The following is a 55,361-nucleotide window of genomic DNA, read 5'->3' on the forward strand; positions in this document are numbered from 1 at the left end:
GGCGGAACGCCGCCCCGCCGCCCGGCGTTGAGGAGGAGGCTGGCTCCAGCTCCGCCCTGAGATGCCGATGTACCGGTGTCGGGAGCTGCGCGAGCGAGGAGGACTGATGGTGGAGTACCTGCGCCGGCTGCAGATGGAGCGGCCCGTGCTGTTCTGGGTCGTGGTGCTGGCCGGCTTCTACGTCGCCTTCCAGCTCCTGCTCTTCGTCGCCGCGGTCGTGCTCGGCCCGTTCTCGCTGCCGCCCTGGGCGCCGCTGGTCGCCGTCGTCGCCGTGCTGGTGATCATCGCCCGCCGGCAGCAGCGCTAGCGGTACCGGCCGCGCATGGACGGGGGACGTCGGGAGCAGGTGGCAGGTCCGGAGCGGGACTGGTCGCCGGGGCGGCTGCTCGCGGCCCGGGTGCTCGCGGGGGTGCTCGCGCTGGCCGTGGTCGTGCTGACCGTGGTCCTCGCGGTGGTGCTCGCCTTCCTCGAGTTCTGGCTGGCACCCGTCGCGGTGGTGGCCGTGCTGATCGCCGCCGCCGTCGTGCTCTGGTACGCCGGGCGCGCCTAACCGGCCTGACCGGCCTGACCGGCCAGGCGGAGCAGCGCGGAGCGGATCTGGGCCGCATCCATCGGATCGGTGGACAGCGCGCTGTGCAGCACCAGCCCCTCGACCAGCGCGTCGACCTCCCGCGCGGTGACCGGGTCGAGGTGCCGCTCGAGGCTGCGCCGGCTGCGCTGCATCCACCCCTGGGTCACGGTCCGCAGCGCGGGCTCGCGGGCCGCGGCGGCGTACAGCTCGACGGCGAGGAGGAGGTCGCGCGGGGAGTCGAGCAGGTCGCCGGTGAGGTGCTCGACCAGGGCCTCCAGCGCCGCCGCCCGGTCGGGCGCCGCGCGCATGCGCTCGTCGAACCGCGCCGCGACGACGTCGACGTGCCGGGTGAAGGCCTCCGCCTGCAGCTCGGTCAGCGACGAGAAGTGGTAGGTCAGCGACCCGAGCGGGACGTCGGCGGCGCGGGCGATCGCCCGGTGGGTCGCCGCGGGCACCCCGTGCGCGGCGATGACCTCGAGCGCGGTGTCGACCAGGCGGTCGCGCCGGCCGGGGTCGTACCGGCGCGCCCGGCGGACCGGGGCGTCGGTCATGCGTCCAGGTGCTTGACCACGCGGGCGGGGTTGCCGACGGCGACCACGTCGGCCGGGAGGTCCCTGGTGACGACGGCGCCCGCGCCGACGACGGTGTTCTCGCCGATGGTGACGCCGGGCAGCACGATCGCCCCGCCGCCGAGCCAGACGTTGTCGCCGATGGTGATCGGCTGCGCCGCCTCCCACTTGTCCCGCCGCGGACCGGGCTCGACCGGGTGGGTGGGGGTCAGCAGCTGGACGTTCGGCCCGATCTGGACGTCGTCGCCGATGGTGATGGCCGCGACGTCGAGGGCGACCAGGCCGAAGTTGGCGAAGCAGCGCGCACCGATGCGGATGTTGCTGCCGTAGTCGACGTAGAACGGCGGTCGCAGCTCGGTGCCCTCACCGATCTCGCCGAGCAGCTCCTCGAGCAGCTGCCGGCGCAGCGGGCCCTGGCGGACCGACGTCGCGTTGTAGGCGGCCATCAGGTCGAGCGACCGGGCCGAGGCCTCGGCGATCTCCGGGTCGTCGGCGATGTACAGGTCGCCGGCGAGCATCCGCTCGCGCATGGCCCGGGTGTCCTGCGCCTCGGTCGTCATAGGAACGACTGTACGCATCGGCGGACGGTGGGCCGTGCGGGTCGGGCCGGGCCGCCGGACGTCCAGCCGCGCCACGGCGCGGCCAGACGTCGGGCCACGCGGCTCGACGCCCGACGGATTTCGACCCCGAGTCGCGGACCGCCCGGACACCCGCCACCATCTGCCCATGACCTCCGTCCAGAGGCATGACGCAGCGCGATCCTCCCGGCCCGTCGACCGGGTCCGCGAGGAGCTGCGCCGCGTGGTGCTGCTGCTCGAGACCGCCGACGCCCTGGACCTGCGCGCCCGCCGCAGCACCGATCCGGTGCAGGCCGCGCAGCTGCACCAGCACGCGGAGGAACGCCGCCAGGAGGCCGCCCGCCTCCGCAGCCGGCTGGGCGCCCTGCGCCGGCAGTCGCCGGCGCGCCGACCCGCCTTCGGCTAGGGCCGGCAGGGGTTCCGGACGGGCGCGACACGCAATCGCGAGCGCCGTCGCGCCAACGGCCCGCAACGGTGGCAGAGTGACGCGAGTGAAGACGTGGCTCGACAGCTGGCCGGTGTACCGCCAGCTCACCGGCTCGGACCCGATGGGTCGCGGCAAGGCCGCCCGCAGCAAGGCGACCGAGGCGACGGTGTCGCGCACCGCCACCGCCGACCGCGTCGCGAAGAGCGTCTGCCCCTACTGCGCCGTCGGCTGCGCGCAGAACGTGTACGTGAAGGACGAGAAGATCGTCCAGATCGAGGGCGACCCGAACTCGCCGATCAACCGCGGCCGGCTCTGCCCCAAGGGCAGCGCGAGCAAGCAGCTGGTCACCAGCCCGACCCGCGTCACCACGGTCAAGTACCGCCGTCCGTTCGGGACGGAGTGGGAGGACCTGGACCTCGACACGGCGATGGAGATGATCGCCGACCGCGTCCTGGAGGCCCGCGAGAAGGGCTGGCAGGAGGAGGACGGCGGCAAGCGCGTCAACCGCACCATGGGGATAGCGAGCCTCGGAGGGGCGACCCTCGACAACGAGGAGAACTACCTCATGAAGAAGCTCTACAGCGCCATGGGCGCGATCCAGATCGAGAACCAGGCCCGCATATAGCACTCCGCGACGGTGCCCGGTCTGGGTGCCTCGTTCGGTCGTGGCGGCGCCACGAACTTCCTGGAAGACCTCGCGAACTCCGACTGCATCGTCATCGAGGGTTCGAACATGGCCGAGTGCCACCCGGTGGGCTTCCAGTGGGTCGGTGAGGCCAAGGCGCGCGGCGCCAAGATCATCCACATCGACCCGCGGTTCACGCGGACCAGCGCGATCGCCGACCTGCACGTGCCGCTGCGCATCGGCACCGACATCGCGTTCCTCGGCGGGCTGATCAACTACGTCCTCGAGAACGAGCTGTACTTCGAGGAGTACGTCCGCGCGTACACGAACGCCGCGGCGATCGTGAGCGAGGAGTTCGTCGACGCCGAGGACCTCGACGGCCTGTTCTCCGGCTTCGACCCCGAGACGCAGACCTACGACGAGACCAGCTGGCAGTACGAGCCCGGCAGCCAGGACGCGAGCACCGACCACCCGGCCGAGGCCGCGGAGCAGGAGCGCGAGGAGCAGCACCCCGACGTCAAGCACTCCGACCGCGCCCAGGCGGCCGGCAGCGGCGGGCCGCCGATCCCGAGCAAGCCGCACCGCGACGAGACGCTGCAGCACCCGCGCAGCGTGTTCCAGATCCTCAAGCGGCACTACGCCCGCTACACCCCGGAGATGGTGTCGCAGGTGTGCGGCATCGAGCCGGCGGTGTTCGAGCAGGTCGCGAAGTGGGTCACCGAGAACAGCAACCGCGACCGGACGACGGCGTGGGTCTACTCGGTCGGCTGGACGCAGCACAGCGTGGGCGCGCAGTACATCCGCACCTGCTCGATCCTGCAGACCCTGCTGGGCAACATCGGCCGTCCCGGCGGCGGGATCATGGCGCTGCGCGGGCACGCCAGCATCCAGGGCTCCACCGACGTCCCGACGCTGTTCAACCTGCTGCCCGGCTACCTGCCGATGCCGCACGCGATGCAGCACGACTCGCTCGAGGAGTACGTCGCCGACGCCGCCGGCAAGGCCGGCTTCTGGGGCAACAAGCGGGCCTACATGGTCAGCCTGCTCAAGGCCTGGTGGGGTGATGCGGCGACGGCGGAGAACGACTTCGCCTTCGACTACCTGCCCAAGATCAACGGCGACCACAGCAGCTACCGGACGATCGCCGACATGATCGAGGGGAAGGTGCACGGCTACTTCCTCGTCGGCGAGAACCCCGGCGTGGGGCACCCGAACAGCCGGATGAACCGGTTCGGGTTGGCCAACCTCGACTGGCTGGTCGTCCGCGACCTGCAGATGATCGAGTCGGCGACCTTCTGGAAGGAAGGCCCCGAGCACGAGACCGGCGAGCTGGCGCCCGAGACGATCGGCACCGAGGTCTTCTTCATGCCGGCGGCCACGCACGTGGAGAAGGAAGGCACCTTCACCCAGACGCAGCGGGTGCTGCAGTGGCGGCACAAGGCCGTCGAGCCGCCGGGCGACTCCCGCAGCGACCTGTGGTTCTACTTCCACCTGGGTCGGATCCTGCGCGAGCGGCTCAAGGACTCCACCGACCCGCGGGACCGCCCGCTGCTCGACCTCACCTGGGACTACCCGACCCACGGGCCGGAGGTGGAGCCCAGCGCCGAGGCGGTGCTGCAGGAGATCAACGGCTTCGGTCCGGACGGCACGCTGCTGAACTCCTACATGGAGATGAAGGACGACGGCTCGACGACGGGCGGCTGCTGGATCTACTGCGGCGTCTACGCCGACGGCGTCAACCAGGCCGCGCGGCGCAAGCCGGCCAAGGAGCAGGGCGTCGTCGCCACCGAGTGGGGCTGGGCCTGGCCGCTCAACCGCCGGATGCTCTACAACCGTGCCTCGGCCGACCCCGACGGCAAGCCGTGGAGCGAGCGCAAGAAGTACGTGTGGTGGGACGAGGACGCCGGTGAGTGGACCGGTCTCGACGTCCCCGACTTCGAGAAGAAGAAGCGCCCGGACTACGTGCCGCCGGAGGGTGCCAAGGCGCAGGACGCTCTGGCCGGCACCGACCCGTTCGTCATGCAGGGCGACGGCAAGGCGTGGCTGTACGCACCGGCCGGCCTGGTCGACGGGCCGCTGCCGACGCACTACGAGCCGGCCGAGTCGGTGGTCGAGAACGGGTTGTACAAGCAGCAGGCGAACCCGACCCTCGAGATGATCGAGGGGCCGTGGAACCGGGCCAACCCCGCGCGCAGCGAGGTCTACCCGTTCCAGGTGACCACCTACCGGCTCACCGAGCACCACACCGCCGGTGGCATGAGCCGCACGCTGCCCTACCTCGCCGAGCTCCAGCCGGAGTTCTTCGTGGAGGTCAGCCCGGAGCTGGCCCGGCTGCGCGGGCTGGAGAACAACCAGTTCGCGACGCTGATCAGCGCCCGGACGGCGATCGAGGCGAAGGTGCTGGTGACCGAGCGGGTGCGGCCGATCAAGCTGGCCGACGGCACGGTCGTGCACCAGATCGGCATGCCCTACCACTGGTCCTACGCAGGCATCTCCACCGGTGACGCCGCGAACGACCTGCTCGGGATCGTCATGGACCCGAACACCCACATCCAGGAGTCCAAGGTCAGCAGCTGCGACATCGTGCCCGGACGGCGGCCCCGCGGGCCGGAGATGCTCGAGCTCGTCGAGTCCTACCGCAGGCGGGCCGGCGTCCCGTCGGGGAAGGTCGGCGTGAACGGCCGCGACCCGGTCGAGGCGGAGGCCGGGGAAGGGGCGACGGCATGACGATCAGCTCGGCGAGCCCGGCCTTCACCGGCCGGGACCCGGAGAACCGGCTGTTCGGGCCGCTGCCGGACGTCACGCAGGAGGCCGGCTACGAGCCGGAGCACCCCAAGCGGGTCGGCTTCTTCACCGACACCTCGGTGTGCATCGGCTGCAAGGCCTGCGAGGTGGCGTGCAAGGAGTGGAACACGCTCCCGATGGACGACTCGCACGGCAACCGCGACGCGCTCGGGCTGTCGGGGATGTCGTTCGACAACACCGGCCAGCTGGGCGCGAACTCGTGGCGGCACGTGGCGTTCATTGAGCAGAGCCGCACCGTCGACCTGCCGATGCCGACCTTCGGCCGGCCCGGCGACGACCGGCACGACCACGGACCGTCGCCCGCGGCTGCCGGGGACGACGTCAGCCTGGCCAACGCGCAGCAGAGCGTGCTGAACGCCGAGGCGCTCAGCGAGTTCGATCCGCAGACCGGGCAGAGCGGCGGCGACAAGCAGATCCGCTGGCTGATGAGTTCCGACGTGTGCAAGCACTGCACGCACGCCGGCTGCCTGGACGTCTGCCCGACCGGGGCGCTGTTCCGCACCGAGTTCGGCACCGTCGTCGTCCAGGGCGACATCTGCAACGGCTGCGGCTACTGCGTGGCGGCCTGCCCCTACGGCGTCATCGACCAGCGCAAGGACGACGGCCGGGTCTTCAAGTGCACGATGTGCTACGACCGGCTGACCGACGGGCTCCAGCCCGCGTGCGCCAGCGCCTGCCCCACGCAGTCGATCCAGTTCGGCGACCTCGACGAGCTGCAGGAGCGCGCCGACGCCCGGCTGGCGACGCTCAAGGCGCAGGGCGTGGAGACCGCCCGCCTGTACGGCCGGGACGAGGACGACGGCGTCGGGGGAGACGGGGCGTTCTTCCTGCTGCTCGACGAGCCGGAGGTCTACGGGCTGCCGCCGGACCCGGTGGTGACCACCCGCGACCTGCCGGCGATGTGGCGGGCGGCCGGCAAGGCCGCGGCGATGATGGTCGGGGTCGCCGTGACGGCGATCCTCGGCTCGAGGAGGAGCCGGTGACCGGCGGCATCACCAGCCCCGACGCGGGCTGGCGGCAGGCCGACCGCGGCCCGGCGACGCAGCGGACCGGCAAGAAGCGCCGGCGCGGTGGCGGTCGCGGCCGCGCCGAGATGCCGATGGTCGACGACGTCGAGTTCACGTCGTACTACGGCCGGCAGATCGTGAAGACGCCGGTCTGGAAGAGCCCCGACGTGCCGCTGTACCTGTTCCTGGGCGGCGCCGCGGGCTCCTCGGCGATCCTCGGGGCGCTGGCCGACGTGACCGACCGGCCGAAGCTGACCCGCGTGGCGCGGTACACCGCGGGCGGCGGCTCGATCCTGTCGGTGGTCTTCCTGATCCACGACCTGGGACGGCCGGAGCGGTTCCTGCACATGCTGCGGGTGCTGAAGCCGACCTCGCCGCTGTCGGTGGGCACCTACATCCTGGCGCCGTTCAGCGCGGCGGCCGGGGCGACGGCGGCGGTCGAGGCGCTGGGCTGGTTCCCGAAGCTCAAGCGGTTCGGGGGAGCGGTGGCGGCGCTGTTCGGTGGGCCGCTGGCGACCTACACCGGCGTGCTGCTGGCCAACACCGCAGTGCCGTCGTGGCACGAGTTCCACACCAAGCTGCCGTTCGTGTTCGGCGGCTCGGCGATGGCGGCCGGCGGCGGGATCTGCATGGCGCTGGCGCCGCTGGACGAATCCGAGCCCGCCCGCAAGATGGCGATCATCGGGGCGGGCATCGAGCTGGCCGCGATCCGCGGGGTGGAGCACAGCGAGAGCATCGTGTCGGAGCCGTTCCACGAGGGCCGGCCCGGGAAGCTCATGCGGGCGGCGAAGGCGTGCACCTCGGCGGGGCTCGGGCTGGCCGTGCTGGGTGGGCGCAAGCGGTGGGGCGCGGTTGCGTCAGGAACGCTGCTGGCGGCCGGCTCGCTGCTGACCCGGTTCGGTGTCTTCGAAGGGGGCATCGCTAGCACGAAGGACCCGAAGTACGTGGTGATCCCCCAGCGCGAGCGGCTGGCCAAGGGCGAGCACGACCACGCGTCGACCATCACCCGCTGAGGCTTCGTCACCGTTCGACAGCGGCCGTCACATCCGTGTGCGAGAAGTCGTCGCCCCTGAACAGCAGCGGCTCGCCGGTTTCTCTGGCGAGTGCGTAGGCGAAGCAGTCGCCGAAGTTCAAGCCGGCTGGGTGGCCGCTGCCCTTGCCGAAGTCGCGGTACGCCTGACGGGCGATCTCCGCCTGCCGCCTCGTGACCGGTTCGACGGTGATCGGCACCGCGGCCACCAGATCGTCGAATCGGCCGCTGAGCACGGGGTCACGGTTGGCATCGACGACGATGGCGGCCTCCAGATAGGTCGCGGCCGACGCGCGGGCGCTCCGTGCCGTTGCCAGCGCGCGGATGTAGCGATCGGCGTCCGGTTCGCCGCGCAGTATCGCGACGATCGCGGAGGTATCGACGATCACCGGGGCAGGCCCGCACCGTCGTAGAGGAGATCGCCGTGGTCGGTGCTGCCGTACGGCTGGACCCACCGGCCGGCTGCGTCCTGGCCGATCTCGCGCAGTCGAGCAGCCAGCTCGTCCGCCGGGACCGCATCCTGGCTGCGCAGTCGCTCGAGACGTTCCCGAACCGCGACGGCTACCGCCCGGGTGACGCTCTCACCGGTCGCAGCAGCGAGCTGGCGCGCCAACTCTTCGGCTTCCGGGTTCTTGATGTTGAGCGCCATGGTGGAAACGGTACCGCTGAAGTACACCATTCCACCGATACCGGATATCGGCACTCGCGCGCCGACGAGGGGCGCGGGCGCCGTAACGGACCGAGTTGGGGCACCGTCGTCGTGCAGGGTGAGATCTACACCGGTTGCGGCCACTGCGTGGCGGCCTGCGCGTAGGGCGTCATCGACCGGCGCTGCCACTTCGGCAACGGGCGCGCCGTGGCCCGTTCGAAGGGGTCACGGCGATCTACTCCTACGCCCCTTCGGGCGGGACGCTGAACGAGGGCGGCGTCAACCGTTGATGTCGTGGTGCTGAGGCAGCTCCTGGGCGACGTTGCCCTTCACAACCCACTCGCGGGCTGCGTCACCGTGGTGCGCCACGACCATGCGGGCACCGCAGTGGCCGCACGCCTCGGTGAGCCGGACGCGGGGATCCCAGGACCGGTTGAACCGGTGCCTGAACGCCCGCGGACGCCTGCCACCACGGGACCGGTGGAACGCCCCTCGCTCGTCGTGGTCTACGGCGACGTCAACTCCACCATCGCCGCCGCGCTGGTGGCCGCAAGCTGCTCATCCCGCTGGCACACGTGGAGGCTGGCCTGCGGAGCTTCGACCGGGCGACGCCCGAGGAGGTCAAACGGGTCGTCACTGACCGGCTGTCTGATCGCCTGGTCACCAGTGCCGACGCGATCGACCCGTACGTGTCGATTTGGAATGCGGCTGAGCACGGTGATCCGGAGCGGCTGATCAAGGGCGAGAGCGGCCTACGTCAGGCGATGGAGGAAGCCGACCTCGTCGTGCTGCTGCAGGCGCACGACGACTACCTCGGCGGTGCGCTCGACGGTGCGCGGGTGTTCGATACCCGCGGCGTGCTGACCGGTGAGGGCGTCGACCGACTCTGACGAGGGCCTGGCCGGACCCGCGGCGCAATGTCGCGGTCTCGGCGCCCGATGGCCCCAGGTGTCGGCGCCGCCGGGCCGTCGGAGCTCGAGCCGCGCCGCCGACCGAGGCGCAGGTGAGGCCTGGGACTTCTGGGACGGAAGCCGCGGTGCTGCAGGCAGGGTGCCGCAGCTGCTCCCGGGGGGCGTCTAACGTCGCGGGCTCGGACGTACGAAGAAGCGGGGACCCGGTGGGCAGGCACGGAACTGAGGCGTTGACCGACGCTTCGCAGGAGACCGATTCGTACTGGGACGCGGATGAGCCGTCGTCAGACAGTCGCAGACCCCGGTGGCGGCGAGCCCTGGTCGTCCTGGGCGCCGGCGTCCTCGTCCTCGTGCTTCTCGTAGCCGGGGGCGCGTGGTACCTGACGAACCGCTATGCGGGGAATCTCGAGCGGGTCGATGCTTTCGCCGGCCTGGACGAGTCGCAGCGGCCGGCCCAGGCCACCGCGGGTCCGGCAGGGCAGGCGCCGCTCACCTTCCTCGTCGTCGGCTCCGATACCCGTGCCGATGTGCCCGAGGGTGAGACGCCGGACGGTCGGTCCGACGTGATGATGCTGGTGCGCTTCACGGGTGACCGGCAGAACGCCCAGGTCATCTCACTGCCACGTGACTCGTGGGTGCCCGTCCCGGGAGCCGGCATGGCCAAGTTGAATGCCGCCTATGCCTGGGGTGGGCCCAGCCTGCTCATCCAGTCGGTCGAGAGCCTCACCGGCGTGCGCATCGACCACTACGCCGCCATCGATTTCCAGGGCTTCGTCGAGATGACCGACGCGCTCGGCGGCGTCGACGTCCAGGTGGCCGAGACCACGAGCAACGGCCCCTACACGTACACGGCAGGGCTCAACCACCTCGACGGCGAGGAAGCGCTCTACTACGTCCGCCAGCGGTACGGCCTCGAGGGCGGCGACTTCGACCGGGTGAAGCGCCAGCAGCAGTACCTGCGTTCGATCTTCACGAAGCTCTCCGAGCAGAACGTGCTCAGCGACATGGGCGCGCTGGACGGCTTCCTGGTCGCCCTCACCGACGCGATGTCGGTCGACGAGACGCTGGGCAACACGGCGCTGCTCGACATGGCCTACGACCTGCGGTCGCTGCGGCCGGGCGCGGTCACGTTCCTCACCGCCCCCGTGGCAGGAACCGGGCGGGAGGGCGCCCAGAGCGTCGTCTACCTCGACGCGGCCCGGTCCGAGCAGATGTGGGAGTACCTGCGCACCGATTCGCTGACCGAGCACGTGGCCGAGTTCGGCGAGGACACGTTGCCCGCGGTGCCGAACTAGCCGGGGACGGGCACCGGCGGCAGCCGGTCGATGCGGACGGTCTCGTGGGCTTCCGGGCGGACCTGCCGGGCGATGCCCACGAGCAGGGTGCGCAGCGCGGCGGCGACGTCGTCCACCACGCGTTGATGCACCTGCGCCGGCCCGTCGATGGGATCGTCGATGTCCTGGTCCGGTACGCGGTGCGCGCCCCGGGCGGCCGCGAGCCGACCGGCCAGCGCGCTGCCGCGCTCGCTGGGCGGAACGGCCGCCAGCCGGTGCGGCGGCAGCCCGCGGCACAGCTCCGCGGCCTCGCGCAGCGTGAACGTCTTGCGGAGTGCCCGCGGGTCCAGCGTCAGGACCGCCTCCCGGTGCTGAGCGGTCATCGTGAGGACGACGTCCGCCCAATCGACGTCCGCCGGCGACAAGCGCCGAGCGACGTGGCTGCCGGCATCGAGCCCGCGCAGCTCCAGGGCTGCGGCCGTGAAGGGGTGCGCCGGACGTCCCGTAGGAGCGTGCGTTCCGGCGGAGCGTGCCTCGATCTCCACGCCCAGGTGCCCGGTCGGCCACGCCTCCGTGAACACGTGAGCGGCTGCCGACCGGCAGATGTTGCCGGTGCACACGAACAGCAGCCTCATGGTGTCCTGTTCGGCATCGGCCGGGCGCAGCTTGAGCCGGTGGACCCGGGCGTCCGGCGATCTTGATGCGGGCTGCGGCGGGTGCAGGGAGACTGGAGCCGTGCATGCTCCCCTGGCCGCCGGCTCCACGTTCCGCGTGCTGCTGGTGTGCACGGGCAACATCTGCCGGTCCGCCATGGCCGAACGGTTGGGGCGCGCCTACCTGGAGGAGCGGCTCGGTGGGGGCGCCGGCCAGCTCCGGTTGGAGAGCGCCGGCACGCGTGCGGTCGTCGGGTCGGCCATGCATGCCGACAGCGCGCTCGTCCTGCAGGGTTACGGCGCCCGGTCCGGGGACTTCCGCGCGCGTCAGCTGGACAGTGCGCTCGCCGGGGGAGCCGACCTCGTCCTCACCATGACCCGGGCTCACCGCAACGACGTCATCGGGTACGCCCCACGCGCTCTGCAGCGCACGTTCACCCTGCGGGAGGCAGCCGCGCTGCTGCGGTCGATCCCCGACGACGAGGTGGCAGGGGATGACCTCCCCACCAGGGCTCGCGCCCTGGTGGCCCGGATGGCTGCCGCGCGCGGACGCCGCCCCGGTGGGGAGAGCGACGACGTGCGCGATCCCATCGGCCGACCGTTGGAGGTCCACGAGGAGGTCGGCGAGCTGGTCGCCGCCACGTTGATCCCTGTTCTCGACCGGTTGATCGGCGGCGGGAGCCGGGGACGGGCCGGCGGCCCCAGTCCGGCTCGCTCTCACCAGGCGAGCGGCTCCGCCGCGTGATCCACTTCGGGGACGAAGTGTTCTAAGAGGCCGACCGGAGGGTCCGGGCTCTGTGCGACGGCCGACCCCCTTCTACGAGCCCGACTTCCAGGAGCTGCTCGCGCAGAGCCTGAGTTCGGGCCGGCGACCTTCAGCACCGATGTGGCCGACGCTGTAGGTGGTCGAACTCGCCCGCGAGGTGCTGGACGCCCGCTGCTCGGCAAGCGGATCGCGGTGCTCGGCGCGGCCTTCAAGCCGGACAGCGACGATATCCGGGACTCCCCGGCGCTCAACGTCGCAGCCCAGCTGCAGCTGCAGGGCGCCGTCGTCCGCGTCACCGACCCGGCCGCGATCGAGAACAGCCGCCGCGAGTGGCCGCACTTCGACTACGCCGACACCGCGGGTGCTCGACGGGCGCAACGCCCTTTCCCGCACCGCGTGGACCGACGCCGGGTGGACCTACCGCGCCCTGGGACGCTGCGTGGGGTAGCCGGCGCCCTCCGAGAGATTCCGGCGCATCGGGGGCCTCGGCGCTGTCGCCCGTACCATCGGCCATCGAGAATGCAGACGGTGCGGTGCTCGATGCACCGCAACCGGGCGCGTCCGGTTGGCTCGCCACGTCGATCATCGTGGCGCCGAACGGGTCGCCACTCCCCGGAGTCTGGAGGATCAAGTCATGCGGCATTGGCACCGACGCGGCGCGGCGTGCCGTGCCATGCTCGTCTACTCACCCGGCGGTCACCGCAGAGAACTCGAGTTGGCCGTCGAGGATCTCGGCATAGGCGATCTGCTGTGCGCCTCCTTCCGGCCGCTGCAAGCAATCACGCTGAAGGGAGCGCCATCCCGGACCAAGGTGGTGGCACTGGTGCATCCACGGCGGCGACTCGGTCACCTTCTGGTCAATGCGGCTCAATCTGCCTACTGGATCCTGCGGTTCCGCCCGTGCGTGATCGCCACGAGCGGCGCGGACGTGGCAGTTCCGAGCATCGTGCAAGCATCTGTTCCGCAGGGCGACCCTCTTCATCGAGAGCGCTGGAACACTGGGGCCCACCCTGGCCGGCCGGCTCTGCCGGCGGTCAGCCGATCTCCTTCTGGCGCAATGGCCAGAACAAGCGCGCGCCCATCCGCATGCGGTGCTGCTGTCCGAACCTCTGCTGTGAGGCAGTACTGATCGTGTTCAGGGAGGCACTGCTCGTGCGCGGGGACGGTTCTCGTGCGCGGTGCGTTGACTTGTCGAGGACGTGGCTCAGCAGCCCCGGGATGCAGTGGGGCGATCACCGATCGATCACCGCGACCGGCGTTCCACGCCGACCGTCGACGTGTGAGGAGAGACCAGCTTGTCCCAGAACCCGACGGCCATCGTCATCATCGTGACGTACAACAGTGCAGCGGTCATCGAGGCGGCCCTCGCAAGCCTTCCTGACCACGAGGTGAGAGTGGTCGACAACGGCTCCACCGATTCCACGGTGGAGCTTGCCCGGCGGTTCTCGAACGTCCATGTGCACGAGGGCGAACGGAACCTGGGTTACGGCGCTGCGGTCAACGTCGGCGCCGGGCTCCACCCGGGCAGGGACATCTGCCTGATCAATCCGGATGTCGTCGTGTCTCCGGGCGCAATCCAGGAGTTGGCGCGACGCTGCACCGGATGGCCGATCGGAGTGGTCGCCCCTCGACTCCTGAATACCGATGGCTCCTTGCAGTTCTCCGCCCGCAACCACCAGACCCTGGGCGTCGTCCTGGCGAGCCGCACGCCCCTGGGGCGCACCCGCGTAGGGCAGCGCCTGCAGACGTGGCACCATGCGCCGTCCATCGGTGACGTCGTCCAGGAGGTGCCTTGGGTGACGGGCGCGGCGATGTACATGAACAGGCGCGCCTACGACGCGGTAGGAGGTTTCGACCCCTCCTACTTCATGTATCACGAGGACCAGGAGGGACTGCCCAGGGTTCGGTTGACTCCTCACCTGTGAGGCTGCGGCCTCGCTGGAAGGATCAGCATCGTGCCCAAGCCGTTCCCCAAGGAGTTCCGGCGGGACGTGATCGCAGTGGCCCGGCAGGGCGACCAGTCGATCGCGCAAGTAGCCCGGAGCTTCGGGGTCTCTGAGTCCTGCCTGCAACGCTGGCTGAAGATCGCCGACCGCGAGGACGGCCTTGCCACTGAGACGTCCTCGACGGCCGCTTCGAGCGCCGGCGTCGACTTGGAGGCGGAGAACCGCGAGCTGCGCAAGCGGGCCAAGCAGCTCGAGCAGGAGAACGAAATCCTGCGCCGGGCGACCGCGTACTTCGCCCGCGACGTGCTCCCAAAATGATGTACCCGCTGGTCCAAGACCTCGCCGCCGAGAAGATCCCCGTCGCGGTGACCTGCCGGGTGCTCGGGTTCTCCAAGCAAGCCTTCTTCAAGTGGCGGGCCAATCCGGTCAGCCAGCGCGACTGGGACGACGCGCACCTGATCAACGCCGCGATCGACATCCACCACGACGACCCGGAGTTCGGCTACCGGTTCATCGCCGACGAGCTCGCCGATCAGGGCCTGCGGGCCTCGCGCAACCGGGTCAACAGGCTGTGCTCGTCGCAGCGGCTGTGGTCGGTGCACTCGCGCAAGCGCGGCCTGAACCGCAAGCCCGGCCCGCCGGTGCACGACGACCTGGTCGAGCGCGACTTCACCGCCGAAGCGCCCAACGAGCTGTGGCTTACCGACATCACCGAGCACCCCACCGCCGAGGGCAAACTCTACCTCTGCGCGATCAAGGACGCCTGCTCCAAGCGGATCGTCGGCTACTCCATCGGCGCCCGGATGACCTCCGACCTGGCGGTCAACGCGCTGGCCAACGCCCTGGCGCTGCGCGGTGGCGTCGGCACGATCGTGCATTCCGACCGCGGCAGCCAGTTCCGCTCCCACGCCTACGTCCGGACCCTGCGCGACGCCCAGCTGCGCGGCTCCATGGGCCGGGTCGGTGCCTGCGCAGACAACGCCGCCATGGAGTCGTTCTTCAGCCTGCTGCAGAAGAACGTCCTCAACCGCCAGCGCTGGGCCACCCGCGAGCAGCTACGCCTAGCGATCGTCGTCTGGATCGAGAAGACCTACCACCGCCGCCGGCGCCAGGACGCCCTCGGCCGCATGACCCCCATCGAGTTCGAGACACTGACCCAGACCGCTCACGCGGCCTGACCGCCCCTACCGATCAGAGTCAACTGAAGTCTGGGCAGTCCCGACATCTGCCTTCGACTGCGCAAGCAGGGGTGGCGAATCCTCTACGTCCCCACTGTGACGTGCACACATGCTCATGCCCGCGCCAGCGGCTCGAACCTGCGAGCCGCGCGCCGGCACCTGGCCAGCACGGTGAAGTTCTACCGGCGACACCCGGAGGCCCTCCACCGCCGTGGTCTCGCAGCAACGAGGTACCGACTAGGCAGGTCGAAGGCGTAGTCCCTAACCTCGTCGCATGCGCTCGCTCGTTCAGCTGTGTCACGGGGCGGTCGCCACAGTGCTCGCGTTGGCACTGGTCACCGGTTGCGGCGGGTCCGACTCCACGGGGTCGTCGGATGCAGGTGTCGATGGCAGAGCGCAGCCGTGTGCCGAGCCGGTGCAGGCCGACCGTCTCCCGACCTGCGCGGCGGACTACGTCTACCTGCGCGGGGTCAACACCCAGGGCGGAGGCGGATCGCAGCACGACCCGACCCGCATCCCGGGCGTCGTCGACACCGACTATCACTGGAACGGCCAGGAGTTCTACGACTTCCTGTACTCGAGAGGGCACCGCATCGTGCGCCTCGACTTCCTGTGGGAGCGGGTGCAGCCCGAGCTGGGCGGCGAGTTGGACCCGGAGGGGCTCGCCGAACTCGAGGCAGCGGTGCAGCGGGCGGCGGACGCAGGTCTGCTCGTGCTGCTGGACATGAAGAACTACGCGCGCTACTGGCTGGAGAACGACACGCAGGTGATGTTCGGGGCCGGGATTACTACCAACGATTTCGCCGACGCGTGGGGCAAGCTGGCCGCCGCGTTCGCTGATCAGCCGGCGGTCACGGGCTTCGGGCTGATGAACGAACCGTGGGGCCTCCCGGACGCTCCTGCCGGCCAGACTTCGGTGTGGAAGGAGTTCAGCCAGGCCGCTGTCGATGCCATCCGGAGGACAGGTGACACGCGATCGGTTTTCGTCGCCGGCGACGAGTGGGGTGGCGCTTGGGGCTGGGCCGACATCAACGGGGAGCCGTGGATCGACGACCCCTCCGACAATGTCGTCTACGAAGCACACATCTACTTCGATGCGAACAGGTCGGGCACCTACCAGGAGACCTACGCCAGCACCGAAGCGCAGGCGATCGCACAGGGGTGGCCCGACCTGCCCTCCCGTATCAGGGACGAGGTGGACAACTTCACCGACTGGCTCGCTGAACACGGGGAACGCGGGTTCGTCGGGGAGATCGGCTGGCCGAGCGGGCCAGAGGCCGAGGCGTGGAACGCTCTCGGCGACGTCGCCTATGACGTACTGAACGACGCAGAGGTGGGGGCCACGTACTGGGCGGCCGGGGAGTGGCTGTCCTCGGACGGCGGTATGTACAACCAGGACGCGTACAACCGGGCTTTCCTGGAGCCGCAGTCGCAGACGGACGTGATCGAGGCCGAGGAGCACCTGTCCCGCGAGCGATGAGTCATGTTCGGGTGACAGCGCGTGCTTTCCCCGGACATCTCGTACTGCTTGCCTGCTAGCTTGGGGCGGCGGGACCGAGGTGCCCGCTCGTTGATCTCAGCAGAATGGACTTCATGTATCGGGATGTTGCGGTGGTTGGCGCCGGAGCCGTGGGGCTCGTCGTCGCTAAACAACTCGCAGACGCCGGTATGGACGTGGCTCTGGTCGAGGCCGGAACGGCTCATGGGGGTCTGCGGAACCGCGTGATGTCGGGCGTCATCTTCGACAAGGCTCGCCACGACGGGGTCTCGAACGGTTGGACGACGGGGCTCGGCGGCACGACCCAGCTGTGGGGCGGGCAACTGTGGGCCTGGGAGGACTACGAGTTCGAGGAGCGCCCCTACCTCGACGTGCATGCGCCTCGCTGGCCGGTCACGCGCAAGGACCTACAGGAACCGTACGAGACCTTCCTCCGCGTCGTCGGTGCCAGCGCGCGGATCAGGCGTGAGCTGCTGTCCACCCCGGTGCTCGAGCCCTCGGACGCAGAAGATTCGGTCTACACGAAGTACTCTGCCTGGCTGCCGTGGCGGAAGCGGAACTTCTACCGACATCTGCGGCGAGAGCTGGCCGCCTCGGGGCGCGTGACGGTTCTCGCCGACCGCATCGCGACGCGGATCGAGACCCATGGAGCCGACCGAGCCATCGTCCTGCTGGAGGGCGCTGGCGCCGACAGGTCCAGTGTCGAGTGCCGCCACGTAGTGCTGGCTGCCGGGACGCTAGGCAACATCGGCCTGCTGCAGGAATCGCAGGCCTCCGCGTCCCCGTGGCTGGGGCGTGGGTTCATGGACCACGTATCCGGTCGCTACGCGACGCTCACCGTCAAAGACCCGGTCCGCTTCGTGCGAGCCATGGGCGCGCGGTACTCCGGCACCAGTCTTCTCACCCCTCGCTTCGTCATGCGTCCGGGTTATGCCGAGAAGAACAGGCTGCTCAGCGCCTTCGCCCACTGGGACGTCGAGCTCCCGAAGGCGAGTTCGTACGCGATCCTGCGCGAAGCGCTGCGCAGTGCTCAGCGCGGAGTTCCTCGCCTGAGCGGTGTCGATGCCGTGCAACTGTTCCGCCGCGCTCCTCGAGAGCTCGCGTTCGGCGGCTACTGCGCAGCGGTGCTTCGACGTCGCCCCGTACCAGGTAATGCCCTCGTGCATCTGCAGGTCGAGATGGAGCAACCACCCCGCTTCGACTCGTCCGTCCGGTGGGTTTCGGACGGTGGTGACCGCAGGCTGCACGTGAGCTGGGACATCGGGAAAGAGGAGATGGAAGCCTTCCAGCAGTTCGGGGCCTCGTTCTTGGATTCGTTGGATCTGGATGAGCTCGGTCTCGACCTGGTGGCGCGCCCAGCGGACCCCGAGTTCCGGGACACCTATCACATGATGGGTGGAACACGCATGGCTGCCCTGGAGGACGAGGGCGTCGTCACGGAGGATCTCACCGTGCACGGCGCTCCGAACATCCTGGTGACAGGCGCGAGCGTCTTCCCCAGCGGAGGCGTCGCCAATCCCACGATGACGGCGGCCGCCCTTGCCCTCCGGGCGACAGCGGCGATGAAGGACCGGTGATGATCGGATGACCGCACTGCCACTCGGTATGGGTGTCGCCACGTTGATGCGCGAACCCTCGGCGAGACAGCGGCGCCGCCTGCTCGATCACGCCTACGAACTGGGGTACCGCCACTTCGACGTGGCCCCTGTGTACGGCCTCGGAGCCGGGGAGACAGAGCTCGGGAAGTTCGTCGCGGGGCACAGCGATGTCGTCGTCACGACGAAGGTCGGACTGGCACCGGGGCGCGGTGCGCGCCTGGTGTCGCACGTCCAAGGTCCACTACGCGCGGCGCTGCGGACTTTCCCGGCCCTTCGAGCGGTGGCGAAGAACCGTTCCTCGGCGGCCGCCACCTCCGTGGAGGTGACTGCCGACGCGATGATGTCGAGCGTTCAGCAGAGCCTCGAGCGGCTGCGCGTGGACGCCATCGACCGCCTCCTCCTGCACGAGGTCCCTGCGACGGACCTGTCCGAGGCCGCCCTGCGGGCTGCGGAGAACCTCGTGGAGCGTGGTGCGGTACGGCGGTTCGGAGTGTCCGGCCCGCCTGAGGTGATCCGGGCCAGTGACGTGGATAATCACGACCTCGTGACCGTCGTGCAGACCTCCGATTCGCTGGCGCCGTCGACCTACTTCAGTCGGCGTGACGTCGCATGGGTGCACTACGGGGTCCTCTCCATGAATTTGCATCGTCTGGCCCCGGTGCTGGACGACCGGCCACGTCAGGAGTCGCTCGAGCAGCTCCTGGATCGGCCCCTCCGCTCGCTCGAGCACCTGGCGGGTGCACTGGTCCTTCTGTCGGCGGCGGCTCGCCCGGGGGCCACCGTGCTGGTGGGAACGACCAGTGAGGCACACCTCGCGACCGCGGCGCAGGCCGTGGAGGGCGCCCTCCCGGAGGCGGAGGCTGTCGCGAGGGCGAGGCGGATCCTGACCGATGGGCGTTGATCTGTTCTCGGGCGCCTGTCGCGTCCGCGCCGGTCATCACGGAAAGCTGTGATCGATGCGCTTCAAGGTCGATGGTTCGCGACGCGATACGACGAGGGTGGACGCGTGACTACAGGCACGTCCCGATCAGCCGATCTGAACGGGAAGCAGTCGGACGACGTGTCGCCCAGCGACGCTGAGCCCGTCGTGCCTTCGGTGGTCAACGGATCCTGGTCCAGCCGGTCGAGGGCTTGGCGAGGTCGGCTTCCGCTGCTCGCGGCTGTCGCCGTCCTGCTGATCGTTCCGGCCCTGGTCGGCTATCTGGTAGCGGCGAGCCAGCCGACCGTTTACGGGGCCCGGTCGGAGTTGATCATAGCGGTGCCGGAGAGTTCCAACACCGCGGAGCAGCAGACAGCCACGCTCGTCAGCATGCTTGACAGCCGAGCGGTCCTCGAGCCGGTGGCGGCCGAGTTCGACGAGGACATCCAGGCGCTGCGGGAACGGATCAGCAGAGAGCAGGTCGAGAGCGGAAACGTCATCCGTGTCACCGTCGAGGACTCTGACCGAAATGCGGCGCTGGGCATGGTCTCGACGTTGACGCAGAACTACGTGGCCTTGGTGACCGGGCTGGCGGCTGACGCCGGCCAGTCCCAGTACCTGACCGATGAGATCGCTCGCCTGTCGGCGCAACAGGTGGACCTCCGTGGACGGCTGCTGCAGCTGTCCGGGTCGGCGGCGGACGCCGACGTAGAGCTGGCGCGGCAACTGCGGGTGGACAGCGATGTCCTCCAGCAGCGGATCGCCGACCTCGAGCAGCAGGCAGTGGAGACGGAAGCGCAGCGGGTGGAAGCCGTCCCCCTCATCCGCCCGCTGGCTGAGCCCTACCTGCTCGAGGAGGCGGTGGGACCCCAGCCACTTCGCACGGCAGCCGCGGGTCTGCTCGTCGGCATCGTGCTGAGTGCAGGATTGCTCACCGTCGTCTTGCGCAGGCGGACACTGCATGACGGATGAGTCCCGCAACCGAGCGGCACCACCCGGTGTCGCGCCGACCGAGCCGCTCCCGGCCTCACTCGCGCCGGAGGGCGGCGACCCTCCGGTCAGTGAGCCCATCCGGAACAGCGTCACGGTCGCGGTCTGGACTCTTCTCAGCCGGCTGACGGGGCTGCTCAAGGTCGCCGTCATCGCGGCGGTCCTCGGCCCCACGTACATGGGCAACCTGTTCCAGGCGACGAACCTGCTGCCGAACATCACCTTCGAGCTCCTGACCGGAGCGTTGTTCACGTCGCTTCTCGTGCCCGCGCTGATCAAGCATGCCGATCTCGGTGACCGCCGGTCGGTCGAACGCCTGGCCGGTGGCTTTCTCGGGCTCGTTCTGCTCGCATTCCTCGTCGTATCCGTCGTCGTGGCGCTGGCTGCCCCCTGGATCATGCAGATGCTGGCCGTGGGTATCCCCGACGAGGCGGTCGTGGAGGCCCAGACCAGTGCTGGCTCGCTGCTCCTGTGGTTGCTGATCCCGCAGGTGATGCTCTACGGCGTCATCGGTTGTGCCTCAGCGGTCCAGAACGCGTACGGGCGCTTCGCCTTCACCGCAGCAGCCCCCGCTGTCGAGAACGTCGCGATCATCGGAATCCTCGTGGGCTACGGGGTGACGTTCACTGACGGAACGGACCTCGCAACGGTCGAGACGCGCCAGATCCTCTGGCTGGGGATCGGGACGACGTCGGCCGTGGCCCTGCACGCGGCCGCACAGTGGTGGGGGGCATGGAGGGCCGGCGCCGTACTTCTGCCGACGGTCCGCTGGCGCGATCCCGAGGTGCGTCACCTCCTGAGGCTGGCCATCCCGTCACTCGGCAATGCCGGGATGACCGCATCCCGGACACTCGGCGTGCTCGTTGTGGCATCCAGCATTCCGGGTGGTGTCGTGGCCTTCCAGCTGGGCTACAACTTCTACACCCTGCCCGAGGCCCTCGTCGCCAGGCCATTGGCGCAGGGCATGTTGCCGGATCTCGCCCGCGCTCATCGCAGAGGCGACCGGCGCGCATTCTTCGAGCATCTCCGGAACGCGGGCCGGCTCGCGCTCTTCGTGGCGGTCCCGGCGGTCGTGGCCTACCTCGTGCTCGCCGAGCCCATGGCACGGGCCGTGGCCGGCGGCAACATGGCAACCGACGAGGGCATCGCCCTGCTCAGCGGTGCCATCACCGGGTTGGCTCTGGGGGCGCTCGCGCAGTGCGGAGTGCTGTTGTGCACGAACGCCTACTACGCGCGCCGGGACGCCCGCACGCCGTTCGTCGTCACAGCCATCAGGTCGTTGCTGGCGCTTGCCTGGATGGCGTACTACTTCACAGCAGCGGAGGGCATCTCGCTCCTGACGCTCGGTCTGATCATCACCGTGAGCGACGCGCTCGCCCTGCTGATCCTGCTCGTGATGCTCGGCTTCGAGCGTCCAGGAGGCGGACTTGACCTGCCGATCAGCGCGGGCAGGGCGGTAGCCGCGTCGGCGGTCATGGCGGTCGTCGCGGTGGGCATCGTCCGACTGGTGGAGGGCTGGGCCTCTGACTCGATCGCTCTGCTGGCGGCAGCCCTGGTCGGTCTGCTGACCTATGTCGGCGCCCAATGGATCACGCGCTCGCCGGACCTCGAATTGTTCCGCAGCCATGTCGGCCGGCGCCCTGTCCCCGAGATCGGTAAATCCGCGCCATGACAGCACTCGGGACCAGACCCGGTCCGCAGGCCCCGGCACGTTTCCGCCCGGTCATGCCGGTGCACTGGTGGCTCGTCGTCCTCGCCGCAGCGGCCTGCGGCGGAGCGGCAGTCGCGATCTCTCCGCTCATGGCCGGCGCCGCCACAGGGGCAGCGGCCGTGGTGGTCCTCGTGATCCACCGCCCGGAGTGGGCCGGCTACATCTATCTCGGACTCACGCCGCTCATCGTCGGTTTACAGCGAGGCATGCTCATCCCGGTCATCCGCCTGAACGAAGCCCTGCTCGGCCTGCTGTGCCTCGCCGTGGTCCTCGGATCGGTGCGGCGGTGGGCGCTGGCGGGGTTCCCCCGCCTCGACGTCCGAGTCGTGGACCTGGCAGTCCTGGGGCTGGCCCTCTTCAGCTCGGTCACCAGCCTGCTCTGGATGTACGCACGGGCCGTCGACATCACCGCTGATGACATCCTCTTCGCACTCACGTTGTGGAAGTACGGCGCGCTCTACCTCCTGTTCCGGATCACCATCCGGTCCGAAGCGCAGGTGCGCCGGGCGATCCTCGTCGCCCTCCTGGCGTGCGTCCCTGTCGCGGTCCTCGGAGTTCTCCAGGCGGTGGGCGTGGGCCCTGTGCTCGCGTTCCTCGTTCCCTTCGCCACGGACGAGGGCCCGGCGGCGCTGGCGAACAATCGTGCGTCCTCGACGATCGGCGCCCCGATCCCGTTCGGTGACGTCATGGTCATGGTGTTCGCCCTCGCGCTCGGCTGGCTGACGCATGTACGGGCCCACCGTCTCCCGATGGCGGCGATCGCTGCCCTGTTCGGCATCAGTGCGGTCGCGTCCGGACAGGTGTCTAGTTGGCTGGGTCTCCTCGTCGCGGGACTGGTCATCGGGTGGGCGATGGGCCGCTTGCGCCATGCCGTCGCAGGTATCGCGGTCCTGGGGGCGGCATCGGCGATCGCGCTCCAGCCCGTCATCTCCGCCCGGGTGCCAACCGGTGGAGGGGTTCCGACCGCATGGACCGGCGAGGATGGCCGGATCGGGAATCTCTCGGAGTTCATCTGGCCGCGGATCGGCGAGGGGGTCAACTGGCTCTTCGGCGTCCGCACCTCGGCTCGCATCCCCGCTCCGGAAGTCTGGCGTGAGTGGGTGTGGATCGAGAGTGGCTACACGTGGCTGATGTGGAACGGGGGGCTGCCACTGACCGCGGCCTTCGTCGTGTTCGCCGTGTCGGCGCTGAAGGTCGCTCAACGCGTCGTGAGGGACGGCACTCCAGCATTCCGGGCTGTGGGTCTGGCCGCGCTGGGTGTCCTGGCGATGGAGGTGGTCCTGATGGTCGTGGATCCCCACCTCACGATGCGGGGTGCCGCCGACCTGCTGTTCCCGATGATCGCGCTGTGCGTCAACTGGCATCTCGGGTTCTCGCGCACGGCGACGTCGGCCGCAGGCTCCGGCGCGCCACCCCCGTTCCCTGGTCCAGGCGTCGGTGGATCGGTGAACGCGGCGGGAGCGCAGTCACGTGCGTAACGGGTGACCGGCAGTGCCGGCGAGGAAGAGGAGCCAACTGATGAGGCACTGGCACAGATCCGGCTCGCCGTGCCGGATGATGCTCGTCTACAACCCCGGCGGACACCGGCGGGAACTGGAAGTAGCGATCAAAGACCTGAGCCCAGAAGTGGTCCTGTGCGCGACTTTCCCTCCGCTGCAGGGGATTTCTTTCGCGCGGGTGCCGCAGTCCGAGAGGACGGTCGCGGTGATGCACCCACGAAGGCGGGCCGGGCGCCTGATGGTCAATGCGTTCCAGTCCCTCGTCCACATCTTGCGCTTCCGGCCCTGCGTCATCATCACCAGTGGGGCGGATGCCGCGGTGGCCAGCATGGTCATCGGCAGAACCGTCTTCCGACGCCGGACGGTCTTCATCGAGAGCGCCGGAACTCTCGGCCCCACCCTTGCCGGACGGCTGTGCCATCGTTTCGCCGATCTCATGCTGGTGCAGTGGCCCGAGCAGTCGCAGATCTACCCGCGCTCCGTCCGATTGGAGGCACCGCTGCTGTGAATCTCTGCCTCGTGGTGGGCACCACTCCTTACGGGTGGGACGACCTCGTCCGTGCCGTCGATGATGCCGCCCAGACGCATGGGCTGACCGGCTGGGCGCAGATCGGTAACGGGTCCTACGAGCCCAGCGCTCTGTCCCATGATCGGTTTCTGCCGCACGCGGCCATCCTGGAGCGGATGAAGTCGGCGGATGTCGCCGTGATCCACGGCGGACTCGGCAGCATCGGGGACGGCTTGCGCCACGCGCAGCGGCTGGTGGTCGCTCCTCGCTCGCTCGGAGTCGGCCGGCACGGGCGGCAGGAAGCGCCCAACGATCAGTGGCCCGTGGCGCTCCGCCTCGCCGAGATGTACGGCTTCGCATGCGTCTCTTTGACAGAGCTCGGTCCCGCCATCGCATCCCAGCTCGAGGCGCCGCCCCAACGATGGACCGTGGCGCCGACCAACGCGCCGCGGATCATCGAGGAGTGGCTGGAGTCCGAAGGCGTTCGCGTCCGCGAGCAACGTTGATCCGGTGGCGCCGTTCCGCCGTCCTCCGTGCGGGGGACGTCTGCCCTCCTAGGTCAGTCGTCGAACTCGTCCCGGCTATCCTCGTGCGGTGACCCGACGGCCTCCGCTGCGAGACCTCTATGCAACCGATTTCGCGGCAGCCTGTGCGGAGATGGCCGAGGCCGTAGCGCAATTTGAGCCGGATCTCGTCGTCGGCATCGAGACCGGTGGGGCCCGTGTAGCGGAGGCCATGGTCGATGGATTGGGTTCGCCGCAACTCGTGGGAGTCCGTGTCCAGCGCCCTGCCACCAAGCTGAAGTCTCGGATGTCCCTCGGCCGCCTTTTCAGCAGATTGCCGCGCGGTGTGGTGGACCTTCTTCGTTGGGCCGAGGTCGAGATGCGTGAGGCAACGCTGCGCAGCCAGGGTTCGTCGGTGGAGTCGGGGGCCCGCGCGTTGCTCGCAACGTCCGCATTGCAGGATGCCGCCACCGGGGCCCGGCGCGTTCTCATCGTCGACGACACCATCGATTCCGGTCGCACGCTATCCGTCGTCAAGCGCGCGGTAGAGCTGGCCGAACCGGCGGCGGAGATCCGGACCGCGGTTCTCGCCTCTACATGGCGGCGACCGCCCGTTCAGCCGGATTACTGCCTCTACGGTCGCTGCCTACTCCGCATGCCTTGGAGCTTCGATGCTGAGCGGCCCTGAGGTTCCGGTGCTCGCGTGCGATCTGGACGAGACTCTGCTGCGCGTCAACACCTTCCCCGCGTTCGTGCGTTTCGCTCTCCGGCAGTCGCTCGTCGAGCGGGACGTTGTGGCGTGGACGACGCTCGTCTCCGCCGTCATCAAGCGAAAGTTGCTGCGTGGTTCGCACGTGGCATTCAAGGCCACCGTTCATGGCGTCGGCCGTCGCCTGGCGCTCACCGCCGTCGCGGAATGGGCGGACGGCATGGTGCAGTCGCACCTCAATGCCGACGTGCACCGCCTGGTGAGGAGCTGGCGGGGCGATACCGTGCTGGTCACTGCGGCACCGAGCATCTATGCCGATCTGATCGGCGCCCAGGTTGGATTCACCCTGGTGCAGGCCAGCGATCACCGTGCCGGGGAGTACGTGGAGAACGTGCATGCCCGAAAGGCGGATTGCCTGAAGCAGGTGCTGACCGGGCCGCTGCAGTGTGCGATCACCGACGATCCCCGGTTGGACGGTCCGCTGCTGGCATTGGCCGTCGAGCCTCTGATCGTGGACGAGGCTGGAGCGGTGAATCCCTACGTCGGTCCGGTGCGGGCGTAGCTCACGACCGGCTGCTTGGAGTCCGATCCCGACGAGGTCAGTGAGTCTCGTTACAGGCACGCTTGAGTCTGGGCCTGTCGTCACAGAAAGTAGTTATCCGACAGCCCGGAACCTCTTCCGCGGTGCATAGGTTCCGGTACGGTCAGCCCGCTGCCTCGATCGCTTCGTCACCAAAGTTACGGTGAGTCACCTGCAGGGCGGCCACGGGGAGGGTAGGGATCGCCATGTTCGGGATAGACCTGGTCAGCAGCCGTACTTCACGTGCTGAGCCGTCGGTGCGCTCGTCCGAGAGCGAGGCGCATGGGGAGGGGGCGGGCACACACCGCGGTTGGCGGAAGGCCTACGTCAAGAGTCTCATGGTGGCCGACATCCTCTGTGCGGTCGTAGCCGGCTTGGCGGCCTACCTCATCCGCTTCGGAGCGAATGCTGGAACCCCGGTCAGGACCTCCCTCCTGCCCGTTCTCCTGCTCCCTTTGGTGTGGGGTGCGGCCATGCTCGTCAGTCGCGCCTACGAGCAGCGGTACCTCTGGTTGGGCCCCGAGGAGTTCCGGCGTGTCTTCAACGCCGCGGCGATGTTGCTCGCTGCGTTGGGAACCATCTCGTGGGCGTTCAAGCTCGAGTTGGCCCGTGGTTTTGTCGTGGTCGCCGTTCCGCTCGCGGCGTTGCTCACCCTGCTCCAGCGCTATGGGCAGCGGCGATTGCTGCATGCAGGGCGTCGGCGTGGCAATTTCCAGCAGACGATGATGATCGTGGGACACCGAAGCGCCGTCGCCGCGCTCCGGGAGCAGATCGATCGAGAAGCGCATCACGGCTATCGGGTCGTTGGCTGCTGCTTGCCGGATGGCCATGCCCTGGACAACGCGGAGGCGTTCGATGGCATCCCGGTGCTCGGATCCCTCGACGATGTGGCTGCCATGGTTCGCGAGCACCAGGTCGACGCTGTGGCTGTGATGCCATGTCCCGAGTTGGACGGGCCCACGCTTCGGCGGCTCGGTTGGGACCTCGAGAAAACGCGTGCGGAGTTGCTTCTTGCCCCCGCTGTGACGGATGTCGTCGGCTCACGGGTCAGCATCCGTCCAGTGTGCGGCCTGCCCTTGCTGCACATGGAGCGGCCGGAATTGACCGGTGTACGCCGGCTGACGAAGGAACTCTTCGATCGTTCGGCTGCATTCGCGGGAATTCTCCTGCTGATGCCCGTTCTCCTCGGCTTGGCCGTCGCGGTCAAGAGCACCAGCCGAGGCCCGGTGCTTTACAAGCAGGAGCGTGTCGGGCGCGACGGCCGGACGTTCTCGATGCTGAAGTTCCGCAGCATGGTGGTCGACGCCGATCGCATGGTCGGCTCTCTGGTCGCCGAGAGCGAGGGGAACGAAGTCCTCTTCAAGATGAAAGCCGACCCGCGCGTCACGCGTGTCGGCAAGGTTCTCCGGCGCTACTCACTCGATGAACTTCCCCAGCTGATCAACGTGCTGCGCGGCGAGATGTCGCTCGTGGGGCCGCGGCCGCCGTTGCCTACGGAGGTCGAACGCTATGGGTTCGACATGCACCGGCGTTTCCTGGTGAAGCCGGGGCTCACCGGCCTGTGGCAGGTGAGCGGGCGGTCGGACCTGTCCTGGGACGACTCCGTGCGCATCGACGTCCGCTACGTCGAGAACTGGTCCCTGACCTTCGATTTCATGATCCTGTGGAAGACGCTGGGGGCTGTGCTCCGAGGCTCGGGTGCCTACTGACGGCACCATGCCTGCCGATGGCAAGTCCTGAGCCGACGTCGTCGGCGTTCACCCTCCTGTGCGTCTGCACGGGCAGCATCTGCCCCTCTGCCTTCGCCGAGCGCCTGACCCGGGCCGTCCTGCAGGAGCTGATGGGGAAGCGGGCGGCGACGGTTCGCGTCGCGAGTGCCGGCTGCCGCGCGGTGGTGAACGCGCCGATGCACGAGGACACCGCGGTGGTGCTCAAGGGCTACGGCGCCGAGGCCGGCGACTTCCGTGCCCGTCCGCTCGACGAGCCGATCGCCGGCAGCACCGACCTGATGCTCACCATGACCCGCGCCCACCGCCGGCAGGTGCTCGAGCGCCCTCTCCGGGCTCTGCAGCGCACCTTCACCCTGCGGAGGCGGCCGACCTGCTGGCGTCCGTCCCCGAGCGGCCACCGGGCCCGGGCGCCGAGAACATGCGCCGGCTGGTCGCCGACCTGGCCGCCGCTCGGTCGCAACGGCAAGGCGGTGTGGACGACGACATCCGCGACCCCATCGGCGAGCCGTTGGAGGTGCACGAGGAGGTCGGCGAGCTGATCACGACGTCGCTGATCCCCCTGCTCCAGCGGCTCGCCGCGACCGTGAGCTGAGGTCCGCTCAGCGAGGGACGTCGGGAAGCGCCTGGTCGCCGAACTGCTCGGCGTTCTGCGTCAGCGAGTCGTTGCGCAGGTACTCCCACATCCGCTCGCCGGCGGTCGCGTCCAGGTAGACGACGCTGGACGCACCCTCCCGGCCGGTGCCGAGCACGGGGGCCGGGAAGTACTCCACCTCGCTCGGCCGCACGTTGCGCATCGAGACGGCCAGCCCGAGCAGATCGGTGTTGCTCAGGGAGTCGTCCACCGTGACCGCGTCCGTGACGGCCCGCAGCGTCGAGTCCAGCCGGCCGGGGTTGCTGAAGGTGTTCGAGCTGAACAGTTTGCCGAACATCGCCTTGAGATACTGCTGCTGCCGCTTGACCCGGTCGAAGTCACCGCCCGGCAAGTCGTATCGCTGGCCGAAGTACCAGCGGGCCTGCTCGCCGTTCAGATGGTTGATGCCGGCCTTGGAGGTGTACGGCCCGTTCTGCGTGGTCTCGGCGACGACGACGTCGACGCCGCCCAGGTCATCGGTCATCTGGATCAAACCGTCGAAGTCGATGGCCATGTAGTGGTCGATGCGCACCTGGGTGAGCTGCTCGACAGTCTGGATGAGCAGCGTCGGCCCGCCGAAGGCGTAGGCAGCATTGATCTTGTTCATGCCGTGGCCGGGGATGTCGACCCACGAGTCGCGGGGGATCGAGATCAGCTGCGCGTGCTGCCGGTCGCCGGTGAACCGGGCGATCATGATCGCGTCCGACCGTCCGCCCCGGTCTTCTCCTTCTCCGGCAGCGACGCGAGTGTCCGAGCCGACGAGCAGAAAGGTCACCGGGTCGTTGCGGCGGCCTGGGCAGGCGTGGTCGGGACGGGCCGGACGTCCTCGTCCAGCCCGTCGAAGACGTCGGCGACCCGGTCGACGTTGCCGACGTAGCGCTCGGTCAGGTACCAGAGCCCGCCACCGACGGCGAGGGCCAGCACGAGGGTGAGCACGCCGAGACCGGCGAGGACCCGGCGCAGCCGTCGCCGGTTGTCGCGCGGTGTCTCGTCGTCCGAGAAGGGGGAACCCTCGTCATCGGCGAGGAGCGGGCGGTAGCCCTCGGTGCCCTGCTGCGTGCCTGCGCGCTCGTCGGTGTTCACCACGACCCCCGTCTGCCGAACATCCGGGCCGAGGGTACGGGGAGGCCAGGCGGGCGACGGTGATCGTCACCCCGGCGGCGGAGACGTCAGCAGGCGCCTCAGCAGAGTGGGGCGGGAGCCTGGTCGCGCAAGTAGCGCTCCACATCCGACGTCCAGGCTGCCGGCCGGTCGGCCGCGTCAGCCAAGCGGATCCCCCTGCTCACGACCACCGCGAGACCGACGGCGAGCACAGCCCAGATCAGTCCGGTGATCAGCAACCAAGTCATGATCCCTTCCTACGGGTCGTGTCGTGATCCTCAGTGATCCGACGCGGGCAGAAAGTGACGAACTCGTCCGGGCGCTCTGACATGCCGGATGTGCCGCAGAGTGGCGCTACAGAAACCGGTCCGCTACATCGCACGCCGGAGGAGGCTTCCGGAGGCGCGACCACGCTGTGCGTGATCCACTTCGAGGGCGAAGTGGTGCCGAGTGCCCGGAGGGTGACATGCGGATCTCCGTCATCGGCTGCGGCTACCTCGGAGCCGTGCACGCGGCCTCGCTGGTGGAGCTGGGGCACGAGGTCGTCGGCATCGACGTCGACGACCGGAAGGTCCGGGCCCTGTGCGACGGCCGGGCGCCCTTCTACGAGCCCGACTTCCAGGAGCTGCTCGCGCAGAGCCTGATTTCGGGCCGGCTGACCTTCAGCACCGATGTGGCCGACGCTGCAGGTGCGCGGGTCCACTTCGTCTGCGTGGGAACCCCGCAGAAGCACGGCGAGTACGCCGCGGATCTCCGCTTCGTCCAGGCGGCCGCCGAGTCGCTGCTCGAGGTCGTCGAGCCCGGCGACCTCGTCGTGGGGAAGTCGACCGTCCCGGTGGGAACGGCGGCCGGGCTGTCGCAGATGTTCGGGGAGAAGGTCCCGGGCACGCTCGTCGCCTGGAACCCCGAGTTCCTCCGCGAAGGATTCGCGGTGCGCGACACCCTCTACCCCGACCGTCTCGTCTACGGCGTCCCCGACGGTGCGGACGGAGAGCGGATCACCGGGGTCCTCGATGAGGTCTACGCCCGGATCGTCGGACGCGGAGTGCCGAAGGTGGTCACCGACTACGCCACGGCCGAGATGGTCAAGACGGCCGCCAACTCCTTCCTCGCCACGAAGATCTCCTTCATCAACGCGATGGCCGAGCTGTGCGAGGCGACGGGCGCGGACGTGAAGCAGCTCGCCGACGCGATCGGCTACGACGATCGCATTGGCCGGAAGTTCCTCAACGCCGGGCTCGGCTTCGGCGGCGGCTGCCTACCCAAGGACATCCGCGCATTCATGGCGCGGGCCGGGGAGCTGGGGGCTGACCAGGCGCTGACGTTCCTGCGCGAGGTGGACAACATCAACATGCGCCGCCGGATCCGGATGGTGGAGCTGGCCCGGGAGGTCTGCGACGGGTCGCTGCTGGGCAAGCGGGTCGCCGTCCTGGGGGCGGCGTTCAAGCCCGATAGCGACGACATCCGCGACTCCCCGGCGCTCAACGTCGCCGCGCAGCTGCAGCTGCAGGGCGCCGTCGTCCGCGTCACCGACCCGGCGGCGATCGAGAACAGCCGCCGCGAGTGGCCGCACCTCGACTTCGCCGAGACTCCCGAAGAAGCCGCCGAGCGGGCCGACGCCGTTCTGGTGCTCACCGAGTGGAAGCAGTACCGGGCGCTCGACCCGGTCGAGTTCGGCAAACACGTCGCCCAGAAGCGGGTGCTCGACGGCCGCAACGCGCTCTCGCGCACCGCGTGGACCGAGGCAGGCTGGACCTACCGGGCCCTGGGCCGCCGCGCCGGCTGAGCAGGGAGCTCAGAGCCCCGGCCGCGCCTGCCCGCAGCGGCACGAGTAGATGCCTGCGTTCCCGAGCAGGTCCTCCCTGGCCCAGCGGAACCAGTGGACGTGATGGCTCCGGACCGGTCGCAGCAGCACGCCGACAACGGTTCGAGGGCGGGCCAACCGCATCCGCATCGCACGCCATCCTTCGGGAGCCCGTGTTGCCGTACGAGGCTGCTACCCCGCATCCGACAGCAGGCAGCGTCGCGGCGGTAGACATTTCGGCTCGGCGGTCGGCGCTGGGACTGCTGCGCGGCCCGGGGGGCGTGGGACGGGACGGCACCACCGGGCCGCCGAGGTTCCGCTCGCTGTGCGCGCCGCCCGTCCCGTGTCTTCGCAGCCACACTGTGACGTTGCGGTCACGAAGGGTGCCGAGCGTCTCCAGCTGGCGCCCTCGACCCTGCCGCGTCCCCGGCCGGCCGTGGACGACCAGCTCGTCGTGGCCCCGGCTGCGCCCGAGCCGTTCCGCGCCTTCCGGTCCGACCGCCTCGACGGCCGCCGGGCCCACCGGCTCCGCCCGTTCGTCGTCCTCCTCCCGCTGCTGCTGATCGCCGTCTTCGTCGCGCCGGCCGAGTCGCCGGCGGCCGCGAGCTCCGACGTCGTCGTCGTCCACGCGGGGGAGCGGGACCGGCTCCCGGTCGCGCTCGACCCGGTCTAGCTGAGCGCGCAACCGCTGCTGGTCTCCATCGGGCCCGGGCCCGGCAACGCCGCCGCGCGGCGGCTCTGCGCGAACCCCGGCGACCGCCCCGTCCACTGCTTCGAGCCGAACCCGATGACCACCCAGGGCGAGGCGCGGGCGATCGGCCGGCTCCTCGACGAGCACGGCTGGCGCAGCGTCACCGTCGTCTCCAGCAGCTACCACCCGGCGCGCGCTCGCGTGCTCGTCGAGCGCTGCACCGACGCCGCCGTCGCGGTGAAGGCGGCGCACCCGCAGGCGTCGGTCGCCACCTGGGCGCAGTACATCGGCCACGAGCTCGGCGGACTGGTGGAGGCCGCCGTCCAGGACGCCTGCTGACCTCGTTCGCCCCACCGGCCACCGCCGCCCCTGCTCTGCGGGCGAGTCGCCGCCGGGCGCGGCGCCCGGCTACCGTCGGGCACTGACGATTCCGCCGAGACGGCGGGACCCGGGCGGTGTCACCGCACCGGAGGACGACAGCGGAGGTTCCTCGACGATGCGCATGCTCGTCACCGGCGGCGCCGGCTTCATCGGCGCCAACTTCGTGCACCTGACCCTGCGGGAGCACCCCGAGCACGAGGTCACCGTGCTCGACGCGCTCACCTACGCGGGCAACGAGGCCTCCCTGGCCCCGGTGCGCGACGACATCGAGTTCGTGCACGGCTCCGTCGCCGACGCCGACCTCGTGGACCAGCTGGCCGCGCGGCACGACGTCGTCGTCCACTTCGCCGCGGAGTCGCACAACGACAACTCGCTGCGCGATCCCTCGCCGTTCCTGCAGACGAACCTGATCGGCACGTTCACGATCCTCGAGGCGGTGCGCAAGCACGGCATCAAGCTGCACCACATCTCCACCGACGAGGTCTACGGCGACCTCGAGCTCGACGACCCGGCGAAGTTCACCGCGCAGACGCCGTACAACCCGAGCAGCCCGTACTCCTCGACCAAGGCCGGCTCCGACCTGCTGGTCCGCGCGTGGGTGCGCTCCTTCGGCATCCACGCCACGATCTCGAACTGCTCGAACAACTACGGGCCCTACCAGCACGTCGAGAAGTTCATCCCGCGGCAGATCACCAACGTGCTCTCCGGCCTGCGCCCCAAGCTCTACGGCAAGGGCGAGAACGTGCGCGACTGGATCCACGTCGACGACCACAACTCCGCGGTGCACACCATCCTGGAGAAGGGCCGCTCCGGCGAGACCTACCTGATCGGTGCCGACGGCGAGAAGAACAACCTCGAGGTGCTCCAGCTGATCCTCGAGCTCACCGGCCAGCCGGCCGACGCCTTCGACCACGTCACCGACCGCGTCGGCCACGACCTGCGCTACGCGATCGACGCGTCGAAGCTGCGCGACGAGCTGGGCTGGACGCCGCGCTACACCGAGTTCCGCGACGGTCTGGCCGCCACCGTGGACTGGTACCGCGAGAACGAGGCGTGGTGGCGTCCGCAGAAGGACCAGGTCGAGGCGGCCTACGCCGCCCAGGGCCAGTGACCGCGCTCATCCTCGGCGCCAACGGCCAGCTCGGCCGGGCGCTGCAGCGGGAGTTCCCCGACGCCGTCGCGCTCGACCGGTCGAAGCTGGACGTCACCGACCGGGAGGCCGTCCGCGACTACCCGTGGGCCGACGTCGACCTCGTGCTCAACGCCGCGGCCTGGACCGCGGTCGACGCCGCCGAGGACCCGGCCAACCTCACCGCGGTCCGCGCCGCCAACGTCGACGCCGTCGGCCACCTGGCCCGTGCGGTGCGCACCTGCGGCGCCACCCTCGTGCACGTCTCCAGCGAGTACGTCTTCGACGGGCAGCACGAGGGCCCGCACCCCGAGGACTGGCCGGCCCACCCGCTGTCGGTCTACGGCAAGAGCAAGGCCGACGGCGACGTCGAGGCCGGCCACGTCACCAAGCACTACATCGTCCGGACGACGTGGGTGGTCGGCGAGGGCGGCAACTTCGTGCGCACCATGGCCGGCCTGGCCGACCGCGGCATCAGCCCGAACGTGGTCGACGACCAGATCGGCCGGCTCACCTTCGCCGACGACCTCGCCGCCGGCATTCACCACCTGGTGACCACGCAGGCGCCGTTCGGCACCTACAACCTCACCGGCGACGGCGACCCCGTCTCGTGGGCCGACGTCGCCGCCGAGGTGTTCGCCGCCCGCGGTCGCTCCGCCGACGACGTCGGGCGGGTCAGCACCGAGGAGTACTTTGCCGGCAAGACCGGCATCGCGCCGCGGCCGCGCAACAGCGTCCTCGACCTGGCCAGGATCAAGGCCACCGGATTCGCGCCGCGCGACTGGCGCGACTCGCTGCGGGAGTACCTCGCCGCGCTCTGACCTGCGCGGTTGTACCCCCGGTGAGGCACACCGCGGGGGCTGCGCCCGGTAGTTCCGGACCCATACGTTCCACTCGCTGCACCACGGTCCGCCCGCTCCCGGGCGGACCCGGCTCCGGGCGGCAGAACGGGGACGACATGGCGGTGCAGGACGAGGTCGCGGCGGTCGAGTTCTACGAGGAGACCGGGCTCTCCGCCGACGAGATCCGCGCGGCCCGCCGGGCCCTCGACGCCGAACGTCGCGCGCGGTCCACCGACCGGCAGTAGCCCGGACCGGGACCGGCCGGCCCTGACCCCGCCGGCCGGTCCCGGTCCTCACCCCCAGGCGCCCTCCGACGGCGGGGCGAGCAGCCCGTCCTCCACCGCCCGCACGTAGAGATCGCGGCGCGTGGGGGCCGGGCGCCCGGCCTGGGCGTACTTCGCCCGCACCCGCCGCAGGTGGGTCTTGACCGTCTCGGCGTCCAAGCCCAGCCGCCGGGCGATCGTCGGCACCAGGTCGCTGCCCGACACGTAGGCGAGCAGCACCTCCCGCTGGCGCGGTGCGAGCCTCGGCCGCACCGGCGCCGGGGTCGGCTCCCCGGCGGCCGCCGTCCGCACGACGGCGACCGGGTCCCCGCCCGGCGGCAGCACCGCCACCGCGCAGCCCCGCTCCCGCAGCCGCGCCGCGATCGCGGGGGGCGGCGGCTCGGCGCACAGGCAGACGTCGACCCGTGTGCCGAGCACGGCGAGCAGCTCGGCGGACTCCGCCCAGGCGACCGCGTCGGCACCGTCCAGGGCGCGCAGGGCCGTGGCCAGGGAACGGCGGCGCCCCTCGTCGGCGGCCACGACGGCGATGCGCAGCCGCGCGCCGCCGTCCCCTTCCGGCCCCCGCCCGTGCCTCATCCCCGGTACCGTGCCACCGCGAACCCGGGCATGCACCCCGCTCTTCCCAGGACGGAGGCGTCATGACCACCGCCGAGCCGGCGCACCGCACCGTCTCCCTGCACGAATGGCACGTGCTCGGCCCCGATGGGCTGCCGAGCCGGCACCGCACCGTCCACGTCCTGCGCGCGCTGCGGCCCGGACTGCGGGCCTACACCTTCCGGTTCGACAGCCGGGAGGCGCGGGTGACGGCGATCCGCGGCGCCCGAGCCGCCACCCCGCGCACCGAGCCCGACGGGCTGACCGCCGTCGACCTGGTCTTCCCGCAGCCCATCGCCGCAGGGGAGACGGCCTCCCTCGAGTACGAGACCGTCTTCGAGTGGCGCTCGCCGCCCGCGCCCCAGGTGCGGCGGGCCGCGCGATCCCGCGTCGAGCGGCTGGAGATGCGGGTGCAGTTCTCGCCCGAGCGGCTGCCGGAGGAGCTGCGGTGGGCCGTCTGGGACGGGTACGGCCCGGACGCTCGGGTCCGCGCCGCGGAGGTGGTGGCGCTCGACCACGACTGCGCCGCGCACCGCTTCGTCGACGAGATGCAGGGCGTCACCGTGGGCTTCACCTGGACCTGGCCTCCCGGGAGGGGATCCGCAGCGGAGTGACGCGGGGGTCGGTTGGGGCGCGACACGGGCCCGTCGTGACGGAGTGGTCTCAGGTTCGGGCCCCTGCCTGCCGATGATCAGGACGTGGTGTGGGCATGGGTGGTCGGCGGGCTGGCGGTGTGGCTGGTCCTCGCCGTGACGTTCGGCGTCGTCCTGGGCCGTGGGATCCGGCTCGCCGACCGCCGCGAGCTGCGCTCGGACACCCAGCTCACCACCGCCGACGTGCCCGGCCTGGCCGCCGCCCCGGCACCCGCCCCGGTCGCCGCCCGGGTCCGCCGCCGCGCCGTTCCGCTGCCGCCCGTCGGCATCGCGCTGGCCGGGCTCGCCGTCGCGCTCATGACCGTCGGCTACGCCGTCCGGCTCGGCGAGTTCGACGGGCCCTTCGCCCGCGCCCTCGACATGGACGCGCCCTTCGCCCTGCCCCGCATGTTCGTGGCGTCGGTCTTCGCCGCCGCCGCGCTCGCCGCCGTCGCCGGTGCGGGCCGGCTGTCCGGCCGCCGCGGGTGGTGGCTGGGCGTCGCCCTCGTCGGCGGGCTCATCGCCTCGGTCAAGGCCGGTGGCACGGTGCACGCCGACGGGATGCAGGCCCTCCGCGACGCCGTGGGCGAGGCCGGCGCGTTCGCCGTCAGCGCCGCCCTCGCGCTCGGCGCCGTCGCCGGGCTCTGGTTCCTCAGCCGCACCGAGCGCCGTGACCGCCGCCGCGTCCTCGGCACCCTCGCGCTCTACGCCGTCGCCTCGGTCGGGCTGTCCGCCGTCTCCGGTGCCGTGCCCTCCGGGCTGGCCGCGACCGCCACCTACCTCGAGGAGTCCGGCGAGGCCCTGGCCGCCGTCTCGTTCCTCATGGCCGTGCTCATCGGCGTCGCCCCGCGCCTGGTGCTGCCGGCCGACTGGGCGCTGCGCCGCGCCGCGGACGCCGAGACCCTCGACGTCCCCGCCGCCGTCCGGCCCCTCTCCCGCTGACGGCATCCCGGTTCAGGAGGATGAGCGCCTCCGACCCGGACGGACGTGCCATGACCCAGACCGATTCCGACACCGCCGCCGCCCTGGCGCGCGCGGCCGGCGAGCTGCTCCTCGTCGTGCGCCGCCGTGCCGACCTGCCCGACGCGGCGGCCCGCAAGGCCGCGGGGGACGCCGAGTCGCACCGGTTCCTGGTCGACCAGCTCGCCCTCCTGCGCCCCGGCGACGCCGTCCTCTCCGAGGAGGGGGCCGACGACGCCGCCCGCCTGACCGCGGAGCGGGTGTGGATCGTCGACCCGCTCGACGGCACCCGCGAGTTCTCCGAGCCCGGCCGCAGCGACTGGGCGGTGCACGTGGCGCTGTGGGCCGACGGCGAGCTGGCCGCCGGTGCCGTCGCGCTGCCGGCCGAGGGCGTGGTGCTCAGCACCGGTGAGCCCCCGGTGCTGCCCGGCGCCGTCGAGGGGCCGATCCGGCTGGCGGTCAGCCGCAGCCGGCCGCCGGCGCTGGTCGAGGACCTCGCCGCCCGGCTCGACGGCACGCTGGTGCCGATGGGTTCGGCCGGCGTCAAGGCGATGGCCGTCGTGCGCGGCACGGCGGACGCCTACGTGCACGGCGGCGGCCAGTACGAGTGGGACTCCGCCGCTCCGGTCGCCGTCGCCCGCGCCGCGGGGCTGCACACCAGCCGGCTGGACGGCTCCCCGCTGCGCTACAACCAACCGGACCCGTGGCTGCCCGACCTGCTGATCTGCCGGCCCGAGCTGGCCGACCGGCTGCTGGCCGAGCTGGCGGGCCTGGGACCGCCGCGGTGACGCCCCGCCGCGCCGGGGTGCTCCTCGCCGGCTACCTCGTCGTCGTCGCGGTCCTCGCCTTCTCCCCGCTGCAGCGCAGGCTGGCCGACGGGGCGAGGTCGCTGCTCGCCGAGACGGTCCCGGCCACGTGGAGCGGCCGCGGCGTGGGCGAACCGCTGGCCAACGTGGTCTTCTTCGTGCCGCTCGCGCTGCTGCTGTGCCTGGCCCTCCCGCGGGTTCACCCGCTGGCCGTCCTCGTGGGCTGCGTCCTCGCCTCGGTCGGCATCGAGGTGACCCAGGCGGTGTTCCTCCCGGCGCGGACGCCGTCGGCCCTCGACGTCACGGCCAACTCGGCGGGTGCCCTGCTGGGGGTCGTCCTCCACCAGGTGCTCCTCGCCGTCCGACGTTCCCGCGACCGGGACGGCGGGGTCCCTGACGCCTAGCCCGACGTCCGGAGCGCGGCGCCCCGCTCAGCTGAGGGCGGCCAGGACCTGGCGGGCGCACTCGTCGACGCTCCGCCCCGCCGTCTCCACGGTGACCTCGGCGTCGGTCGGCGTCTCGTACGGGTCGCTGATCCCGGTGAACTGCGGGATCTCACCGGCCCGCGCCCTGGCGTACAGGCCCTTGCGGTCGCGGGCCTCGCAGTCGGCCAGCGACGTCGCCACGTGCACGAGAACGAAGCTGCCGGGCCCGGCCTGCGCCTCCACCTCGCGGCGGACGTCGGCCCGCACGTCGGCGTAGGGAGCGATCGGCGCGCACACCGCGATGCCACCGTGCTTGGCGATCTGCGCGGCCACCCAGCCGATCCGGCGCACATTGGTGTCCCGGTCCTGCTTGGAGAAGCCGAGGCCGGCCGACAGGTGGGTGCGCACCTCGTCGCCGTCCAGCAGGGTCACCGTGCGGCCGTCCTCGACCAGCAGCTCCACCAGGCGGGCCGCGACCGTCGACTTCCCGGCGCCCGAGAGCCCGGTGCAGAAGACCACCCGGCCGCCGGTGCGGGCGCCGCTGCCCTCGACCCGGCTGCCGATCAGCCTGGCCCCGTAGGCGGCGGCGAGCTCCTCGGCCGGCACCTCCGGAGCACCCGGCGTCACCGGCACGTGGACGACGACGACGTCGCGGCCGGTCCGCTGCCAGGCGGCGGCCTGCGCCGCGAGGCTCCCGGAGTCGGCGGAGAGGCCCGCGGCCGGGAGCAGCGCGAGCACCCGGTCAGGGAGAGCGGCGTGGTCGTCCGGCGGCGTGCCGACCCACGCGGCGGGGGAGGTGCCCCCGAGCTGGTCGCGCACCGCACCCGGGCTGCGCCAGCGGGGGAGCTCGACGACGGCGAGGTCGCCGCCTTCCGTGGTGGCGACCAGCACGCCCTGCGCGTCCTCGTACTCCTCCGCCTCGGGCAGGCGGGGGCGCCCGGCCAGGCCGAACCCGTAGCGGGCAACCGCGGCGACCGCGGCGTCGTCGAGCCGTGCGCGCGATGCCATGCGCCCATCTTGCAAGGTGGGCTCCGGAGCCGTTGCCACACCGGTGCGGGTGCGACAGCCTGGCACCGGCAACCCCGTGCACCGGAGCGGAGGTTCTCCGTGCCCCAGCTCGACCCGCCCCCGGCCCTGTGGCCGGTCGAGGCCGGCCTCCTGCGGCGGGCGCACGCGCCGGACGTCACGATCGACACCGAGGCCGGGCCGCCGGTGCACCTCCTGCTGGTCACCGAGTGGCTGGAGAGCATCGCCTTCCACCTCTCCTGGCCGTGGACCAGCGGGGACCCGGTCTGCAGCGCGCGGCAGGCCTACCGGCTGGAGGACGCCGCGGGGCACGCCCTGCCGCTGATCGACTCGCGGGTGATGCCCCTGGCCGGCCGCATGAACGAGGTGACGTTCTTCGACACCACGTCGCTGGACGGTCCGCAGACCCTGGCCCTGCGGCTGCGCTGCCGCCTGGCCGTGCCGCTCGACATCCCCGTCGGCGGCTGAGCCGCTGCCGCTGCCCGGCCGCCGCCGCGCGCGGAGGCGTTGGCCGGGCGGCGGCCGCCACCGATACTCGGCGGCGTGGGTTGGGACCTGGACGTGCTGGAAGCGATCGATGCCCACCGCACCGCATGGGCGGATGCTCTCGCCACGGGCCTGATGGACGCCGGCCAGCCGACCGCCACCTACGTGGCCGCCTTCGTGGTCGCGCTGCTCTTCGCCGGCATCTTCCGGGCCTGGGGCGCGGTGGCCGCGGCGCTGGTGGCGACCGTCGCGGCCACCGCGATCGCGGAGTGGGCCAAGGAGGTCGTCGGCCGGCCGCGCCCACCCGGCGACCTCGCCCTGGTGCCCACCGACGGCACCGCCATGCCCTCGTCGATCGCTGCGCTCACGGCCGGCGCGGCCGTCCCCATCGTGCTCTGGGGGTTGCGCCGGTCGGACGTCGTCGGGCGGGTGATCGCCGGGGTCCTCGTCGCGGGGACGCTGCTGGTCGGCGCCAGCATGGTGTACCTGGGGGCGCACTGGCTGAGCGACGTGCTGGTCGGCTGGGTGCTGGGCGCGGCCCTCGGGATTCTCGCCTCACGCCTGCTCGACCGCCGCTCCACCCTCCCGGACCGGGCCGCCCGGACGTAGGGCACCCGCGCGGCCGGCGGCGGAACGACTCAGCGGTGCCGGTGCAGGGGCGACCGCTTCCGGGGTTCGGGTGCGGTGGCCGCACCGGCGTGGTCGTCGGTCGTCGGGTGATCGGACCGGCTGGTGCCGGCCGGTGGGTGGACGGCACGGCGCAGCGGGCCACCGGAGCCCCGGCCCCTGCGAGCGCGGGGCGGCGGCGCGGCGCGGGGCGGCGGCGCGGCGCGGAGCGGTGGCGCGGCACGGACCGGTGGCGCGGCCATCGTCGTGGGCCGGGGGCGTTCCTCGCGCGCGTCGGAGCGGCGGAGGTACCACCCCGTCAGGAGGGCTAGCGGGAGGGCGAGCGCCATCCACGCCAGGGCCGCGATCCACACCCAATCCATTGAGGCCGCCCGATCACATCAGCGTCCCTACGGTGCAGCCAGAGTCGCATGCTGCCGGATGGCCAGTGTGCGGCGTCCGCCCGCGCGGCGACAACGCGAGCGCGGCCGGCATCCCGTCCCGCTGGGCGGCAGCGGAGCGTCGGAGCCGCCTCGTCGTCGGCTCGTCGCCCTCCGCCAGCGTTTCCCCGCCGGCTGGGCCGGACGCCGCCGGGTGGTCAACCCCGCCGGGGCCGCAGGAACGGGACCTCCCCCCGCGCCGCGTCCAGCAGCCGGGGCAGCCCGTCGAGGCCGGAGCGGCGCAGGAACTCCCCGAACGCAGTGGTGCCCGGGCCTGCCGCCACCGGACCGTGACGCCCGTTCCCGGGGCCGGTGCGGAAGCGTGAGCGCAGGACGACCTCGCCGTCGCGGCCCCGGTGAGCCAGGCGGACGACCGCCGGGCCCCGGCTGGTCACCTTCACCGCCGCGGCGATCGCGACCAGCGCGGGGAGCAGCAGCAGGGCGACCAGGACGGCGATCGCGCGGTCGAGGGCGCCGACCGCGTCCCGTCCGCGTCCGGGTGCCCGCCCGACCCGCGCCAGCGCGAGAGCGACGGCGGCCGTGAGCAGGACGAGCAGCGCTGCCAGCGGGAGCCCGCTCCAGGCGAGCGCGCCCGCCGTTGCGACGGCCGCGACGGCACCGACCAGCGTGCGGGACCGCCTGGGGTTGCGGCGTCCCGCGGGGTCGGTCGGCGGTTCCGGCTGCGGCGGCGGCGTGCCGCCGGAAGAGGTGCCGGTCAGTTCCCCGGCGCGGATCCGGACGCGCGGAGCCGGCGCGCCCGCCCCGTGGCCGAGCGCGCGGTGCAGGGACGTGGAATGCCTCATCACGATCAAGTCCTCGAAGGTGCGGGGGATGCACACGGGCTGACGGAGCCGGCCGCACCGGCCGGGCAGCGACGTGTGCGCTGGCGGAGGTGGCGCGCGCAGGGCTGCGCGACGCGACCGGCCGTCAGTCGGGCCGGGTCCCCGGCTGGTGGTCGCAGCTCAGGGCCGGACCGGAGAGCAGCCCGAGCATTCGCGCCTGCGCGCGGGTGAGCGTGGCGTTCAGGGTTCCCGCGGTGACGGCGAGCTCGTGGTCCACGCCGCCGCCCTGACCGGAGGCGCCGGCAGCGGAGCCGGTGCACCCGCCGCCGGGCGCGTTCGGCGAGTGCGCCGGGGCCACCGGTGCGGCCGGGCCAGAGCCTGCCGGCGGGGGAGGCGGTGGTGGGGGCAGCGGGAGCGGAGGCGGGGCCGATGCCGGAGCGGCGGTTGCGGCCGGGTGCGTCGTGGCACGGACGGGAGCGGCACCGGGGAGGGCTGCCCCCGTGCGCCGGTCCGGGCCGTCGACCGGTGGGGGGCCGTGCGGCGACGTGCTCATCGGCCGGTCCACCGTCGGGCCGCCCACCGGGGTCGCGTTGACCGCAGCGGCCGGGACGCCGGATCCGGCCGCTGGGGCGGTGGGCCCGGCTGCGGCGGCGGTGGACCCGGTCGCGGCCGCGGTCGACTCGGCCGCAGCGGTGGAGCCGGTCGTGGTGGCGGTGGAGTCGGTGGCCGGGGCGGTGGAGTCGGTGGCGGGCGCGGTGGGGTCGGTGGCGGGCGCGGTGGGGTCGGTGGCGGTGCCCTCCGCCGGTGCCGTCGTCGTCGCCGGTGCGGTCCCGTTCCCCGTCGGTGCGTCCGCCCCGGTCGTCGTCGTGGCCGGGGTCGTGGTCCCCGTCGTGCTGCCCGTCGTGCTGCCCGAAGCGGGAGCGGGCGCCTCGTCAGCCGGCCGGGGGTCGCTGGTCGGCGGGCTCGGGCGCGGGCTCGGGCGCGGGCCGGGTGCTGAGCCGGCCCCCGGATCGGGGGAGCTCGTCCCGGCGCCGTCGGCCGGGGGTGGTGCGGGGACGGGATCCGGGGTGTGCGGGACCGGCGCCGGCGGGGGCGGGGGTGCGGACTGCGCCGCCCCGGCGGGCCGGTCCGTCGCCGCCGGCGGTCGGGGAGCGGGCGTCGCGCTGCTCGGCGGAGGCGGGGCGGCCGTCTCCGCGGCCCAGGGCTCGGCCCGCTCCTGGCCGGACTGCGACGCGGAGGCCGGCTGCGCGGCGGGGGTGCCGGACGGCGCCCCGGCCTGGCCGGGGGCGGTGGCCTGGCCGGGGGCGGTGGCCTGGCCGGGGGCGGTGGCCTGGCCGGGGGCGGTGGCCTGGCCGGGGGCGGTGGCCTGGCCGGGGGCGGTGGCCTGGCCGGGGGCGGTGGCCTGGCCCGGCGCGGTGGTGAGGCCGGGCGGGGCGGCCGCCGAGCCGCCGCCGGTCTCCGCGCGGGCGTTGCCGGACAGCGCACCGAGCAGAAGCCAGGCGCAGGTCAGGAGCAGGAGCACCAGGGGCACGCGGAGGGGGAGCCCGCGCAGCGCGACGGCACGGTCCGCCCCGCCGTCGTCACCCGCCATCGTGGAGGTCCTCCCCGGGCGCACTGCTGCGCCCTGCTAGCGCACGCTGGACCACACGGGTGGGACGGGGCAACCACTACGCGCCTCGCGGAGCCGGCTCCCGGCCTGCTGTCACGCTGAGTAGTCGCGCACCACCGCGGTTCCGGAATGGTGGTGCCGGGTGGAGCGGCTAAGCGCCGGTCCAGCCGAGCAGGTCGTCGGCGGTCCGGGTGTTGATCACGCGATCGGGATCCACGCCGCACTCGACCGCCCGCTCGCAGCCGTTGCCCTGCCAGTCCAGCTGGCCGGGGGCGTGCGCGTCGGTGTCGATGGCGAACTCGCAGCCCAGCTCCACGGCCAGGCGGAGCAGCCGGCGCGGCGGGTCCAGCCGCTCGGGGCGGGAGTTGATCTCCACCGCCGTCCCGAACTCGACGCAGGCGGCGAACACCGCCTCGGCGTCGAAGACGCTCTCCGGCCGCGGCTTCTGCGTGCCGTTGCGCTGCCGGCGGCCGATGACCAGCCGGCCGGTGCAGTGCCCGAGGACGTCGGTGTGCGGGTTGGCCACCGCGCGCAGCATCCGCTCGGTCATGGCCGTCGCGTCCGCGCGCAGGTCGGAGTGCACGCTGGCGACGACGACGTCGAGCCGGCCGAGCAGCTCGTCGGTCTGGTCGAGACTGCCGTCGACGTTGATGTCGCACTCGATGCCGGTGAGGATCCGGAACGGGGCCAGCTCCTCGTTCAGCGCGGCGACGACGTCGAGCTGCTCCTCCAGCCGCTGGGGGCTCAGCCCGTTCGCGACGGTGAGCCGGGGCGAGTGGTCGGTGAGCGCCATGTACTCGTGGCCGAGCGCCATCGCCGACTCCGCCATCTCGCGGATCGGGCTGCCGCCGTCGGACCAGTCCGAGTGCACGTGCAGGTCGCCCCTGAGGGCGGCCCGGAACTCGGCGACGTCGTCGGCGGCGGGCACCAGCTCGGCGAGGTCCTGCTCGAGCGTGGCGAGGTACTCGGGGACCCGGCCCTGGTGCGCCTGCACGATGACGGCGGCGGTCTTGGGGCCCACGCCCTTGAGGTCCTTGAGCGTGTTGGTGCGGATCTTCAGGTCGAGTTGGCCCTCGTCGAGGCCGTCGACGACCGCCGCCGCGGTGCGGAAGGCCTGCACCCGGTAACTGGGCTCGCGGGCGCGCTCCAGGAGGAAGGCGATCCTCCGGAGCGCGGCCGCGGGCGGCAGCGGTGTGCTCAGCTGCGGGCCTTCTTGATCCGCTTCTCGGCCTGCTTCTGCGCCTTGGCGGCGCGCTTCTGGGCCTTCGCGAAGCTCTTCTCGGTGCCGTCGGCGGCCTTGCGCGCCGCGCGCCGGGCGCGGTAGCCGACCGACGGCTTGCCCTCGGTGTCGACGGCGGCCAGCAGCAGGCCGCCGAGCAGACCGGCGTTCTTCAGGAAGTTCGAGATCTGGCCGAAGCGCTCGGTCGGGTCGTCGTGCTCCCAGAACCGGTGCCCGGCCAGCGTCGTCGGCACGACCGAGGCCGAGAGGACGAGCGCGGTGAGGCGGGGCAGCTTGTTGAGCGCGAAGAGCGAGCCGGCCGCGACCTTGATGGCGGCGTCGGCCTGCACCCACTGCTGGACGTCCTTGGGCACCTGCACGGGCAACTGCTTGTCCGCCGTGTCGGCGATCTTCTCCACCACGGGGCGCGCGCCCGGGACGCGGTCCTGCGGCTTGCGCAGGGTGCTGATGCCGCCGTAGACGAACGGGGCGGCGAGCAGGGGCCGGGCGATCCGGCGTACCAGCATGGTGACCTCTTTCCCTCTGGACCTCGGTGGGCGTCGGGTCGTGCACTGCCCGGAAGATCGTCCGGGCAATCCCCGCCGCCGACCGTAGTGATCACCGGGCGGCTCCGCTCCCCGGCGGTGCGGGACGGGTCCGCCCCCGCGCGCTCCGGGGACGGGGCTACTCGTCGCGCGCCCGGTGGGCCGAGGGCTGGGCCACCAGCCAGTCGACCAGGTGCTCGCCGGCGACGTAGGACACGCCCGCGCAGACGGTCACCTGCTCCGGGAAGACGGCCCAGACGACGACGACCGGACGGGGCGGGGGCAGGTGACCGCCGGTGGTGGTGGACAGCGCCCGCACGACGGTGGAGGCGGTGGCCGGGAGGGACCGGTGCGCGCCCCGGGCGGTCCACGCCGCCGCGGGATCGTGCACCGGGGTGATCGTGGCGCCCTTGTGGTCGACCGTCACGACTCCCTGCCACGCCCTGCTGGCCAGCAGGAAGAGGCCGCTGGGCCCGGCGACCAGGTGGTCGATGCGCTGGCCGCCCGGCAGCCGCACGTCGTGGTCGACGTCCCAGCCGGTCCGGGCCACGTCCCGGAGCGCGTGCGCGGTGCGGCGCCGCGCCTCGTTGCCCGCCGCCCACGCGTGGACGCGGGCCGCCGCTGCCGCGATCGCGCGCAGGGAGCTCGACGCCCCCGCGTCCACCCGGTCGTCGGTCAGGGCCCTCACGGTTGTCTGCGTCATGGTCCAGCCATTCGACGAGCCGGTGCGATGCCCGGGAAGCTAGCGCCGTCCCGGACCCGGTCACCACGGGTTCGCGCCGCTACGTTCGGTGACGGCCGGGCGTCGAGCGGCCCGGGTCGCCTCAGGCCGACCGGCAGCAGTACACGGTGAGCGGCGGGCGCTTGCGGAAGAGGAACTCGGTGGCCGCGGCGCCCATCTCGCCGTCGAAGGCGACCCGCTGCGGACCGGAGCCGGACCGCACCCGCAGCTCGCGCGCGGTGAACTTGCCGTAGCTGCGGCTGTGCTCGCTCACCCCGAGGAGCGTGGCCAGCACCGCGCGGGTGCGGCCGAAGCGGAGGTCCGCGCGCAGGTACTGGACGTCGAGCAGGCCGTCCTCCAGCCGCGGCCGCCAGGCGGGGGAGAGCCCGCGCGGGGTGTAGAGGCAGTTGCCGACGAAGAGGATCCACACCCGCAGCGGCCGGCCGTCGACCTCCAGCTGCAGCGGGGTGCCGGTGCGCAGCACCTGGGCGGCGGCCACGGTCAGCGCCAGCCACTTGCCCAGCCGGCCGCTGAGCCGGTCGCGGCGGCGGACCATGTCGGGGTAGGCGCCGATGCTCGACGTGTTGAGGAACGGCGTGCCGTTGACCTCGGCGACGTCGACGGTCACCGCCTCCCCGGCGAGCACCGCGTCGACCGCGTCCTGCGGGGTGATCAGCCCGACGTCGCGGGCGAAGTGGTTGAGCGTGCCGGCGGGGATGACCGCCAGCGGCAGGCCGTGCTCCAGGGCGACGGCGGCCGCGGCGGCGACGCTGCCGTCGCCACCGGCCACACCGAGCGCCCGTGCGCCGTCCCGCGCCGCCGCTCCCAGCAGCTCGGCGACGCCGGCCTGCTCGGTCAGCTCCAGCACGCGGGCGCGGGGGAGGAGGCGGCGGATGTCCTCGGCGGGGTCGTAGTCGTCGGGGCCGGAGCGCGGGTTCACCGCGACCGCCAGCCCCTCGCCCTCGGGGAGCGCGGGGGCCTCGTGCGCCTGCCGCACCCGCGCCGGCTCCGTGGGCCGCACCCGCCACCAGTGCTGGGTGGCCGCCGCCACGCCGGCACCGACGGCGAGGCCCGCGACGACGTCGCCCGGGTAGTGGACGCCCACGTGCACGCGGGAGTAGCCGACGGTCAGCGCGAGCGGGGCCAGCGCGGCGCCGGCGAGCGGGACCTCCATCGCCAGGCCGGTGGCGAACGCGGCGGCCGAGGCGGAGTGCCCGCTGGGGAACGACGTCGACGTCGGCGGGCGGCGCAGCAGCCGGTCGGCGCTGATCCCCCCGGTCTGCGGCCGGCCGCGCCGGAAGACGGGCTTGAGGACGGCGTTGACGACCGCGCTGGTGATCGCCATCGAGCCGGCGCCCCGGACGGCACCCCGGCGGAGGGCCCCGCGGCGGGTGGCGAGCAGCGCGGCCACGACCACCCACAGCTTGCCCTTGTCGGCGGCGCGGGAGAGCCGGCGCAGCCACCGGTCGGCCGGCGAGGTGGGCAGACCTCCGACGAGCGCGTGCAGGCGCGCGTCGAGGTCACGGGGGAGGGCCACGGCGCGGACGGTAACGCGAGCCGGCGCCCGCCCGCCGTGCCGCGCACCCGTTCCGGGGAACCCTGCGGGCGGGCGTCGTCCGCGCGGGATCGCAGCCGGCCTCGCGGTCGACCGCGCGCTCGGCTGCCGCACCGCGAGGTCGAGTGCGTCCGGCGGGCCGACGTCTGCGGCTCAGGCCTTCTGGCGGGCCCGGTAGGCGGCGACGGTCGATCGGCTGGCGCAGGTGTTCGAGCAGTACCGGCGGCTGGCGTTGCGCGAGGTGTCCACGTAGACGTCGTCGCACCCCTCGGCCGAGCAGACGCCCAGCCGCTGCCACCCGTGCTGGACCACGACCTGCGACAGCCCCATCGCGACCGTCGTCGTCAGCTGCTCGAGCGCCGGTGCGTCGGGGCGCGCGTAGTGCAGGTGCAGCGGACCGTCGTGGTCGGTGGCGTACGGCCGCGGCCGGGCCAGCGCCAGCAGCTCGTTGAGCCGGGTCAGGACGTCGGGCTGCGACTCGGCCAGCGCGACGGCGCGGATCAGGTCGGCGGCGACGGCGGCCCTGTGCGCCTCACCGGGCGACAGCTCGAACGACGTCCCCGGCGTGAACCACTCGTCGTGGGAGCCCAGGAAGGCACGAGCCCACTCCGGGTCCTCGCGATCGGTGTTCGCCAGCTCGATGGCCAGCTCGACCGCAGTTGACCCGTAGGTGTCGTAGTCCATGTGACTCCCTACTGATCCGTGCTAGCGTCGGAATACGTAGGGGGTCAACGAGCCTTGACCGCCTACCGATTCCCTTCCCCGCAAGTGTGTGTGAAACGAGCTCGTCCGTGCGTGCGTACCTGTCTGTCTGGCGGCTTCCGTCCGCTCCCGTCCTGCTGATCGCCGGGTTCGCCGGTCGCCTGCCCTCGTCCATGGTGCCGCTCGCGCTGCTGCTCATGGTGCAGCAGCAGACCGGTTCCTACGCGATCGCCGGGCTCGCGGCGGCCACCCTGGGCATCGCGTCGGCGGTCATGGCCCCAGTCCTGGGCCGGGTGGCCGACCGCCGTGGCCCGCGCCCGGTGCTCCTGGCGCAGGCCGCCGCCTACCCGGTGCTGCTCGCCCTGCTGATCGCCGTCGTCCTCGGTGGCGCCCCGACCGGCGCCGTCGTCGCCGCCTCGGCCGCCGCCGGTGCCGCCACGCCGCTGGTCTCCGGCACCGTGCGCGCCCTGTGGTCGCGGGTCGACGCCCGCATCCGGCCGACCGCCTACGCGCTGGACGCCACGGCGACCGAGCTGGTCTTCGTCGTCGGCCCGTCGCTGGTCGCCGTCCTCGCCGTGGCCACCGCGCCCGCCGTGGCGGTGGCCCTCGCCGGCGGCCTCGCCGTCGCCGGCACCATCGGCATCGCCGCCTCGGCGGCCACCCGCGCCTACGTGCCGTCGGTCGGCGTGAGCAGCCGCATGTTCTCGACCGTGCTCGCCCCCGGCATGCCGCGGGTGCTGGTCAGCGGCTCGGCTCTGATGCTGGGCTTCGGGGCGCTGGAGGTCGCCGTCCCGGCCTTCGCCGACCAGATCGGCGCGCCCGGCATGTCGGGGCTGCTGCTCGCGGTGTGGGCGCTGGGCTCGACGATCGGCGGCCTGTGGTTCGGGGCCCGGGTGCTCAGCATCTCGCTGCCCCGCCAGTACCGGCTGCTGCTGCTCGGCGTCACGATCGGCCTGGCCCCGCTGGCCTGGGTCTCCAGCCCGTGGGCGCTCGGCGCGCTGCTCTTCCTCGGCGGGACGGCGATCGCGCCGACCCTCACCGTGCAGAACACCCTGGTGGGCTCCATCGCCCCGCAGCACGCGACCACCGAGGCGTTCACCTGGCTGTCCACCATCACCGTCGGCGCCTCGGCGGTGGGTGCGGCGGTCGGTGGCGCGCTCATCGAGAGCCCGGCCGGGGTCAGCGGCAGCCTGGCCCTGGCGGCCCTGGGTGCGGCCGCGGCCGTGGCCATCACCCTCGTGCCCGGCCGTCGCGCCGCCGTCGGGCGGGCCGAGCGGCGGGATCCGGTCGCGGCGTGACCACAGGCCCCCCGGGCGGAACCCGCCCGGGGGCGCTGGTAGTCTCTCCGTCGGCGGTTACGAGGGAACTCGGACCCCGGGAGGCTTCGCCTAGTCCGGTCTATGGCGCCGCACTGCTAATGCGGTTTGGGTTAATCCCCATCCCGGGTTCAAATCCCGGAGCCTCCGCGCAGGACAACTGAACACAGGCACCCGTAGCTCAACGGATAGAGCATCTGACTACGGATCAGAAGGTTAGGGGTTCGAATCCCTTCGGGTGCACGTCTGGTTGAGACACCGAGCGGCCCCGCACTTCGACGGAAGTGCGGGGCCGCTTCGTCGTCCCGGCCGGCCGGCACGTCATCCGGATCCACGCGGAGACGGAACCGGTAGGCAGAGCGGAGTCTTCTGGTTACGGTCCACGCTGGAAGTGTGCGTGCGTGTTCACGGGGGAGGGGCTCGCCGGAGTCCCCAGGAGGTGTCCGTTGGGCCGGTTCACCAGGCTGCGCCGAGCCGCAGCCGCCGTGGTCCCAGCTCTGCTCGTCGCCGGCCTGTCCGGCTGCGGGGGTGATGCCACCGCCGACACGACCGTCCCGCGTGACGTAGCCGGCGGCGCGCTCGCCGTGGTGGTCGGCGCGCACGCCGCCGCGCCGGCCGCCGACCTCACCGGGCCCGCCGCCGCCGCGCGTGACCAGGCGGTCTCCCAGCAGTCGGCGTTCTCCGTCGTCGTCGCCGACGGCGCGCCGTACGTGGCTGCCAGCGGGGTGCTGGCGGTGAGCGGGGACGACGCGACGGAGCAGCGGGCCGGCAACCGGCAGCAGCTCGAGGAGGCGGTCACCGCCGCACGACCCCGGACGCCGGAGACCGATCTCCTGGGGGCGCTCCGGGTGGCGGCCGACAGCATCCGGCAGGAGCCGGGGCACCGCCGGATCCTGGTCCTCGACCCAGGGCTGTCCACCGCGGGAGCGCTGGACTTCCGGCGAGCCGACCTGCTCGACGCCGTGCCGCAGGAGGTCGCCGACGCGCTGGGCAAGACCGATCAGCTGCCCAACCTCAGCGGCTTGTCCGTCCAGTTCGTCGGGCTGGGTGTAACCGCCGAGCCGCAGCCGGCGCTCACCCCGATCCGCCGCGCCCAGCTCCAGGAGCTGTGGACCACGATCGCGACGACGGCGGGCGCCACCCACGTCGCGGCCGAGCCCGGGGCGGGGGACGGACCGCCCGCGGGCGACCTGCCGCCGGTGAGCTCCGTGGCGGTGCCGCCGGGGTACAGCTGCACGGGCACGACGATGACCATCACCGGCGGCGAGCTGGCGTTCCACCACGACACCGACAGCTGGTTCGACCCGGAGACGGCCGAGCGCATCCTGAAGCCGATCGCCGACCAGATGCTGGCCGGTCAGCTGTCGGCCGTGCTGCGCGGGACGACGGCGGCGCTGCGCGATCCCGCCGAGCAGATGATGCTCAGCTACCTCCAGGCGCAGGCGGTGGCGAACCTGTGGCTGGAGTTCAAGGTGCCGCAGCAGCAGCTCACCGTCGTCGGGCTGGGCAGCGAGTTCCCCGGGCGGATCGAGGAACGCACCGCGACGGGCGACCTCGACCCGATCGCGGCCGCGGCGAACCGCACCATCACGATCACCTTCTCGGCCCCGGTGACCTGCTGAGCGGACGCCTCACCCGCACGGGCGGACGGGGCGGGACCCGAGGGTGATCGCGCGGCTGCGCTGGGTAGGCTCCCTCGCCACGGCCCTCCGGGGCCGGACGACGAGGGGGCGCCGTGAACTGGATCCTCTGGCTGGCGATCGCGTGGCCGGCCGTCGTCCTGCTGGCCGCCTTCCTGCTCGGGCGCGCCCTGCGGGCGGCTGATCGAGCCGACGAGCGGCGCCGCCGCCCCGCCTGGCCGACCTGGCGGGTGCGGCCCGGCGCGGGCGAGACCTCCCGCCGTCGGACGCCCGCGGGCCCGCGCAGCGGCGGCTGATCCGCGGCCGGACGAGGCCCGATCCGGCAGGCGCGGAACCGTCCACCAGCGCCCGGGTCGCCCCTACAGTGACCGCGTGCGCAGGCGATCCCCGGCAGGTGGCCGATGACGGGGCTGGTCGTGGCGTCGTCCTACGGGCCCACCGGGGCGAGCAGCCGGGTGCGGGTCCTCGAGTGGCTCTCGGTCCTCGGCCTGCAGGCCGAGGTGCTGGACTACATCGGGACGGCGAACGTCCGGCCGGGCACCCTCCTCCGCCGCCCCCGGGAGGTGCTCCGGGCCGAGCGGCGGTTGCGACGTCTCCGATCGGGCCCGCCGCCCGAGCGGTTGCTGGTGTCGCGCTCGATGGGCCCGTTCACCGGAGGTCGCCTCGAGGCCGCGCTGCTGCGCCGGGCCGGCTGGGGCGTCTACGACTTCGACGACGCCCTGCACGCCGACGACCGCGGCGGCATCCACCGGTTCTTCGGCGAGGGCGCCGGTTGGGCGCCGGCCGTGCGCGCCGCCGACCTGGTCATCGCCGGGAACCAGCACCTGGCCGACGCCGCGGCCGGGCTGGCGCGCGAGGTGCAGGTCATCCCCAGCTGCGTCCACCCGGACGCCTACCCGATGAAGCAGGAGTACGCGGTCGGGCCCGAGCCCCGGCTGATCTGGGTGGGCTCCCCGTCGACGGAGCGGTACCTGGAGGCGGTGGCACCGGCCCTGCTCGAGGTGCACCGGCGCACCGGCGCACGGCTCACCGTGGTGAGCGCCGGCGACCGCCCCCTGGGCGAGCTCGACACCATCACCGACCGCGTGCAGTGGGACGGCCCGCGCACCGACGCGCTGCTGGCGCAGGCCGACTGCGGTCTCATGCCGCTGCCGGACACCCCGTTCACCCGCGGCAAGTGCGCGTACAAGCTGCTGCAGTACGGCGCCGCCGGGCTGCCGGCGGTCGCCTCACCGGTCGGCGTGAACGCCGAGGTGGTGCGCCAGCTCGACGGGTGGGCCGCCTCGGAGGCCGACGACTGGGTCGACGCGCTCGTCGAGGTGCTGACCGCTCCGGAGGCGGCCCGCCGGGCCCGCGGCCGCGCTGCCCGGCGGGCGGTAGAGGAGCACTACAGCTACGCGGCGTGGGCGCCCGCCTTCCGCCGCGCGCTGCGGCTGCCGGAGGAGCCGACGGCGTGGACGCCGGATCAGGAGGCCCCGGCCGAACCCCTGAGGTAGATGTCCTGCAGCCCCGACCAGATGGTGGTGGGTCGGAAGTCGCGCAGGGCCCGTTCCCGGGCCGCCTTGCCGGCCGCGCGGACGCCCTCCCGGTCCCGCTCGCACGCCCGGATGGCCGCGACGAGTTGCGGCACGTCGCCGGTCTCGACGAGCCAGCCGGTCTCCCCGGGGACCACCGAGTCGCGCGCCCCGGTCGCCGTGGTGGTGATGGTCGGCACCTGGGCGAGCGCGGCCTCGAGCACCACGTTGGGGAACCCTTCGCGCCGGGTGGGCAGGCAGAACACGTCCATGCCGGCGTAGGCCTCGTACGGGTCGAACGTCCAGGCGTCGACCCGGATCGCGTTGGTCCCCAGGTCCGCCAGCGCGGCGCCCAGTTCCTCGTCCTCCACCGGGCCGAGCAGCATCAGCTTGACGGGGACGTCGTCGAGCGAGCGGAAGGCCGCCAGGAGGTCCTGCACGCCCTTGTCGAAGGAGATCCGCCCGACGAAGCCGACGACGAGGTCGTCGGGAGCCACCTTCCACTCCTCGCGCACCGCCTCGCGGTCGACGGCGGCCAGCCCGGGGTCCCAGCGCTCGGGGTTGACGCCGTTGCTGCTGCCCTGGGCGATGACCACCGGCACGTCCCGGCGCCCGAACAGCCGCCAGCGGGCCGCCTCGTCGCGCAGGCTGTGGCTGACGCAGACGACGTCGGTCGCGAGCAGCACCGTCAGCCGCTCGGCGAGCCAGAGCACGGCCAGCTGCAGCCGGGACCGGGTGCTCTCCAGCCGCAGCCCGCGCATGATGTAGACCCGCCGGGGCACCCGGGTCACCCACCCGGCGATGCTGCCCAGCAGGCCGGCCTTCGGCGTCCCCACGTTGAGCACGTCCGGCCGCAGCCGGCGCAGCAGCCGGATCCACCGGACGAGCGCCAGCGGGTCCTGGCGCAGGTCGATGTCGCGGGCCATGGGCAGCGGGTGCACCGTCACCTGCTCCCGCTCCCGCACGGTCTCGAGCGGGCCGCCGGGGGAGGTGACCAGGTGCACGTCCCAGCCCTGCTCCCGGAACCAGCCCAGCTGGCCCCGCAGCAGCGTCGCCGACGACTCCGGCACGGTGATGCCGTACACGATGCGGCCCGGGCGGCCGGTGCTCCGCTCCCGGGACCTGCGCAGACCCGTCATCAGGCTCCTCGCCACTGCGTCAGCCAGCCCTGGAAGACCAGCAGGTTCCACAGCTCGTTCGTGTGGTCGCGCCGCCCGCTGCGGTGCCGCTCCCACGTCGCCCGCACCGCGTCGGCGTCCAGGAGGCCCTGCCGCCGCAGCGTCGCGGGCGTCAGCAGGTCGTCGGCCCAGGCGCGCAGCGGCCCGCGCAGCCAGTCGCCGAGCGGGGGGCCGAACCCCATCTTGGGCCGGTCCACCAGCTCGGCGGGCAGGACGGTGCCCAGCAGCCGCCGGAGCACCAGCTTGCCGACCCCGCCGGCCAGCTTGTGCTCCAGCGGCAGCGACCAGGCCAGCCGGTAGACCGAGGGGTCCAGCATCGGGATCCGCGTCTCCAGCGAGACGGCCATGGCCGCCCGGTCGACCTTCACGAGGATGTCGTCGGTCAGGTAGCCGATCGCGTCGGCCAGCATGAAGGACTCGGCCGGGGTGCCGAGCGAGGGCAGCCGCGGCGGCTGCGGCGGGACCCCGCCCAGCACGTAGCGGCGGGGCGTGACCGAGGTCAGCTTGTCGTAGAGGTCGCGGGCGTCGGTGAAGCCGGCGATCGCCCCGAGCTTGTGCACCCGGGGACCGAGGCCCCCGGTGGGCCCGCGCCGCAGACCCGCCCGGCCCACGGCGTCCCAGGCGGCGGGGCTGAGCCCCAGCGCGGCGCGGCCCGCCGCACCGCGCACCCCGCGCGGCACCCGGGTCAGCGGACCGTAGAGCCGCTGGGAAGTGATGTGCCGGTTGTACCCGCCGAAGAGCTCGTCGCCCGCGTCGCCGGACAGGGCCACCGTGACGTCGGCCTGGGCCACGCGGGCGACCAGGTGGGTGGGCAGCTGCGAGGGGTCCGCGAAGGGCTCGTCGTACATGGTCGGCAGCTGCGGGACGACGTCGAGGACGTCCTGGGCGGACAGGGACACCGTCGTCTGCTTGGTGCCCAGCGCCGAGGCGACCGCCGCCGCGTAGGACGACTCGTCGACGTCGGGGTCGTCGAAGCCGATCGTGAAGGTGCGGACCGGCTGGTCGGACACCTCCTGCATCAGCGCGGTCACCACGGTGGAGTCGATCCCGCCGGAGAGGAACGCCCCGACCGGCCGGTCGCTGACCGTCGACCGGTGCACGCTCTCGCGCAGCCGCTCGTGCACGGCGGCGACCGCGTCGTCCAGCGAGCCGCGGAAGGGCTCCATCCGGGCGCGCACCGCCTCGCCCACCGCGTCCCAGTGCACCTGCAGGCCGATGTCCTCCGCGCCGATCCGCTCACCGAGCTCGACGCACAGCGCCGCCCCGGCGGGCACCTGCCGCACGTCCTCGTAGATCGTCGCCGGCTGCGGCACGGCGCTGCGGGCGAGGAAACCGGCCAGCGCGGCGTGGTCGAGGGCGGGGCGGTGCCCGGTCACCGCCACGAGGGCCTTCAGCTCGCTGGCGAAGACGACCGACCCCTCGTGGTGGGTCCAGTACAGCGGCTTCTCGCCGAAGCGGTCGCGGACCAGCCACATCCGGCGGCGCGGACCGTCGACGTAGGCGAAGGCGAACATGCCGCGGGCCCGCCGGGCCGTCTCCACCGGGCCCCAGGCCCGGCAGGCCAGCAGCAGCACCTCGGTGTCGGAGCTGGTCGTGAAGCGCTCGCCCCGCTGCTCGAGCCGGGCGCGCAGCTCCCGGTAGTTGTAGATCTCGCCGTTGAACGAGACCGCGTGCCGGCCGTCCTCGGTCGCCATCGGCTGGGCCGCGTGGGTGGAGAGGTCGATGATGGCCAGCCGTCGGTGCCCGAGCGCGACACCGAGCCCGGCATCGGCCCACCTGCCCTCACCGTCGGGGCCGCGGTGCCGCAGGGCAGCCAGGCCCGCGCTGATCCGGTGGTCCAGGGCCTCGGCGGAGCCCTGCACCAGGGCTCCCGCCACCCCCGCTATCCCGCACACGACGCGGACCGTAACGAGGTCGTCGGGATCGCGGAACGGTTCCGCTCGCGGTCGTCGCCGGCGGGGCGGGGGGTGTTCGCGGAGGCCCGCCAGGGCGGGAAGAAGCCGTCGGTGGAGACGGTGCCGGTCAGCTCCCGGTAGCGGTCCGGGTCGTGCACGAGCTTGGCGACGTGGAAGGTCCGCAGCGCGCCGTCGGGCTCGAAGCGCCGCTTGAAGACGAACAGCGAGGACTCCGACCGTCCCCCCACGCCGCCCCCCAGGTGGAAGCCGGTGAACCCGTGCGCCTGCGCCCACTCCGCACCCGCGAGGAAGCAGGCGTTGGAGGCCCCGATGGTGCGGGCGATGTCGGCCGATCCGCCGAGGTGGTAGTGCAGCCACGGGCCGTGCGTGAAGCAGAGGAGGGCCGCGACCAGCTCGCCGTCCAGCCGGCCCTCCACGAGCACGGTCCCGAGGTCGGCCTCGTGCTGCTGTAGGCGGGTCCAGTACTCGTCGGGGAAGAAGAAGAACGGCGCGGCCTCCTGGCGGCGCATGGTGGTGTCGTACAGCTTCCGGAACTCCTCCAGCGGGCCCGGGGCGGTGCGCACCGCGAGGTCGAGACCTGCCCGCTCCGCCT

58 protein-coding genes, 2 tRNA genes and 2 pseudogenes (1 of these 62 cut by a window edge) are annotated in these 55,361 nt (G+C 72.3%); 42 read left to right on the forward strand and 20 right to left on the reverse strand.

Annotated features, from left to right (window positions below; all coding sequences use genetic code 11):
- Positions 1-106 precede the first annotated feature (106 nt).
- Together DQ241_RS17570 and DQ241_RS17575 are read left to right on the forward strand one after the other, a co-directional pair.
- Entirely contained in the window at positions 107-307 is a 201-nt protein-coding gene (locus tag DQ241_RS17570) for a hypothetical protein (RefSeq protein WP_233492527.1), read from the forward strand.
- Positions 308-322: 15 nt separating this feature from the next.
- Complete coding sequence (locus tag DQ241_RS17575; protein ID WP_147252397.1) at positions 323-550, forward strand: hypothetical protein; 228 nt, start codon at positions 323-325, stop codon at positions 548-550.
- Here DQ241_RS17575 and DQ241_RS17580 read toward each other — a convergent pair.
- Positions 547-1,122: a TetR/AcrR family transcriptional regulator gene (locus DQ241_RS17580; protein WP_113831516.1), complete on the reverse strand. Its 576-nt coding sequence runs from the start codon at positions 1,120-1,122 to the stop codon at positions 547-549. The genes DQ241_RS17575 and DQ241_RS17580 overlap by 4 nt on opposite strands.
- Positions 1,119-1,700 (reverse strand): sugar O-acetyltransferase, encoded by a 582-nt coding sequence (locus DQ241_RS17585; RefSeq protein ID WP_113831517.1) that lies wholly within the window; start codon positions 1,698-1,700, stop codon positions 1,119-1,121. Before DQ241_RS17585 ends, DQ241_RS17580 begins: the two co-directional genes overlap by 4 nt.
- Positions 1,701-1,866: 166 nt before the next feature.
- Between DQ241_RS17585 and DQ241_RS17590 the strand changes: the two genes are divergently transcribed.
- From DQ241_RS17590 to nrfD, 4 genes and pseudogenes are all read left to right on the forward strand, one after another.
- A complete protein-coding gene (locus DQ241_RS17590) occupies positions 1,867-2,124 on the forward strand; it encodes a hypothetical protein (RefSeq protein WP_147252398.1) in 258 nt (85 codons plus the stop codon).
- 85 nt (positions 2,125-2,209) lie between these two features.
- Positions 2,210-5,497: pseudogene (gene fdh / locus DQ241_RS17600) on the forward strand (formate dehydrogenase).
- Positions 5,494-6,558 carry a 4Fe-4S dicluster domain-containing protein gene (locus DQ241_RS17605; protein ID WP_113831521.1) on the forward strand — a complete coding sequence of 355 codons (1,065 nt, stop codon included), beginning with the start codon at positions 5,494-5,496 and terminating at the stop codon, positions 6,556-6,558. Before fdh ends, DQ241_RS17605 begins: the two are co-directional and overlap by 4 nt.
- On the forward strand, positions 6,555-7,595 hold the full coding sequence (gene nrfD / locus DQ241_RS17610) for an NrfD/PsrC family molybdoenzyme membrane anchor subunit (protein WP_113831522.1): 1,041 nt from the start codon (positions 6,555-6,557) through the stop codon (positions 7,593-7,595). Before DQ241_RS17605 ends, nrfD begins: the two co-directional genes overlap by 4 nt.
- A 7-nt stretch (positions 7,596-7,602) precedes the next feature.
- Here the strand turns inward: nrfD and DQ241_RS17615 are convergent, their stop codons facing one another.
- Positions 7,603-8,001, reverse strand: coding sequence for a type II toxin-antitoxin system VapC family toxin (locus DQ241_RS17615; RefSeq protein ID WP_113831523.1), 399 nt, complete (start codon positions 7,999-8,001; stop codon positions 7,603-7,605).
- Positions 7,998-8,261, reverse strand: coding sequence for a type II toxin-antitoxin system VapB family antitoxin (locus tag DQ241_RS17620; protein WP_113831655.1), 264 nt, complete (start codon positions 8,259-8,261; stop codon positions 7,998-8,000). Before DQ241_RS17620 ends, DQ241_RS17615 begins: the two co-directional genes overlap by 4 nt.
- A gap of 560 nt (positions 8,262-8,821) precedes the next feature.
- On the opposite strand from DQ241_RS17620, the gene DQ241_RS21390 reads away from it, so the two are divergent.
- Positions 8,822-9,151 carry a UDP-N-acetylglucosamine 2-epimerase gene (locus tag DQ241_RS21390; RefSeq protein WP_304555254.1) on the forward strand — a complete coding sequence of 110 codons (330 nt, stop codon included), beginning with the start codon at positions 8,822-8,824 and terminating at the stop codon, positions 9,149-9,151.
- 548 nt (positions 9,152-9,699) lie between these two features.
- On the forward strand, positions 9,700-10,467 hold the full coding sequence (locus DQ241_RS17630) for an LCP family protein (protein WP_233492529.1): 768 nt from the start codon (positions 9,700-9,702) through the stop codon (positions 10,465-10,467).
- Here DQ241_RS17630 and DQ241_RS17635 read toward each other — a convergent pair.
- A complete protein-coding gene (locus tag DQ241_RS17635; RefSeq protein ID WP_113831657.1) occupies positions 10,464-11,258 on the reverse strand; it encodes a hypothetical protein in 795 nt (264 codons plus the stop codon). The genes DQ241_RS17630 and DQ241_RS17635 overlap by 4 nt on opposite strands.
- On the opposite strand from DQ241_RS17635, the gene DQ241_RS17640 reads away from it, so the two are divergent.
- From DQ241_RS17640 to DQ241_RS21485, 16 genes and pseudogenes are all read left to right on the forward strand, one after another.
- Positions 11,182-11,844, forward strand: coding sequence for a protein-tyrosine-phosphatase (locus DQ241_RS17640; RefSeq protein ID WP_199584707.1), 663 nt, complete (start codon positions 11,182-11,184; stop codon positions 11,842-11,844). The two genes, DQ241_RS17635 and DQ241_RS17640, sit on opposite strands and share 77 nt — an antisense overlap.
- 213 nt (positions 11,845-12,057) lie before the next feature.
- Positions 12,058-13,197 (forward strand): UDP binding domain-containing protein, encoded by a 1,140-nt coding sequence (locus DQ241_RS21175; protein WP_233492530.1) that lies wholly within the window; start codon positions 12,058-12,060, stop codon positions 13,195-13,197.
- A complete protein-coding gene (locus DQ241_RS17650) occupies positions 13,161-13,790 on the forward strand; it encodes a glycosyltransferase family 2 protein (protein WP_113831525.1) in 630 nt (209 codons plus the stop codon). Before DQ241_RS21175 ends, DQ241_RS17650 begins: the two co-directional genes overlap by 37 nt.
- 30 nt (positions 13,791-13,820) lie before the next feature.
- Positions 13,821-14,989 (forward strand): IS3 family transposase gene (locus tag DQ241_RS17655; RefSeq protein ID WP_113831465.1). Its coding sequence is split into 2 segments (ribosomal slippage): positions 13,821-14,118 and positions 14,118-14,989, totalling 1,170 coding nucleotides; the frame shifts between segments, so codons are not numbered across the junction.
- 274 nt (positions 14,990-15,263) lie between these two features.
- Positions 15,264-16,469 carry a glycoside hydrolase family 5 protein gene (locus DQ241_RS17660; protein ID WP_113831526.1) on the forward strand — a complete coding sequence of 402 codons (1,206 nt, stop codon included), beginning with the start codon at positions 15,264-15,266 and terminating at the stop codon, positions 16,467-16,469.
- Between the two features lie 113 nt (positions 16,470-16,582).
- On the forward strand, positions 16,583-18,064 hold the full coding sequence (locus DQ241_RS17665; RefSeq protein WP_158545963.1) for an FAD-dependent oxidoreductase: 1,482 nt from the start codon (positions 16,583-16,585) through the stop codon (positions 18,062-18,064).
- A 7-nt stretch (positions 18,065-18,071) separates the two neighbouring features.
- Positions 18,072-18,986: an aldo/keto reductase gene (locus DQ241_RS17670; RefSeq protein WP_113831528.1), complete on the forward strand. Its 915-nt coding sequence runs from the start codon at positions 18,072-18,074 to the stop codon at positions 18,984-18,986.
- A 105-nt stretch (positions 18,987-19,091) separates the two neighbouring features.
- Positions 19,092-19,976 carry a hypothetical protein gene (locus DQ241_RS17675; RefSeq protein WP_113831529.1) on the forward strand — a complete coding sequence of 295 codons (885 nt, stop codon included), beginning with the start codon at positions 19,092-19,094 and terminating at the stop codon, positions 19,974-19,976.
- Positions 19,966-21,666: a murein biosynthesis integral membrane protein MurJ gene (gene murJ / locus DQ241_RS17680; RefSeq protein ID WP_113831530.1), complete on the forward strand. Its 1,701-nt coding sequence runs from the start codon at positions 19,966-19,968 to the stop codon at positions 21,664-21,666. Before DQ241_RS17675 ends, murJ begins: the two co-directional genes overlap by 11 nt.
- 53 nt (positions 21,667-21,719) lie before the next feature.
- Positions 21,720-23,183 (forward strand): hypothetical protein, encoded by a 1,464-nt coding sequence (locus DQ241_RS17685; RefSeq protein WP_113831531.1) that lies wholly within the window; start codon positions 21,720-21,722, stop codon positions 23,181-23,183.
- Positions 23,184-23,223: 40 nt separating this feature from the next.
- Complete coding sequence (locus tag DQ241_RS17690) at positions 23,224-23,712, forward strand: hypothetical protein (RefSeq protein ID WP_113831532.1); 489 nt, start codon at positions 23,224-23,226, stop codon at positions 23,710-23,712.
- Positions 23,709-24,218 carry a hypothetical protein gene (locus tag DQ241_RS17695; protein ID WP_113831533.1) on the forward strand — a complete coding sequence of 170 codons (510 nt, stop codon included), beginning with the start codon at positions 23,709-23,711 and terminating at the stop codon, positions 24,216-24,218. Before DQ241_RS17690 ends, DQ241_RS17695 begins: the two co-directional genes overlap by 4 nt.
- An 88-nt stretch (positions 24,219-24,306) precedes the next feature.
- Positions 24,307-24,903, forward strand: coding sequence for a phosphoribosyltransferase family protein (locus DQ241_RS17700; RefSeq protein ID WP_147252399.1), 597 nt, complete (start codon positions 24,307-24,309; stop codon positions 24,901-24,903).
- Positions 24,887-25,486 (forward strand): haloacid dehalogenase-like hydrolase, encoded by a 600-nt coding sequence (locus DQ241_RS17705; RefSeq protein WP_113831534.1) that lies wholly within the window; start codon positions 24,887-24,889, stop codon positions 25,484-25,486. Before DQ241_RS17700 ends, DQ241_RS17705 begins: the two co-directional genes overlap by 17 nt.
- Positions 25,487-25,842: 356 nt before the next feature.
- Positions 25,843-27,213, forward strand: coding sequence for a sugar transferase (locus DQ241_RS17710; RefSeq protein ID WP_233492531.1), 1,371 nt, complete (start codon positions 25,843-25,845; stop codon positions 27,211-27,213).
- A gap of 17 nt (positions 27,214-27,230) precedes the next feature.
- Positions 27,231-27,569 (forward strand): annotated as a pseudogene (locus DQ241_RS21485) (hypothetical protein); the annotation flags it as partial.
- A 264-nt stretch (positions 27,570-27,833) separates the two neighbouring features.
- Here DQ241_RS21485 and DQ241_RS17720 read toward each other — a convergent pair.
- The 3 genes from DQ241_RS17720 to DQ241_RS20675 form a co-directional block, all read right to left on the reverse strand.
- Complete coding sequence (locus DQ241_RS17720; RefSeq protein ID WP_233492532.1) at positions 27,834-28,559, reverse strand: LCP family protein; 726 nt, start codon at positions 28,557-28,559, stop codon at positions 27,834-27,836.
- Between the two features lie 77 nt (positions 28,560-28,636).
- Positions 28,637-28,951, reverse strand: a complete 315-nt coding sequence (locus DQ241_RS21180) for a hypothetical protein (RefSeq protein ID WP_233492533.1) — start codon at positions 28,949-28,951, stop codon at positions 28,637-28,639.
- A 95-nt stretch (positions 28,952-29,046) separates the two neighbouring features.
- Complete coding sequence (locus DQ241_RS20675) at positions 29,047-29,214, reverse strand: hypothetical protein (RefSeq protein WP_158545964.1); 168 nt, start codon at positions 29,212-29,214, stop codon at positions 29,047-29,049.
- Between the two features lie 218 nt (positions 29,215-29,432).
- Here DQ241_RS20675 and DQ241_RS17725 point away from each other — a divergent pair, with 218 nt between their 5' ends.
- From DQ241_RS17725 to DQ241_RS21315, 6 genes are all read left to right on the forward strand, one after another.
- Positions 29,433-30,752, forward strand: coding sequence for a UDP-glucose/GDP-mannose dehydrogenase family protein (locus DQ241_RS17725; protein WP_113831537.1), 1,320 nt, complete (start codon positions 29,433-29,435; stop codon positions 30,750-30,752).
- Positions 30,753-31,206: 454 nt separating this feature from the next.
- Complete coding sequence (locus DQ241_RS17730; RefSeq protein ID WP_113831538.1) at positions 31,207-31,443, forward strand: hypothetical protein; 237 nt, start codon at positions 31,207-31,209, stop codon at positions 31,441-31,443.
- A 27-nt stretch (positions 31,444-31,470) separates the two neighbouring features.
- Complete coding sequence (locus DQ241_RS17735; protein ID WP_255411004.1) at positions 31,471-31,800, forward strand: ElyC/SanA/YdcF family protein; 330 nt, start codon at positions 31,471-31,473, stop codon at positions 31,798-31,800.
- Positions 31,801-31,957: 157 nt separating this feature from the next.
- A complete protein-coding gene (rfbB, locus tag DQ241_RS17740) occupies positions 31,958-32,953 on the forward strand; it encodes a dTDP-glucose 4,6-dehydratase (protein ID WP_113831540.1) in 996 nt (331 codons plus the stop codon).
- On the forward strand, positions 32,950-33,792 hold the full coding sequence (locus DQ241_RS20680; protein WP_158545965.1) for an NAD(P)-dependent oxidoreductase: 843 nt from the start codon (positions 32,950-32,952) through the stop codon (positions 33,790-33,792). Before rfbB ends, DQ241_RS20680 begins: the two co-directional genes overlap by 4 nt.
- Positions 33,793-33,929: 137 nt before the next feature.
- On the forward strand, positions 33,930-34,058 hold the full coding sequence (locus DQ241_RS21315; RefSeq protein ID WP_255411001.1) for a hypothetical protein: 129 nt from the start codon (positions 33,930-33,932) through the stop codon (positions 34,056-34,058).
- A 48-nt stretch (positions 34,059-34,106) separates the two neighbouring features.
- Here the strand turns inward: DQ241_RS21315 and DQ241_RS17750 are convergent, their stop codons facing one another.
- Positions 34,107-34,673: a response regulator transcription factor gene (locus DQ241_RS17750; protein ID WP_113831541.1), complete on the reverse strand. Its 567-nt coding sequence runs from the start codon at positions 34,671-34,673 to the stop codon at positions 34,107-34,109.
- Positions 34,674-34,735: 62 nt separating this feature from the next.
- On the opposite strand from DQ241_RS17750, the gene DQ241_RS17755 reads away from it, so the two are divergent.
- The 4 genes from DQ241_RS17755 to DQ241_RS17770 all read left to right on the forward strand — a co-directional run bounded on the left by DQ241_RS17755 (position 34,736) and on the right by DQ241_RS17770 (position 37,493).
- Positions 34,736-35,305, forward strand: coding sequence for a hypothetical protein (locus DQ241_RS17755; protein ID WP_113831542.1), 570 nt, complete (start codon positions 34,736-34,738; stop codon positions 35,303-35,305).
- A gap of 84 nt (positions 35,306-35,389) precedes the next feature.
- The gene (locus DQ241_RS17760) at positions 35,390-36,265 is read left to right on the forward strand and encodes a hypothetical protein (RefSeq protein WP_113831543.1); all 876 of its coding nucleotides are present in this window, start codon (positions 35,390-35,392) and stop codon (positions 36,263-36,265) included.
- A 50-nt stretch (positions 36,266-36,315) separates the two neighbouring features.
- Positions 36,316-37,071 (forward strand): 3'(2'),5'-bisphosphate nucleotidase CysQ, encoded by a 756-nt coding sequence (locus DQ241_RS17765; RefSeq protein WP_113831544.1) that lies wholly within the window; start codon positions 36,316-36,318, stop codon positions 37,069-37,071.
- A complete protein-coding gene (locus DQ241_RS17770; RefSeq protein WP_158545966.1) occupies positions 37,068-37,493 on the forward strand; it encodes a VanZ family protein in 426 nt (141 codons plus the stop codon). The genes DQ241_RS17765 and DQ241_RS17770 overlap by 4 nt, the downstream gene beginning before the upstream one ends.
- A 27-nt stretch (positions 37,494-37,520) precedes the next feature.
- Here DQ241_RS17770 and cysC read toward each other — a convergent pair whose 3' ends face one another.
- The gene (gene cysC, locus DQ241_RS17775) at positions 37,521-38,522 is read right to left on the reverse strand and encodes an adenylyl-sulfate kinase (RefSeq protein WP_113831545.1); all 1,002 of its coding nucleotides are present in this window, start codon (positions 38,520-38,522) and stop codon (positions 37,521-37,523) included.
- Positions 38,523-38,621: 99 nt separating this feature from the next.
- Here cysC and DQ241_RS17780 point away from each other — a divergent pair, with 99 nt between their 5' ends.
- Both DQ241_RS17780 and DQ241_RS17785 read left to right on the forward strand, forming a co-directional pair.
- Complete coding sequence (locus DQ241_RS17780) at positions 38,622-39,008, forward strand: hypothetical protein (protein ID WP_113831546.1); 387 nt, start codon at positions 38,622-38,624, stop codon at positions 39,006-39,008.
- A gap of 75 nt (positions 39,009-39,083) precedes the next feature.
- The gene (locus DQ241_RS17785) at positions 39,084-39,635 is read left to right on the forward strand and encodes a phosphatase PAP2 family protein (RefSeq protein ID WP_147252401.1); all 552 of its coding nucleotides are present in this window, start codon (positions 39,084-39,086) and stop codon (positions 39,633-39,635) included.
- 595 nt (positions 39,636-40,230) lie between these two features.
- Here the strand turns inward: DQ241_RS17785 and DQ241_RS17795 are convergent.
- From DQ241_RS17795 to DQ241_RS17835, 7 genes are all read right to left on the reverse strand, one after another.
- Complete coding sequence (locus DQ241_RS17795) at positions 40,231-40,875, reverse strand: sugar transferase (RefSeq protein WP_147252402.1); 645 nt, start codon at positions 40,873-40,875, stop codon at positions 40,231-40,233.
- 124 nt (positions 40,876-40,999) lie between these two features.
- Complete coding sequence (locus tag DQ241_RS20685) at positions 41,000-42,445, reverse strand: hypothetical protein (protein WP_158545967.1); 1,446 nt, start codon at positions 42,443-42,445, stop codon at positions 41,000-41,002.
- 169 nt (positions 42,446-42,614) lie between these two features.
- Complete coding sequence (locus DQ241_RS17815) at positions 42,615-43,664, reverse strand: PHP domain-containing protein (protein WP_199584726.1); 1,050 nt, start codon at positions 43,662-43,664, stop codon at positions 42,615-42,617.
- Positions 43,661-44,209: a DoxX family membrane protein gene (locus DQ241_RS17820; protein ID WP_113831552.1), complete on the reverse strand. Its 549-nt coding sequence runs from the start codon at positions 44,207-44,209 to the stop codon at positions 43,661-43,663. Before DQ241_RS17820 ends, DQ241_RS17815 begins: the two co-directional genes overlap by 4 nt.
- A 157-nt stretch (positions 44,210-44,366) precedes the next feature.
- Positions 44,367-44,915 carry a nuclease-related domain-containing protein gene (locus tag DQ241_RS17825; protein ID WP_158545968.1) on the reverse strand — a complete coding sequence of 183 codons (549 nt, stop codon included), beginning with the start codon at positions 44,913-44,915 and terminating at the stop codon, positions 44,367-44,369.
- A 136-nt stretch (positions 44,916-45,051) separates the two neighbouring features.
- On the reverse strand, positions 45,052-46,485 hold the full coding sequence (locus DQ241_RS17830; RefSeq protein WP_199584711.1) for a phosphatase PAP2 family protein: 1,434 nt from the start codon (positions 46,483-46,485) through the stop codon (positions 45,052-45,054).
- A gap of 171 nt (positions 46,486-46,656) precedes the next feature.
- Entirely contained in the window at positions 46,657-47,187 is a 531-nt protein-coding gene (locus tag DQ241_RS17835; RefSeq protein WP_113831554.1) for a CGNR zinc finger domain-containing protein, read from the reverse strand.
- Positions 47,188-47,294: 107 nt separating this feature from the next.
- On the opposite strand from DQ241_RS17835, the gene DQ241_RS17840 reads away from it, so the two are divergent.
- The 6 genes from DQ241_RS17840 to DQ241_RS17865 all read left to right on the forward strand — a co-directional run bounded on the left by DQ241_RS17840 (position 47,295) and on the right by DQ241_RS17865 (position 51,657).
- Positions 47,295-48,503 carry an MFS transporter gene (locus DQ241_RS17840; protein WP_113831555.1) on the forward strand — a complete coding sequence of 403 codons (1,209 nt, stop codon included), beginning with the start codon at positions 47,295-47,297 and terminating at the stop codon, positions 48,501-48,503.
- A 79-nt stretch (positions 48,504-48,582) separates the two neighbouring features.
- A tRNA-Ser gene (locus tag DQ241_RS17845) sits at positions 48,583-48,671 on the forward strand.
- Between the two features lie 20 nt (positions 48,672-48,691).
- Positions 48,692-48,764 (forward strand) — tRNA-Arg (locus DQ241_RS17850).
- Positions 48,765-49,006: 242 nt separating this feature from the next.
- A complete protein-coding gene (locus DQ241_RS20690; protein ID WP_158545969.1) occupies positions 49,007-50,143 on the forward strand; it encodes an OmpA family protein in 1,137 nt (378 codons plus the stop codon).
- 113 nt (positions 50,144-50,256) lie between these two features.
- Positions 50,257-50,457 carry a hypothetical protein gene (locus tag DQ241_RS17860; RefSeq protein ID WP_113831557.1) on the forward strand — a complete coding sequence of 67 codons (201 nt, stop codon included), beginning with the start codon at positions 50,257-50,259 and terminating at the stop codon, positions 50,455-50,457.
- A 105-nt stretch (positions 50,458-50,562) separates the two neighbouring features.
- Positions 50,563-51,657 (forward strand): glycosyltransferase family 4 protein, encoded by a 1,095-nt coding sequence (locus tag DQ241_RS17865; RefSeq protein WP_113831558.1) that lies wholly within the window; start codon positions 50,563-50,565, stop codon positions 51,655-51,657.
- On the opposite strand, the gene DQ241_RS17870 is transcribed toward DQ241_RS17865, so the two are convergent.
- The 3 genes in view from DQ241_RS17870 to DQ241_RS17880 are tightly spaced (each overlapping or abutting the next) and all read right to left on the reverse strand, a layout consistent with a single transcriptional unit that may run on beyond the window.
- Positions 51,627-52,814 carry a glycosyltransferase gene (locus DQ241_RS17870; RefSeq protein ID WP_113831559.1) on the reverse strand — a complete coding sequence of 396 codons (1,188 nt, stop codon included), beginning with the start codon at positions 52,812-52,814 and terminating at the stop codon, positions 51,627-51,629. The two genes, DQ241_RS17865 and DQ241_RS17870, sit on opposite strands and share 31 nt — an antisense overlap.
- Positions 52,814-54,748 (reverse strand): asparagine synthase (glutamine-hydrolyzing), encoded by a 1,935-nt coding sequence (gene asnB, locus DQ241_RS17875; protein ID WP_158545970.1) that lies wholly within the window; start codon positions 54,746-54,748, stop codon positions 52,814-52,816. The genes DQ241_RS17870 and asnB overlap by 1 nt, the downstream gene beginning before the upstream one ends.
- Positions 54,736-55,361, reverse strand: the 3' portion of a protein-coding gene (locus DQ241_RS17880; RefSeq protein ID WP_113831561.1) for a GNAT family N-acetyltransferase. Its footprint extends 499 nt past the window's final position; the window shows 626 of its 1,125 coding nt (coding positions 500-1,125); the start codon falls outside the window, past its right edge; its stop codon occupies positions 54,736-54,738. Before DQ241_RS17880 ends, asnB begins: the two co-directional genes overlap by 13 nt.

It is taken from the genome of Blastococcus sp. TF02A-30 (genome assembly GCF_003319185.1).
Taxonomy (GTDB): Bacteria; Actinomycetota; Actinomycetes; order Mycobacteriales; family Geodermatophilaceae; genus Blastococcus.

Bases quoted from the DNA above. Each gene is read 5' to 3' on its own strand.
- DQ241_RS17720 (WP_233492532.1), bottom strand. From the start codon at position 28,559: ATGATCGCCCGGTTCACCGGCGACCGGCAGCACGCGCAGCTGATCTCG.
- DQ241_RS17755 (WP_113831542.1), top strand. From the start codon at position 34,736: ATGACCACCGCCGAGCCGGCGCACCGCACCGTCTCCCTGCACGAATGG.
- DQ241_RS17570 (WP_233492527.1), top strand. From the start codon at position 107: ATGGTGGAGTACCTGCGCCGGCTGCAGATGGAGCGGCCCGTGCTGTTC.
- DQ241_RS17705 (WP_113831534.1), top strand. From the start codon at position 24,887: ATGCTGAGCGGCCCTGAGGTTCCGGTGCTCGCGTGCGATCTGGACGAG.
- DQ241_RS17575 (WP_147252397.1), top strand. From the start codon at position 323: ATGGACGGGGGACGTCGGGAGCAGGTGGCAGGTCCGGAGCGGGACTGG.
- DQ241_RS17620 (WP_113831655.1), bottom strand. From the start codon at position 8,261: ATGGCGCTCAACATCAAGAACCCGGAAGCCGAAGAGTTGGCGCGCCAG.
- DQ241_RS17685 (WP_113831531.1), top strand. From the start codon at position 21,720: ATGCCGGTGCACTGGTGGCTCGTCGTCCTCGCCGCAGCGGCCTGCGGC.
- DQ241_RS17870 (WP_113831559.1), bottom strand. From the start codon at position 52,814: ATGACGGGTCTGCGCAGGTCCCGGGAGCGGAGCACCGGCCGCCCGGGC.
- DQ241_RS21315 (WP_255411001.1), top strand. From the start codon at position 33,930: ATGGCGGTGCAGGACGAGGTCGCGGCGGTCGAGTTCTACGAGGAGACC.
- DQ241_RS17710 (WP_233492531.1), top strand. From the start codon at position 25,843: ATGGTGGCCGACATCCTCTGTGCGGTCGTAGCCGGCTTGGCGGCCTAC.
- DQ241_RS20675 (WP_158545964.1), bottom strand. From the start codon at position 29,214: ATGACTTGGTTGCTGATCACCGGACTGATCTGGGCTGTGCTCGCCGTC.
- DQ241_RS17835 (WP_113831554.1), bottom strand. From the start codon at position 47,187: ATGGACTACGACACCTACGGGTCAACTGCGGTCGAGCTGGCCATCGAG.
- DQ241_RS17765 (WP_113831544.1), top strand. From the start codon at position 36,316: ATGACCCAGACCGATTCCGACACCGCCGCCGCCCTGGCGCGCGCGGCC.
- DQ241_RS17820 (WP_113831552.1), bottom strand. From the start codon at position 44,209: ATGCTGGTACGCCGGATCGCCCGGCCCCTGCTCGCCGCCCCGTTCGTC.
- DQ241_RS17865 (WP_113831558.1), top strand. From the start codon at position 50,563: ATGACGGGGCTGGTCGTGGCGTCGTCCTACGGGCCCACCGGGGCGAGC.
- DQ241_RS17605 (WP_113831521.1), top strand. From the start codon at position 5,494: ATGACGATCAGCTCGGCGAGCCCGGCCTTCACCGGCCGGGACCCGGAG.
- DQ241_RS17660 (WP_113831526.1), top strand. From the start codon at position 15,264: ATGCGCTCGCTCGTTCAGCTGTGTCACGGGGCGGTCGCCACAGTGCTC.
- DQ241_RS17635 (WP_113831657.1), bottom strand. From the start codon at position 11,258: ATGGCGGACCGGCAGATGTTGCCCGTGCACACCAGCAGCACGCGGAAC.
- DQ241_RS17665 (WP_158545963.1), top strand. From the start codon at position 16,583: ATGTATCGGGATGTTGCGGTGGTTGGCGCCGGAGCCGTGGGGCTCGTC.
- murJ (WP_113831530.1), top strand. From the start codon at position 19,966: ATGACGGATGAGTCCCGCAACCGAGCGGCACCACCCGGTGTCGCGCCG.
- DQ241_RS17585 (WP_113831517.1), bottom strand. From the start codon at position 1,700: ATGACGACCGAGGCGCAGGACACCCGGGCCATGCGCGAGCGGATGCTC.
- DQ241_RS17795 (WP_147252402.1), bottom strand. From the start codon at position 40,875: ATGAGGCATTCCACGTCCCTGCACCGCGCGCTCGGCCACGGGGCGGGC.
- DQ241_RS17725 (WP_113831537.1), top strand. From the start codon at position 29,433: ATGCGGATCTCCGTCATCGGCTGCGGCTACCTCGGAGCCGTGCACGCG.
- DQ241_RS17670 (WP_113831528.1), top strand. From the start codon at position 18,072: ATGACCGCACTGCCACTCGGTATGGGTGTCGCCACGTTGATGCGCGAA.
- cysC (WP_113831545.1), bottom strand. From the start codon at position 38,522: ATGGCATCGCGCGCACGGCTCGACGACGCCGCGGTCGCCGCGGTTGCC.
- DQ241_RS17580 (WP_113831516.1), bottom strand. From the start codon at position 1,122: ATGACCGACGCCCCGGTCCGCCGGGCGCGCCGGTACGACCCCGGCCGG.
- DQ241_RS17590 (WP_147252398.1), top strand. From the start codon at position 1,867: ATGACCTCCGTCCAGAGGCATGACGCAGCGCGATCCTCCCGGCCCGTC.
- DQ241_RS20685 (WP_158545967.1), bottom strand. From the start codon at position 42,445: ATGGCGGGTGACGACGGCGGGGCGGACCGTGCCGTCGCGCTGCGCGGG.
- rfbB (WP_113831540.1), top strand. From the start codon at position 31,958: ATGCGCATGCTCGTCACCGGCGGCGCCGGCTTCATCGGCGCCAACTTC.
- DQ241_RS17750 (WP_113831541.1), bottom strand. From the start codon at position 34,673: ATGAGGCACGGGCGGGGGCCGGAAGGGGACGGCGGCGCGCGGCTGCGC.
- DQ241_RS17690 (WP_113831532.1), top strand. From the start codon at position 23,224: ATGAGGCACTGGCACAGATCCGGCTCGCCGTGCCGGATGATGCTCGTC.